This window comes from Allobosea sp. NPDC003192 (assembly GCF_050275675.1).
Taxonomy (GTDB): Bacteria; Pseudomonadota; Alphaproteobacteria; order Rhizobiales; family Beijerinckiaceae; genus Allobosea.
Genome location: NZ_JBNNPK010000021.1, coordinates 1 through 54,791, shown reverse-complemented (window position 1 = coordinate 54,791; position 54,791 = coordinate 1). Strand labels below are relative to the sequence as shown.

Sequence of the window (54,791 nt, the reverse complement as noted above, 5' to 3'; positions counted from 1 at the left end):
CGCGTAGAGGAAGAGGCTCTGCAGGCTGGTGCTCAAGGGCGGCTCGGCAAGGTCGATCGCTTCCGGCATCGCCGCGTGGGCCTTGCCGATCAGCGAGAGCGTCCAGTCATGGATGAGCCTGAGATAGGGGAGGCCGGCGGTCTTGAGCCAGGTCCAGACCGTGTCCTTCCACCGCGACAGGGCGTAGAGGCCGACGAAAATCCAGTTGGCGTCGCAGGCGATCACCAGGAATTGCCAGGAAGGCGACGGCCGGCGGGCCTGGGCGGCCTTGGCGAGCTTTCTGATCAGCCAGGCCAAGCCGATGGCGAGCGCGAGCCAGAGCGTCAGTGGCACCTCGAGCGCCTTGAAGCGCTCTCCGAGGCCGGCCTCGGAGAGCGCCCTGACCGAGTAGTCGCGGACGGTGTCGCCAAGAAACCCCCAGGCGGCGTAGTAGGCGAAGAACGGGACGAGTACGAGCGCGACCAGCCCGGCCAGGGCGCGCGCGCCCGCCGGCTGCGGCACATCGGAGTGCGGGCTCGCGCCGGCGATCTGCAGGGCAGAGACCGCCGGCAGATGGGGCCGCAGGGCGGCGAACATCAGCACGGTGACGACGAGCTTGGCGAGAACCAGCAGCGCGAGCACGGCAAAGCCCGCAAGGCTGTTGAGATAGCCGAGCTTCACGGCCAGCGGCAGCAAAAGCTCGTTGGCGATGGAGCCCAGCGTCGCGAGCAACAGGAGGACGGGCCAGGCCTGGCGCCAGAGCCGGAGGAAGAGGCGGGCGAGGCCGGCGATCTCTTGCATGGCCCGGGTTGTACAGGGTCAGGCCCGGACGGTGAACCCTCCGGGACCGATCAAGGCCCTACCGCCCTCGCTTCGTCTCCAGGCTCTTGCTCCAGCGCGAGAGCGCGAAGCAGATCAGCCAGTAGATTCCGCCAGAGAAGACATAGGCCTCCATGTTCATGCCGACCCAGTTGGGATCGGCGAGCGAGGCTTGGGCGATGCCGAGCAGGTCGAGGATCGAGACGACGAGCACGAGCGTGGTGTTCTTGACCAGCGCGATGAACTCGTTGGTGATCGCCGGCAGCGAGATGCGCAGCGCCTGCGGCAGGATGATGAACCAGGTCGCCTTCCAGTAGCTGAGGCCGAGCGCGGTCGCCGCTTCGCGCTGGCCTTTCGGCAGCGCTTGCAGGCCGCCGCGCACGGCTTCGGCCATGTAGGCGGCGATGCAGAAGCCGAGGCCGATCACGGCGCGGGCCAGCCGATCGACGCCGATGCCGGCCGGCATGATCAGCGGCAGCAGCAGCGAGGCCAAGAAGATCACGGCGATAATCGGCACGCCGCGCCAGAACTCGATGAACAGCACCGATATCAGCTTGACCACCTTGAGCTCGGATTGGCGGCCGAGCGCGAGCAGGATGCCGAGCGGGATCGCGATCAGGCTGGCATAGATCGAGATGAAGACGGTCAGCATCAGCCCGCCCCATTCGCGCGTCTCGATCGCACGCAGGCCGAAGCCGCCGCCGAGCAGCCAGACGCCGAGCGGCGGCAGGATGACCAGTGCGGCGAGGCCGAGATGGAGCTTCAGCCGCTTCGGGGCAAAGACGATCGCCGCGCCGGAGAGCGCGAAGAGGATGCCGGCGAGGTTCGGCCGCCAGCGTTCCTCCAGAGGATAGAACCCGTACATGAACTGGCCGAAGCGGGCCTTGACGAAGACCCAGCAGGCGCCGGTGCCGGTGCAGTCATTGCGGGTCTGGCCGCTCCAGGTCGCATCGATCAGGGCCCAGCGGATGATCGGAACGGCGATCCAGGCGATCAGCGCTGCGAGCAGCAGCGTCACCACGGTGACGGTCGGGGTGCCGAACAGGCGCTCGCGCCAACTGGTCGGGAGGGAGGCGGCGGCGCTCATCGGGTCACCAGCGCGATGCGGGCATTGTACCAGTTCATGAAGGCCGAGACGGCAAGGCCGATGACGAGATAGACTGCGAGCGTCATGGCGATGATCTCGATCGCCTGGCCGGTGTTGTTGAGCGCCGAGCCCATGAACAGGCTGACCACGTCGGGATAGGCGATGGCGGCGCCGAAGGACGAGTTCTTCAGCACGTTGAGGTACTGGTTGGTCATCGGCGGCGTCATCACCCGCAGCGCCTGCGGGATGGTGACGAGGCGAAGCGTCTGGCCGCCTTTCAGACCAAGAGCGCTGGACGCCTCGATCTGGCCATGCGGCACCGACTGGATGCCGCCGCGCACGATCTCGGCGATGAAGCCGGCGGTGTAGGTGACCAAGGCCGCCAGCAGCGCGACGAATTCCGGGATGACGACGAAGCCGCCGCGATAGTTGAAGCCGCGCAGGACGGGAATGTCCCAGCGCGTCGCCAGTGTCGCCCAGGCCAGAGCCAGCACAGGCACGAGCAGCAGCAGCACGAGACCGACGCGCAGCACGGGGGCGTCACGGCCGGTCTGTTCCTTGCGCCTCTTGGCCCAGCGCAGGAAGAGCCAGTGCAGCAGGCAGGAGATCGCGATTGCGATGAACGCATATTTGAAGTTCGCGCCGGCGTCGGGCAGCGGGATGGTCAGGCCGCGATTGTTGAGGAAGGCGACGCCGAAGACCGAAAGGCTCTCGCGCGGCGCCGGCAGGGCGGCGATGACGCCGAAATACCAGAACAGCACGAAGAACAGCAGCGGGATGTTGCGGACGAACTCGACATAGGCGCCGGCGATGGCCTGGACCAGCCAGATCGAGGAGAGCCGGGCGATGCCGATCAGGAAGCCGAGGGCCGTCGACAGCACCAGCGCGATCACCGTCACCAGCATCGTGTTGGCGACGCCGGCCCAGAACAGCGAGAGGATGTTGTCGGATTGGGTGTAGTTGGTCAGGACGAAGGGCACCTCGATGCCCGAGGTGCGCCAGAGGAAGTCGAAGCCCGAGGCGATGCCGGCCTGGACCATGTTCTGCGAGGCGTTGCGGATGAAATAGACCAGCAGCGCCACGAGGCCGATCAGCAGCGCCGCCTGGTAGAAGACGTCGCGGACGCGCTTGTCGTTGATGAAGGCGAGGGCTTTGGCCACGATCGCAGCGCCCTTCTGGCTCGATGAAGAGAGATCGGTCGTCCCGGGCGACCGAAGGGAGACCCGGGACCCATGCCGGAACAGTTCAGGCATGGGTCCCGGATCGGTGCCGCTGACGCGGCTTGTCCGGGACGACCCGCGTCAGGCGAGAACGATCGCCGCTCTCACTGGAACGGCGGGGTGAAGAGCAGGCCGCCCTTGGTCCAGAGCTGGTTCTGGCCGCGCTCGAGCTTCAGCGGCGAGCCCATGCCGACGGTGCGCTCATAGCTCTCGCCATAGTTCCCGACCTGCTTGATCGCCTTGTACATCCAGTCGTCGGGCAGGCCCATCATCGCGCCGAAGCCGCCCTCGGCGCCGAGCAGGCGACGGACCTCGGTGTTCTTCGAGCTCGCCTTCATCTCGTCGACGTTCTTGGAGGTGACGCCGAGCATCTCGGCGGCGATGGTGCCGTTCAATACCCAGCGCACGATCAGCTGCCAGCGCTCGTCGCCATAGCGGGTCACCGGGCCCTGCGGATCGTTGGAGATCGGCTTGGTCAGGATGACGTGGTCGTCCGGAACCTTGAGCTTGGCGCGCTGGCCGGCGAGGGCGCCGACGCCGGCGGTGTAGGCGTCGCAGCGGCCGCTGTCATAGGCGGTGATGGCGTCGTCGTTCTTCTGGAAATTGGTGATGGTGACCTTGAGGTTGCGCTCGCGGAACCAGTCGGCGGCGTTCTTCTCCTCGGTCGAGCCGGCGGCGACGCAGACCGAGGCGCCATCGAGATCCTCGGCCGACTTCACGTTGGCCTTCTTGCGGACGATGAAGGTCTGGCCCTCGTAGAAGTTGATGCCCTGGAAATTGAGGCCGAGCGTGGCGTTGCGCGAGAAGGTGATGGTCGAGTTGCGCGAGAGCACGTCGACCTGGCCCGATTGCAGGATCGGCCAGCGCTGCTGCACCGAAGTCGGGGTGTACTTCACCTTGGTGGCGTCGCCGAGCACGGCGGCGGCGAGGGCGCGGCAATAGTCGACGTCGAGGCCGGTCCATTCGCCCTTGTCGTTGGCGAAGGAGAAGCCCGGCAGGCCGAGGTGCACGCCGCATTCGAGGTGGCCGCGGGCCTTGATGGCATCGAGCGTCGGGCTGGGCGCGAGCTGCTGCGCGGAAGCAGCGAGGGTGCCGGCGGCGAGCAGCGCCGCGGCGAAAGTGATCGTCTTCATGTCCATTCCCCATCCTGCGGCGTCATGACGCCACGTCTGGGCGACTATGCAACAGCCTGAGGGGGAAAGGTAAGGGGGGTGGGGCGGTTTCCTGCCAATCCCTGACGTGGCGGCCGTGGCGCCAGCGATCTACCAGCCCCGCTGGGCCTTGATCGCCTGCTTCTGCATGCTCTTCTGCTGGCGCCAGTAATCCCTTTGCGCGTCGAGCTGCATGCGCTGCCAGTCTCGGATGCGGTCCTTGCGCGAGGTCGCGTCGCGATAGTCGTTCCAGTCGTAATGGTCGTCGTGGACGTCGTCGTCGCCGAGGGCGTCGAAGAATTTGCGCAGGGCCGAGCGGGCGGGCTCGACCGGCAGCGAGGCGACAGTCCCGGGCAGAGGCGCGAAAACTGGCGCGGCAGAGGCGTTGGAGCTGATAGCGAGAGCGGCGGCAAACGACAGGAGAACGGGTCGGATCGTCATGATGATGCTCCCCTCTTCACTGCGCCGAACGCGCGAAGGAATGCGGCAGCTCGGGGCTGAGCCAGCGCATCTGGGTGATCTTGCCAGCGGCGTCGGTCTCGAAGCGCAGCTGGACGAAGGGTTCGCCGCCGGACATCGCGGCGGGCGCGACGAAAGCGCCGATCGGCGCCAGCCGTGCCTGGAACAGGAAGGGATCGTCCTTGTTCGGCTCAAGCAGGAGCTGCGCCTCGGTCTTCTCCAGCGTCAGGCCGAGCTTGCCGTCTGCCAGCGCCACGGTGGCGTCACCCAGGATCGGCGAGGCATAGCTGCCGGCAAAGCCCGCGGCGAGCGGCGACAGCGGGCCGGGTACGAAGCCGGCGGCCTCGGCCTGTGCCGCCTCGCGGCGCTTCTTCGTGGCGGCGGCGGCGAGCGCGATATTGTCGACGGCGGGATTGCCGAGCACGCGATCGTAGAACCACATCGCCAGCGAATCCGGCATGCCGCCGTTCTCGATATTGGTCAGGATGACGATGCCGGTCTTGCCATCAGGCAGGAAGCCGGCATGGGCGCCGAAGCCGGCGGTGCCGCCATTGTGCCAGATGATCCGGCCGCGCGGCGTCGCGGTGGCGACCCAGCCGACGGCATAGGAGGTGCGCTCGTTCATGGCGACGCGCGGCGTCCAGGTGACGTCGAGATTGTCCTCGGAAACCAGGACCTTGCCCTCGAACTGGCCGCGGCCGAGCTGCAGGCGCAGCCATTTGGCCATGTCCGGGATGTTCGAGTTGAGCGCTCCGGCCGGGCCCATCGCATAGGGGAAGGAGGGGTGGAAGGGCACGGCCACGGGCTTGTCGGCGAGACGGTGGCCCAGCGCATGGTTGGGTGCTGCGGTAATCGCTTCGGCCGTGGCGGTCGTTGCGTTCATGCCGAGCGGGGTCAGCAGGCTCTTCTGCAGCGAGTCGGTCCAGGATGGCGTGCCATTGACCTTGGCGACGATCTCGCCGCCGACAATGTGTGGGATGTTGAGATAGCGGAAATCGGAACGGAACAGGCCGAGCTGCGGCGCGACGCGCAGCGAGCGGATCAGCGTCTGCTTGTCGTAGCCGAGCATGGTGAGCGCGTCGTTGACATAGGCCGTCAGGCCGGAGCGCTGGGCGGCGAGGTCGAGCACGCGGAAATCGCGGGTGACCCAGGGGTCGGCGAGCTGGAACTCGGGGATATGGTCGATGACCGGCTCGTTCCAGCCGAGCCGGCCGGCATCGACCGCCTGCGCCAAAGTGGTGGCGAAGAAGGCCTTGGTGGTCGAGCCGACCTGGAACATCGTTTCCGGCGTCACCTGCTCGGGCTTGCCGAGTTCGCGGACGCCGAAGCCCTTGGTGTAGATCAGCTTGTCGTCATGGATGATGCCGACGGCGACGCCCGGCACCGAGAAGGCCTTCATGCCGTCGGCGACCTGCTTTTCGAACTCCGGCAGCAGCGCTTCGATTGCTGCCTGGCTGGGCTGCTGGGCGCTTGCCCCCGACATGCCGGAGATGGCGGCGAGGCCGAACAGGAGCGCCGCTCCGATGATGCGCTGCATTCACTATCCCCCAAGGCATCGCAAAGGCCGACAGATCGTATCGCCGAAAGCGGGCAGGCCCGCCGGCGACGCGACGATCACATGCCAGGTTCTGACCCTAGGTAAATGGGATCAGGAGATTGTGACGGGATCGGCACCTTCGCCGCGAGCTTGCTCAGCCGGGCAGGAAGGCGAGCTTTCCGTCCCCCCTGACGGTCTCGATCGCGACGCCATAGAGCTCGGCAAGCCGCTCCGGCGTCAGCAGCTCGAGGGCCTCGCCGCTGGCGAGCGCCCGGCCGTCACGCAGCAGCAGCGCCCGGTCGGCATAGCGCAGCGCCTGGTTGGGGTCATGGGTGGTGAAGAGTACGCCGAGGCCTTCGCTGGCGAGGCGGCGGATCTGGCTCATCACCTTGCCCTGGTTGCCGAAGTCGAGGCTCGCGGTCGGCTCGTCCAAGATGACGTAGCGCGGTTCCTGCGCCAGAGCGCGGGCGATCATCACGAGCTGGCGCTCGCCGCCGGAGATCTCGGTGTAGGGACGCTCGGCCAGATGCTCGATGCCGAGCCGTTCCAGCATCGCCTGCACCATGTCGCGATCATGCGCGGAGGGAGCGGCGAACAGGTTCGACCGGGCGGTGCGGCCCATCAGCACGACCTCGCTGACCGAGAAGGCGAAGGTGCCGGCATGGACCTGTGGCACATAAGCGAGAGCACGGGCGCGCTCTCCGATCGAAAGCTGCGCTAGCGGCTTTCCGTCGAGCGTGAGCGCGCCGCCCTTCGCTGGCAGCAGCCCGAGCAGGGTCTTCAGCAGCGTGGTCTTGCCGTGGCCGTTCGGGCCTAGCAGGGCCAGAACCTCGCCGCCGGCGAGGTCGAGCGCGATGTCGCGGCCGATCTCGCGTTCGCGGTAGCCATAGGCGAGGGCGGTGGCTTCGAGGCTCACGACCAACCTCCGCGCGCTGAGGCTAGCAGCCAGATGAAGAAGGGTGTGCCTATCACGGCCGTGAGGATGCCGAGTGGCGTCTCGACCGGGGCGGCAGTGCGCGCCAGCGTGTCGATGGCGAGGAGATAGCCGCCGCCGAGCAGTGCCGCCGTCGGCAGCAGCCGGCCGAAGTCGGGCCCGACGAGGAAACGGGCGAGGTGCGGCACGACGAGGCCGACCCAGCCGATGATGCCGGCCGCCGCAACGCTCGCCGCAGTCACCAGCGTCGCGGCGGCGACGATCGCGAGGCGCAAGGGGCCGGTCGCGAGGCCGAGCGCGCGCGCCTCCTCCTCCGGCAGCGACATCACGTTCATACGCCAGCGCAGCGCCAAGAGGATGACGGCGCCAATCAGCACCGGGCCGAGCAAAGGGATGAGGTCTGGCTTGGCCGTGCCGGCGAGGCTGCCGAGCAGCCAGAAGGTCATGGCCGGGAGCTGGTTGTACGGGTCGGCCCAGTACTTCACCAGGCCGATGCCGGCGCCGAGCAGCGAGCCGACGACGACGCCGGTCAAGACCAGCACGAGCACGGGATCGCCGCGCCGGATTGTCGAGCCGACGGCATAGACCGCGCCGACCGCGACAAGCCCGCCGGCGAAGGCGGCGAGCTGGATGCCGAACAGGCCGAGCGAGAGATAGATGCCGATGACAGCGCCGAGCGCCGCGCCGGAGGAAGCCCCGAGGATGTCGGGCGAGACCAGCGGATTGCGGAACAGGCCCTGGAAGGCGCAGCCGGCGATGGCGAGCGCCGCCCCACACAGGATCGCCGCGAGGATGCGCGGGCCGCGGATGTTCCAGACCACGGTTTCGATCTGGACCGAGACGCTGGAGGGCTCGCCGGTGATTAGCGACCAGATGAGACGGCCGAGGTCGCCGGGCGCGACCGGAAAGCGCCCGAGCGCGAATGCCGCGAGCACGGCAAGCGCCAGCACGAGGAGGGCGATCAGATTGCCGCGCAGGGAGGAGGTCATGGCAATGGCAGCGAAGCAAGTCGGGCGGTCGGCCGCAAGGCGATCATCAATTCACCAGCGCCCCGCCAGCACGCGGTCGAGCTGCGCCTCGCTCGGCGTCACCTGGTAGAAGAGCGTGTGGAAATCGCGAGCGAGCTTGCGGATGTCCTCCGGGAACTGCGTGGGATAGAGCAGCTTGGCCAGCCACCACAGGCCGATCGCCCGGTTGACCGAGGGCGGGAAGTCGACCCAGCCGAAGGGCAATTTCGGCGAGAGATGCACACGGCCATCCCGAACCGCCTTGACCCCGGCCCAGTTCGGATCGCTGCGTACGCTCTCGGCGAAGGCAAGGTCGATGGTGACGATGACGTGGGGGTTCCAGGCCAGCACCTGTTCGAGCGAGACCTGGGCGAGACCGCTGCCCTGCTGTTCGGCGGCGGCGTTGCGGGCTCCGAGGAAACTCAGCGTCTCGACATTGATCGAGCCGCCGAGGCCGGTCTCCAGTCCGCGTGGGCCGCGGGCATAGTAGACACTCGGGCGCTTTTCGGCCGGGATCGCGGCCATGCGGCCTCGAATGGTGGCAAAACTGTCCTCGCACCAGCGCGCCAGCGTCTCGGCGCGCTCCGCCCGGCCGGTGAGCTGGCCGAGGATGCGATAGCTCGCCGGTGTCTGGTCGAAGCGGCCGTCGAGCAGGGCATAGGGGATGCCGGTCTGCTGCTGCACGCGCTCGGCAAGCTCGACATAGGTGCGGCCGGTCGAGCCGGAATCGATGATGAGGTCAGGCTTGGCCTGCAGCACGGCTTCGAGATTGGCGCTGTTGCCGCGCCCGGTGATCCGGCCGACCTCCGGCCGGTCGCCGATCCCTGGCAGCAGGAACTCGCGCTCCTCCGGCCGGTTGGCGCGCGGCCAGCCGAGCAGCAGGTCCGGCGCGAGCGTATAGATCAGGATCGCGGCTGGTGGGCCGGCCGGAAAGATGCGCTCGACCTTGCTGGGAACCGGAATCTCGCGACCGGCGCCATCGCGGATGGTCGCGGCGCGAACAAGGCGTGGGGCGGCAATCGTCGCGCCGAGGCCGGCGAGGATGGCGCGACGGTCAGGATGCGACATGGGAGGTGTCCGTCGCCTGTTGCGAATGACTGCAGCGAAACGGCTTGATGTCGAGCAGCGGCGTGCCGTCGAGGCAGTCGAGCCCACGCACCAGCAAGGTGCTGCCTTCGACGCCTTCGAGCTTCACCCGCGACAGCGCGATCGGGTTCGGCCGGACCGGCGAGCGCAGCGCGAAGGTGCCGAGCGTCCCGCCGCTGCGTGGCGTCTGTGTCAGCAGATCGCGCCGCGCCTCGTGCATCCAGTAGAGCAGGTCGAGCTCGGCGAAGGCTTCGAGGCCCTTGAGCGCCGCCTGCCAATGCGGATCGATCTCGACGCGGCAGATCGGTCCGTCCTGCCGGCCCTGACGCGGGCAGTCGTCGCGCGTCGCGAAGGGCGTGCGGATACGGCCGATGAAGACGAGCCGGGCGTCCGTCCGTTCGGGCAGGGGCGCTTCGGTCTCGCCTGGCCGGGTCGCTTGCCAATCCATGATGTCGCCCCTCTGCTATCCCTCGCGCGGCAGACCCGGCACGGCGAAACCATGTCGCGCCAGAATCGCCTGCCCCTGCGGCGACAGGATGAACATGGCGAAGCGATAGCCGTTCGACGAGGCCGTGTTCAGCACCGTCAGGCCGTAATCGGCACCAACGGCAAGTTGATCCGGCAGGCGCAGCATCGCGATCCCTGGCTGTTCCTTCGCAAGCGGCTGGGCGTTCGTGCAATAGGCCAGGAAGATGTCGGCCTCGCCGCTCGCCAGCTTGTGACCGTAGACGTTGAGGCCTTCCGGCGCCGGCAGGCAGTCCGGCCCGCCGGTGAGCTTCAGCGCCTTGGCTTCGAGCGCCGCCCTGGCGCCGTGCCTCACTGCCTCTGCCTTGGCGAAGACGGCGAAGGCGTAGTCGCCGGAGGGATCGGCCTTCGGTGTCGAGGTACCGAGCTTGACCTTGGGGTCGAGCATCAGTTCGAGCAGGTTGGCGCTTGTCGCTACCAGCCCCGGGCGCAGAAAGGCGCAGAGCTCGTTGCGGGCGAAGAGCACGGCCGGGCCGGCAAGTCCGGCGCGCGCCAGTGCCTGCGGATGTCCCAGATCGGCCGAGGCGAAGACCTCGCCGGCCTCGCCCCTGATGAGCCGGTCCCTGAGCAGGCCGGAGGCGCCGAATTGTGCGGAGACGGGGATACCCGTCTCGCTGTGGAAGGCGTCGGCGATGTCGAGCAGGGCTGCGCGCAGGCTGCCGGCGGCGTGCAGGCTCACCGGGGCCGGAGCAACCAAGATCACTTACCTTCGCGTGGCAGGCCAGGCGCGACGAAACCGTGCCGCGCGAGGATGCGCTGTCCCTCCGGCGAGAGGATGAACATCGCCAGCCGATGGGCATTCGGCGAGGCGCCGTTCATCACTGTCAGCCCGTAATCGGCGCCGACCAGCAGCTTCTCCGGCAGCCTGACCATGCGGATTCCCGGCTGCTCGCGGGCGATCGGGTCGGCATTGGTGCAATAGCCCAGGAAGAGGTCGGCGGCGCCGGTCGCCAGCAGATGACCGGTGCCGTTGCGGTCCGGCGGGGTCGGGGCGCTGTTCGGGCCGCCGACGAGCTGCAGCGCCTTGGCCTCCAGCGCCGCCTTGGCGCCGGGCTTCAGCGCCTCGGCCTTGGCGAAGACCTGCCAAGCGTAGTCGCCGGACGGGTCGGCCTTCGGCGTCGAGGTGCCGAGCCTGAGCTTGGGATCGAGCATCTGCGTGAGCAGCGTGTTGCTGGTCACGTCGAGCCCGGGACGCGCGAAGGCGCAGGTCTCGTTGCGGACAAAGAGCACGACCGGGCCGGCCTTGCCGTCCTTCGCCAGCGCGAGCGGATGGTCCATATTGGCCGAGGCGAAGACCTCGGCCGGTTCGCCCTTGGTCAGGGCCTCGCGCAGCAGGCCGGAGGGGCGGAAGCTGGTCGTGACCGGAATGCGCGCCGAGGTTTCGAAGGCCTTGGCGACCTCGGTCAGCGCGTTCTTCAGGCTGCCGGCGGCGTGGAGCAGCACCGGCTTTTCGCCCTGCTGCGCCGGCGCGAGCGCCGGCCACAGGCTGACGAGGGCGACAAGAGCGAGCTTGCGCATATCTCAGGCTCCTGCCTGCCCGGCGTTGGGGAAGAAGAGCTGCTGGCCGTCGATCTTGTAGTCGGCGATCGCCTTCTGGCCTTCCGGGCTGGTCAGCCAGTCGGCGAAGAGCTTGCTGTCGGCAACCTTCACATGCGGGTGCTTGGCCGGGTTCACCGACATCACGCCGTACTGGTTGAACAGGCGCTTGTCGCCCTCGACGGAGATGACGAGATCGCCGCGGTTCTTGAACGAGATCCAGGTGGCGCGGTCGGAGAGGACATAGGCGCCCATCGCGCCGGAGGTGTTGAGCGCCGCGCCCATGCCCTGGCCGATCTCGCGGTACCAGGGACCTTTCTGCGCGGCGATGTCGATGCCCGCGACCTTCCAGAGATTGAGCTCGGCGGCATGGGTGCCGGATTTGTCGCCACGCGAGACGAAGGGCGCGGCCTTCTCCTGGATCTTCTTCAGTGCCGCGACGATATCCTTGGTGCCGGCGACGCCGGCCGGATCGCTCTTCGGACCGATCAGGACGAAATCGTTGTACATCACCGGGCGGCGCTCGGTCGAAAAGCCCTCCTCGACGAATTTCAGCTCCTGCGCTTTGGCATGGACGAAGACGACGTCGGCATCGCCGCGCCGGCCTGTGTCGAGCGCCTGACCGGTGCCCTGCGAGATGACGCGGACCTCGATGCCGGTCTTGGCCTTGAACAGTGGCAGGATGTGATTGAACAGGCCGGAATCCTGGGTCGAGGTCGTCGAGGCCACGGTGATGAAGCGCTCGCCGGCGGGAGCCTGAGCGAGAGCGATGCCGGCCAGGCCGAGGAGCAGGCCGGCGGCAAGGAGGGAGCGGCGGGTCAAGGCGGTCATCGGGCGTTTCTCCTGTCGTTCGTCTTTGTCGGTCACCAGAGCAGTTCGCCGGCGAGGAAGGCGCGCGCCTCGGCCGACTGCGGCCCAGCGAAGAAATCCTGGGCGGGCGTGTCCTCGACCAGACGGCCGCGATGCAGGAAGAGCACGCGGTCGGCGAGGCGGCGGGCCTGGCCGAGATCATGGGTCGACATCATCACGGTGATGCCCTCGGCGACGAGGTCGGAGAGCAGTTCCTCGATCTGGCGGGTCGCGGCGGGGTCGAGCTGCGAGGTCGGCTCATCCAGGAAGAGCAGTTCCGGCCGCAGCGCCCAGGCGCGGGCGATGGCGAGGCGCTGCTGCTCGCCGCCGGAGAGCAGACGGGCGGGCTGGGCGGCGCGTTCCGCCAGGCCGAAGCGTTGCAGCGCCTGTGCTGCACGCGCCTTGCGCTCGGGGCCGGTCGCGCCGGCGGCGGCGAGGGCGTGGGTGATGTTGGCCTCGACCGAGCGGCGCAGCATGATCGGCTTCTGGAAGACCATGGCATGCCGTTTGGCGCGGCCCTCGGCTCCGGCGGCCCAGCGCACGGCGCCGCGGCTCGGCGTCAGCAGGCCGTGGCAGAGGCGAAGGGTCAGCGACTTGCCGGCGCCGTTCGGCCCGAGCAGCACGGTAAGCCCGCCGGCTGGGATGGTGAAGCTGTTGGGCTCGACCAGGAGCTTGCCGTCGCCGGAGAAGGCGGCGGCCTCGACGGTGAGCGGCAGGATCGAGGTAACGCTCAGCATGATGGCTCAACCGGCATAGCGCGCGCCGATCCGGCTGGCGCCGAAGGCGATGGCGTTGATGGCTAGCGTCAGCGAGAGCAGCACGAGGCCGAGGCCGAGCGCCAGCGGCAGGTCGCCCTTCGAGGTCTCCAGCGTGATCGCCGTGGTCATGGTGCGGGTGTAGTCGGCGATGTTGCCGCCGACGATGAGGACGGCGCCGACCTCGGCGCTGGCCCGGCCGAAGCCGGCGAGCAAGGCCGTCGCCAGCGCGAAGCGTCCGTCGAAGAGCAGGGTCGGAATGGCGCGTAGCCCTTCGAGCCCGACCGAGCGGAGATGGTCGCGGTATTCGCTCCAGAGATCCTCGATCACCTGCCGCGTCAGCGCGATCACGATCGGCAGCACGAGGATCACCTGCGCGATGATCATCGCGGTCGGCGTGAACAGCAGGCTGAGCGGTCCGAGCGGGCCGGAGCGTGAGAGCAGCAGGAAGACGGCGAGCCCGGCGACGACCGGCGGCAGCCCCATCAGCGCGTTCAGGCAGACGATGATGGCCGAGCGCCCGGGAAAGCGCGCCAGCGCCAGCGCCGCTCCGAGCGGCAGGCCGATCAGCGCCGCGATCAGCACGGCGGTCAGGGTGACGCGCAGCGACAGGAAGACGATGCCGAGAAAGCCGGGATCCAGCCCGACCACCAAGGCAAAAGCCGCCTGAAAGATGGCGCCGACGTCCAAAGCCTGCTCCCACGCGCCTGCCTTGAGATTGCAAGCATTTGCAATTGGTAGAGTTCAATGCGACCAAATGCCAATGCCGTAACAAATGCAGGCAGGCGCAAAGATATGCATGATCAGGTCTGGCTAACGACTGAAGAAGCGGCCAGCTATCTGCGTCTCAAGGACCGCAAGCTCTACGAGCTGGTCGGGCACGGTGCGGTGCCTTGCACCAAGGTTTCCGGCAAGTGGCTGTTCCCACGCGCTGGGCTCGATCGTTGGCTCGAGGCCGGTCTGTCGCGGCCGGCGGGGTTCGACGCGGTTCCGCCGCCGCCGATCGTCGGCGGCAGCCAGGATTCGCTGCTGGAGCTCGCCATCCGCGAATCCGGCTGCGGGCTGGCGCTGCTGGCCGAGGGCTCGCAGGCTGGGCTCGACCGGCTCGTCCGCAACGAGGTCGCCATCGCGGCATTGCATCTGCATGCGACGCCGGATGACGACGCCGCCAACCTCGCCGCAATCCACGCCGAGCCGTCTTTGCACGATGCGGCGGTGATCAACTTCGCCCGGCGTGAGCAGGGGCTCCTGGTCGCGCCCGACGATCCGCTCGGGATCGATGGGCTCGCCACTGCGATCGCCAAGGGCGCACGCTTCGCCCAGCGCCAGCGCGGGGCCGGGGCGCAATTGCTGCTGCTGAGCCTGCTGGAGCGGACCGGCGTTCCGTCCGGCCGGATGATCACCGCCGACGGCGTCTGCGCCACCGGCCAGGATCTGGCGCTGGCGATCCGTTCCGGACGCGCCGATTGCGGTGTCGCCGCGCGCGCCATTGCCACAGCTTTCAGCCTGCGGTTCCTGCCACTGGTCTGGGAGCATGTCGATCTGGTGATGCGCCGGCGGAGTTATTTCGAGCCGGCGACGCAGAAGCTGCTCGCCTGGATGCGGCGCCCCGACATGGCGGCGCGGGCGAACGAATTCGGGGGCTACGATCTCTCGATCAGCGGGAGTGTGCGGCTGAATCGCTGATGTCCGGGCCGTGCCGCGAAACAAGCTTGCAAACGGGCCGGGCAATTGCAGCGCCTCTTGCGCTGGCCTCGGCATAGTGTTCCGGCCGGATGCAGCAGGCGGGGACGGCCTCATGACGATCGATCTCGACAGGCTCGTGCAGGAGATGACCGGCTGGCGGCGCGACCTGCATGCCCATCCGGAGTTCGGCTTCGAGGAAACGCGAACGAGCGCCTTCGTCGCGAACAAGCTGCGCGAATTCGGGCTCGACGATGTCACTGAGCGCGTCGGCGGAACCGGCGTCGTCGGCACGCTGACGCGCGGCAGTGGCAACCGGGCAATCGCGCTGCGGGCTGACATGGATGCGCTGCGCATTCCAGAGCAGGGCGAGCTGCCCTATCGCTCGATCAATCCCGGCGTCATGCATGCCTGCGGCCATGACGGGCACACAGCCATGCTGCTCGGGGCCGCCAAACTGCTGGCGGAGGAGGGCGGTTTCGACGGCACGGTGCGCTTCGTCTTCCAGCCGGCCGAGGAATGGGGGCGCGGCGCGCTCGCCATGCTCGACGACGGCTTGCTCGAGCGCTTCCCGTTCGAGGAGATCTACGGGCTGCACAATGCGCCGGGGGTGCCGGTCGGCACGTTCCAGACCCGGACCGGCGCGATCATGTCGGCCGAGGACAATTTCGAGATCGTCCTCACCGGCATCGGCGGTCACGCCGCGCGCCCGCATGTCGGCAACGAGACCCTCGTCGCCGCCTGCGCCCTCGTCACCAGCCTGCAGACCATCGTCTCACGGCGCCTCAGCCCGGCTCAGATTGCGGTGGTCTCGGTGACGGAGCTGATCACCGACGGGACGCGCAACGCCCTGCCCGGGCAGGCGCGCATCCTCGGCGATGCCCGCAGCTTCCATCCCGAAGTGAGCGCCGATATCGAGGCGCAGATGCGTGTGATCGCTGAGGGCATCGCGCGTGCCTACAATGTCGAGCAGTCGGTCATCTACACCCGCGAATTCGTGCCGCTGCTGAACCTGCCGGCCCAGACCGACGCGGCGTTGGAGGCGGCGCAGGCAGTGCTCGGTGCCGAGAACGTCTCGGTCGTGTTGGAGCCCTTCACCGGCTCGGAGGACTTCGCCCGCTTCCTGGCGCATGTGCCGGGCTGCTTCTCCTTCGTCGGCAATGGCGACAGCGCACCGCTGCACAATCCGCGCTATGACTTCAACGATGCGGGCCTGATCCACGGCGCGCGCTTCCACGCCGAGATCGTCCGGCGGCGGTTGGGGGTGGCGTGATGACGAACCGTGCAGGGGAAGGGCTTGGCGGAATGCGCACACGACCTGCGGTCACTGGCGATGCGGAGGCGATGAGCGCGGTTCTGCGCGCCATCATCGCCGCGTACGGGCGCGAGCGTCCGAGCGATGCCGACTTCGTTCTCGCGACCTATATCGCCCATCCTGACCGCGTCGCCTGCACGGTCGCGCTCGACGATGCCGGGACGCTCCTCGGCTTTCAGTCGCTGCGCCGGGCGCGTCCCGCTGACCCCCATGGGACACCGGATGGTTGGGGGAGCATCGGGACGCATGTCTCGCCGCAGGCTGGCCGTAGCGGGGTCGGCACGGCGCTGTTCGCGGTCACGCGGCAAGCTGCTTCGGAGGTGGGCATTGACCGGATCGACGCTGCGATCCGCGACGACAACCCGATGGGCCTTGCCTATTACGAGGCGCGGGGCTTTCGGACCCACAGGACCGAAAACGGGGTGATTCACAAGGTCTACACGGTGTCAGAGGGTTGACGAGCGGCCCTGGTATCGTCGCCACGCGCAGACCGGGTGCACATTTGCGCTCTTTTATACACGCTCTCGTGGCGGAATCCGCGAGGTTTTTAGCATAGACATTTACTGAACGTCTTTGCATCGTAGTGACGTAGCACACTCAGTTAATTCAGGCAGTTTCCAAAGACGGCGCCAAGGCAATGACCAAAGCACATAATCCGTGGGATATTCCGGAATGGCATTTCGTAAAGCGAGAGGCCGCTTTGATTCGTCATCTAATTGGCTCTGGAATTACTGCTTTAGGGCGAGCCAATTATGCCGATAGAACCGGCGAGTACTATACAGCCTTCTTTGCTTTATCGATCGGTCTTGAAAGGCTTTGCAAGTTGATTCTAGTAGCTGACGCCGCCCTGGCAAAAGGGGGGCAAATGCCGAATGCATCTTTTGTTCGAGCATATGGTCATAAACTTAAAGGGCTAATAGAAGCTGCTGATTCCGTGAGTCAGAAGCGTAATTTGAAGCTGAGATACCCGCGATGCACTCATGGTATCAGTCTCAAAATCATTGAGTGTTTGGATGATTTTGCTGATGCTGGGCGCGGCCGTTACGCGAATTTTGCTGCACTAGGCGACCCGAATCTCGGTAGCGAGGAGCCTGTGCGCAAATGGTGGAAGGAAGTCGCGGAAGCGATATTGAACGCGCATTACTATGGCACCAAGGAACAGGAGCGTGTCGAATCGAACGCTAGGTTGGTTGATGCGATAATGGGGCCTTTCACATTGGTTTCTCACACAAGTGAGGTTGGCGCGCATCTCGATCAGGTTCTCTCCGCATCGGTTCTCACGGGCCAAACATCCACTGTGCAGCGGTACGGGCGATTCTATGCGCTTCAAATGGTGCGGTGGCTTTCAGAGATATTCTCTGAAGTATGCCAGTTGGCTTCTTACGGTCATAGTGTTGATGCCTTCTATGGAGCTTGGGAGTACGTTAGTACCTACCTTGTCGAGGATCATTTTCTGAGAACTCGAAAGAACTGGCCGTTAGGTTAGGTTTTTTGAGGGTTAGCCGACTCAAATCCGAGTCTCGTCAAGCGGCTAGCCGGTAATTCCGCCAAACGCAGACCTTGTGCACATATTCCCGGTCGCGCTCGGCCTCGCCGAAGGGGGCGACCGGCCAAGGCCAGCTTTCATCCTCCTGCGGGCGTGCGACGCCGTACATCAGGTCGAGCCGCTCATGGATTGCTCCGGCACGGTCGCGCTCGATCATCTCGACATCGCTGATCAGGCAGACATGGCCCTTGAAGCGGGCGAGGTCGTCGAGGTGCCAGGCAATGCAGCGGCCCGGGAGGTTCTCGGGCAAAGCGGCGGCGCGGGCGGGGTTGTCTTCCAGCCAGTCGGCGACCGGCCAGGCCAGCTGCGAGAGCAGATTTATTGAGACAACGAGGTCGACGCTGTCGTCGTCAACGAGATCGGCGACCGGGTCCTGCCGTTCCGCCGCCTCTCCGGTGAGCCAGGCCATCGCGCCGGTGAGGTCGCGGCTGATGAGACTAACCTTCTTCTCCCGCCACGTTTTCAGGCGGAGCAGCGGCAGATGGACGATGTCGATGAGCACGACTTCGTCGAAGCTCTCGCAGAGCAAGTCGAGCGGGATATCGCGGGCTGGGCCGGAGCCGAGCACCACGACCTTGCGCCGCCGCGGCAGTGCCTCTGCAATTTCGGCGATGATGGCGCGGCAGCGGGCCTGATGCGGCTCCCAGGCCTTGCGCTGGCGTTGCCCGCGCGACCAGAGCGCGATGCCTTCCCGCAGCAGCCCGAACCGGCGCGCCAGCGGCGCGGCCGGTGTCAGGGCCTGCAGCGCCAGTTCCGCCAGCATCAGGGCGTGATGCCGAAAAGTGGATGCCGGTATTCGGACAACGTCATGCCCCCAGGAATCAGCTGAGCGCCCCGCGCGCCGCGACCGGCCAGACCGCCTCGACATGCGCGTCGGGGCCGTTGAGCCCGCGCACGCAGACATACCAGTCGTGCAGGTTGACGGTCGGGTCGCAATGGCCGGGCACGAGCAGGACGCGGTCGCCGCGATGCGGCACAGCGACGGGATCGCCGGTCAGGATGCCGTGTTCGTCGGAGGGTTTGGTGTAGATCACGCCGTCGCGTTGCCACGGCACCGGCATACCGGAATCGACCGCGGCGGCCTTGTGCCCGGCATCGACGATGGCGCGGTCCGGCACTGGCTTGCTCATCACGCCCGCGAGCACGAACAGCGCATGCTGGAAGGTGTGGAAGGTCGAGCCGTCGGCCATGCGGTTCCTGGCGTAATCGGCGTCCATGAAGATGTAGGAGCCGCATTGCAGCTCGTTCCAGATGCCGGAGCGGCTCTCCAATTCGAAGGTGCCGGTGCCGGCGCCGCCGACGGTCTCGCAGGCGAGGCCGGCCTGGGCGAGGCGCTCGATCGCGTTGCGAGCGAGCAGGCCGGCGCGCTCGATCGCCTCGCTGCGCTCGTCGATCGAGCGCATATGCTGGGCCGAGCCGTGATAGGCCTGCACGCCGCGAAAACGCAGCGTGTTGCTGCGTGCCACCGCCTCGGCGAGCCGCACCGCCGCCTCGCCGGGCGCGACGCCGCAGCGTCGGCCGCCGATGTCGAGCTCGACCAGCACGTCGAGGACGACGTCGTTGCGCGCCGCGGCCTCGGCGGCCTCGCGCACGCCATCGATATGGTCGACACAGAGCCCGATGCGGGCCTCGCGGGCGAGCTTGGCCAGCCGGTCGAGCTTGGCCGCGCCGGCGATCTCATTGGTGACGAGCACGTCGGTGACGCCGCCTGCGACCAGGATTTCGGCCTCGCCGACCTTCTGGCAGCACTGGCCCACCGCGCCATGGGCGATCTGGCGCAGGGCGATCTCGGGGCTCTTATGCGTCTTGGCGTGCGGGCGCAGGCGCAGGCCGCTCGCCTCGGCAAAGGCCGCCATGGTGACGAGATTCCGCTCGAAGGCATCGAGATCGATGATCAATGCGGGGGTATCGATCTCGGCGAAGGACTGTCCGGGCCGGGCCGGCGGGGCAAGGGGCATGGGCTCTCGATGGCTGGTGAATCAACTCATGGCTATCGGACGTCAGCTTCGTGTCCGGAGCAAGACCGGCAGTGGCGCTCGCATGGCGGTCATGTTAGGCCGCGCGCCATGAAGATCGGCCGCGTCACCGACGACACCCTTGCGCTCTTTGCCCGAGTCTGGCGCGAGCGCGGACGGCAATACCTGCCGCAAATGCTCGCCATCCTCGCCCTCGTCGTGGTCATCGCGGCGACGACGAGCTTCTATCCGCTGCTGATCAAGGCGGCGTTCGATGCTTTCGCCGACCCGATCGGGGCCGAGGCGACCGGCTTCGTGCGCCGCGCCGAGCGGCTGGTCTCGAAATCGCTCGGCATCGAGATCGGCGTCGTCAACGCGGTGGCCGTGGTCGTGATCATCGTCACCGCGATCAAGGGCTTCTCGCTGCTGACGCAGACGGTGATGACCAACAGCGTCGTCAGCCGAATCGAGGCGGACATGCAGAGCGCGCTCTACGCGCATCTGATCGATGCGGACCTGGCGCAGCTGCAACGAGAGAACCCCGCCTCACTCACCCAGCGCTTCACCACCGACTTCACCTTCGTCAAGGAAGCGCTGACGCGGCTGGTCAATATCGCGGTCCGCGATGTGATGACGGCGATCGCACTCGTCGGCGCCATGCTCTGGATCGACTGGAAAATGACGGCGGTGGTGCTGCTGATCGCGCCGATCGTCGCCCGTCCGATCGGCCGGATCGGCAAGAAGCTGCGCCGAATGGCGATGTCGCAGCAGGAGCAGACCGGCATCATGGCGGGCCTGGTCACCGAGAGCCTGCAGGGCGCGCGCGTCGCCAAGACCGATTCGCTCGAACCCTATCTCAAGGATCGCGCCGCCGCCGCTTTCGAGACGATCCGGACGCTGAAGATGAAGGCTGCCAATGCACGTGGCCGGCTCGATCCGCTGCTCGAGGTCGCCGGCGGCATCGCGGTCGCAGGCGTGCTCGCTGCGATCGGCGTGCGCATCACTTCCGGCACGTCCACGGTCGGCGACTTCACCGGCTATGTCTCGGCGCTGCTGCTCGCGGCGCAGCCGATGCGCTCGCTCGGCAATCTCAACGCCATCGTCCAGGAGGCGGGCGCCTCGCTGAAACGCTATTATGCGCTGATCGACGAGAAGCCGCTGATCACCGAGCGTCCGGACGCCAGGCCTCTGGCGGTGAGCGGCGGCGAGATCGCCTTCCGCGACCTGCGCTTTCGCTATCGCGACGACCAGCGCGGGCTGGAAGGCATCGACCTCGTCGCCGCGGCCGGCAAGACCACGGCGCTGGTCGGTCGCTCCGGCTCGGGCAAGTCGACCATGCTGGCGCTGGTGCCGCGCCTCTACGATGCCACCGAGGGCAAGGTCGAGATCGACGGCCAGGATATCCGCGACGTGACCCTGCGCAGCCTGCGCGGCCAGATCGGCGTGGTCAGCCAGGATGTCGTGCTGTTCGACGACACGGTGCGCGCCAATATCGGTTTCGGCCGCCCGGGCGCGAGCGAGAACGACATCATCGCCGCGGCCAAGGCGGCTGCCGCGCATGACTTCATCATGGCGATGCCGGAAGGCTATGACAGCCGGGTCGGCGAGCGCGGCTCGCGGCTTTCCGGCGGCGAGCGCCAGCGCCTCGCCATTGCCCGCGCCGTCCTCAAGGACGCGCCGATCCTGCTGCTCGACGAGGCCACTTCGGCGCTCGACACCCAGTCGGAGCGGCTGGTGCAGCAGGCGCTGGCGGAGCTGACCAAGGGCCGGACCACGCTCGTGATCGCTCACCGGCTCTCGACCGTGCGCGAGGCTGACCAGATCGTCGTGCTCGACGAAGGCAAGGTGATCGAGACCGGCGATCACGACGAGCTGATCGCCCGCGACGGCGCCTATGCGCGGCTCTATCGGCTGCAGTTCGCGGAGGGGTAAAGCCATTCGCCTGGAGACCGAGCGCCTCATCCTCGATCTGCATGGGTTGGAACAGTTCGAGCCGCTTCACCAGATGTGGGCCGATGCCGCGGTCGTGCGCCATATCGGCCAGCCCTCGAGCGTGCAGGAAGCCTGGATGCGGCTGCTGCGCTATCGCGGGCTCTGGCCGCTGCTCGGCTATGGCTACTGGGCGCTGACCGAGAAGGCGAGCGGGCGCTTCGTCGGCGATCTCGGCTTCGCTGATTTCCACCGGGAGATCGAGCCGTCGATTCGCGGCATACCGGAGGCCGGCTGGGTGCTCGCGAGCTGGGCCCATGGCCAGGGTTTCGCCAGCGAGGCGCTCGCCGCGGCACTGGGTTGGCTCGACGGACGGACCGGGCACGAGAGCTCGGTCTGCCTGATCGCGCCGGAAAACGCGCCTTCGCTGCGGCTCGCCCGGCGTTTCGGATTTCGCGACGAGCGCGTCGTCAGCTTCCTGGGGCATGAGACGCTGTTGCTTCGGCGCTCAGGGCCGGCGGAGCGTTGAGGTAGCGCGCCGGCTCCGATACAAGCATGGCGGGCATGCGGCGCGCGCGGGCTCCTGCTGACAGGACCTGCCACATTCCACTGGCAGTGTCGCTGCTCAAAAACCGACGAGATTTGGACCGTGACGACTTCTTCGACCGCCAGCGCCGGGGTGCGCAAGGCGACGCGCCGCGAATGGCTGGGCCTGATCGCGATCGCATTCCCCTGCATGATCTATTCGATGGACCTGACGGTCCTGAACCTCGCCGTGCCGACCTTGACGCGCGAGCTCAAGCCCTCGGCTGGTGAGCTGCTCTGGATCATCGACATCTACGGCTTCATGGTCGCCGGCTTCCTGATGACCATGGGCACGCTCGGCGACCGGATCGGCCGGCGCAAGCTCCTGCTGATCGGCGCGGCCGCCTTCGGCGTGGCCTCGGCCGTCGCCGCCTTCTCGACCAGCACCGAGATGCTGATCGTGATGCGCGCGCTGCTCGGCATCGCCGGGGCGACGCTGGCGCCCTCGACGCTCTCGCTGATCGCGGTGATGTTCGAGGACGAGACCGAGCGCACCTTCGCGATCTCGATGTGGATCGCCAGCTTCTCGGCCGGCGCCGTGATCGGCCCGCTGATCGGCGGTGCGCTGATCGAGTATTTCTGGTGGGGCTCGGTCTTCCTGATCGCAGTGCCGCCGATGCTGATCCTGCTCGTGATCGGTCCGATCCTGCTGCCGGAATACAAGGCGCCGCAGGCGGGCAAGCTCGACCTCGTCAGCGCGTTGCTCTCGCTGGCGACGATCCTGCCCGTGATCTATGGGGTGAAGCACTGGGCCGAGTTCGGGCTCTCGGCCTATGTGCTCGGCTTCATCGTCGTCGGCTTCGCGCTCGGCGTCGTCTTCGCGCGCCGGCAGAAGCAGCTCGCCGATCCGATGGTCGATTTGACCCTGTTCGCTATTCCAGCGTTTCGCGCGGCGCTGGCGATCAATCTCGCCGGCATCATGGTGATGTTCGGCAGCTTCATCTTCATGGCCCAGTACCTTCAGCTCGTCGCCGGACTGACGCCGCTGGAAGCGGGAATCTGGTCGCTGCCCTCGGCGGTCGCCTTCACGCTCGCCTCCTTCGCGGTGACGCCGCTGACCCTGCGCTTCAAGCCGGCGACGCTGATGGCGGGCGGCATGGTGCTCTCGGGCCTCGGCTTCGCCTGGCTCGCCTTCGCGCCGAACCTCGTCCAGATCGTCGCCTCCTCGATCGCGTTCTCGATCGGCTTCACGCCGGTGGTCGCGCTGACGACCGGGATCGTGGTCGGTTCGGCGCCGCAGGAACGGGCCGGCGCAGCCTCGGCCATGTCCGAGACCAGCATCGAGCTCGGCGGTGCGCTCGGGATCGCGGTCTTCGGCAGCCTCGGCACGGCGCTCTATCGCCGGAGCATGTCGGATCTGTCGGTCGCGGGCGTGGATGGCGCAGTGCTGGCGCCGGCACGCTCGACGCTCGGCGGGGCGCTGGCGACGGCCGAACGGCTGGCGCCGGACCAGTCCGCGCATCTGCTCCAGGCGGCGCGCGAGGCCTTCATGACCGGCTTCCACGCGGTCGCGCTGATCGCGATCGCCGGCATGGTGTTCTGCCTCGCGGTGGCGCTGACGACCTTGCGCGATGCAAGGCCTTCGGGCGCGCATTGACGCCGCTTATGGCTCGCGCAGCAGCGCCTCGGCTGCAGCCGGGAAACCGCGGAAGGAGAGCGGCAGCGCGACCTCGCGCTTGCCGGCGTCGAGATAGCGCATCTGGCCGGCCTCGCCGAAGCCGCGCCAGCGCTTGAAGGCGTCGTCACTCAAGGCGATCTCGGCGAAGCAGCCGCCCGGCAGGCAGCGCTGGAAGATCGCGGTCGCCTCGTCCTTGTCGGCGACGCTGACGCGCACGCCGGCATTGTTGCCGAGCGACAGGTTCGGCGGCACCTGGATAACCAGCTTGATCGGCTCGTCCTTGACCGGCCGGCCGATGGCGACGAGCGCGATCGGACCACGCTGGCCCTGCTGCTCCAGTGTCTGGACGATCTCGCAGACGCGGGCCGCGACGCTCGTCTGGCAGCGCAGCACCCAGTCGCCATAGCTCGCCGTGGTGTTGTCGGGCTGCGAGACGGCGCCGGGGGCGGGAGCTGGCGTCGCTTGCGCCTGGTTCGATCGCTGCGGGGCAGGGCGCTGCGCCGGCGTCTGGGCAAGCGCGGTACCGGCCAGAAGCAAGGCGAAGAAGGCGAAGGCGGTCGGTCGTCTCAGCATGGCGGCTCGGGTCCCAAGCGGGCGATCGCCGAGTTCAAGACCAGGACCGGCCGCAGCGCAAGCGGCAGTTGCCGGCAGCCGTCACGGATGCCAGCCGGTCTCTTCCGCGGGGGCTTCGTGCTTGGCCTCCTGGGCGCGTGCTTCCTCGACCACGGCGAAGACCGCTCGCAATGCCGCCTCGACGCCTTCGCCGGAGGCGGCGGATAGGGCGATCGGCGTGCGGCCGCAGGCGCGCTTCAGCCGGGCGAGTTGTTCCTTGCGCACCTCCGGCGTCAGCGCATCGACCTTGGAGAGTGCGACGATCTCCGGTTTCTCGTCGAGATCGGCGCCATAGGCGGCGAGCTCCTTGCGCACGGTCTTGTAGGCCTTGCCGGCATGCTCGCTGGTACCCTCGACCAGATGCAGCAGCACGCGGCAGCGCTCGATATGGCCGAGAAAGCGGTCGCCGAGACCATGGCCCTCATGCGCGCCCTCGATCAACCCGGGGATGTCGGCGAGCACCATCTCGCGCCCGTCGACGCGGACGACGCCTAGGCCGGGATGCAGCGTGGTGAAGGGATAATCGGCGATCTTCGGCTTCGCGGCCGTCACCGTGGCAAGGAAGGTCGACTTGCCGGCATTGGGCAGGCCGACCAGGCCGGCATCGGCGATCAGCTTGAGCCGCAGCCAGACCCAGCGCTCCTCGCCCGGCAGACCGGGATTGGCATGGCGCGGCGCCTGGTTGGTCGAGGTCTTGAAATAGGCGTTGCCGAAGCCGCCATTGCCGCCCTTGCACAGGACGAAGCGCTGGCCGGGCTCGGTCAGGTCGGCGATCAGCGTCTCGCCGTCCTCGTCCAGGATCTCGGTGCCGGGCGGCACCTTGAGCACGATCGGGGGACCGTTGGCGCCGTGCCGGTCCTTGCCCATGCCGTGCTCGCCGATCCGGGCCTTGAAGTGCTGCTGGAAGCGGAAGTCGATCAGCGTGTTCAGGCCCTGGACGCATTCGACCACGACGTCGCCGCCGCGCCCGCCATCGCCGCCATTGGGCCCGCCGAACTCGATGAATTTCTCGCGCCGGAACGAGACGCAGCCGGCGCCGCCGTCACCGGCCTTCACATAGATCTTGGCTTGGTCGAGGAATTTCATGATCGCTAGGTAGTCGTATGCGCCGCGTGGGGCAATGCGTTGCGCATGAAAACGGGCCCGCCGCCAGGCGGGCCCGCGATTTTCACGCCATGCAGGGCTCTTCGCTGAAGCGCTCCGCCTGCTGCTGCTCCGCAGCCGGCAGCGGGGCCCAGCCGGAGGCGCTCCAGCTCTTCAGCGCCGCCCAGGTCGAGCGGTCGAGCCGGAACTGCTCGCAGGGGAACAGGCCGCCGCGCGCCGGCAGCGACTTGAGGAAGGAGCCCTCCTGCCGGAAGCCGCTCTTCTCCAGCACCCGGCGCGAGGCCGGATTGATGACGCGGGTGTCGGCCTCGATCGCGTCGATCTCGACCAGCGAGAACATCGTGTCGATCAGCGCCTGCACCGCTTCGGTGGCGTAGCCCTTGTTCCAGTGCGGCGTGCCGAGCCAGTAGCCGATGAAGGGCCGCCCGCTTGCCTGCTTGTGCGCGCCGATCATGCCGATCAGCTCGTTCGGCTTCTCGCGCGGGGTGATCGCCAGCACGAGATGCTCGCCCAGCGCATTGCCCTTGCGCGTCGCGAAGACGAAGGGGTCGACCGCCTGCGTCGGATAGGGATGCGGGATCGAGGCCGTCATTTCGGCGACGGCCTTCTCACCGGCGAGACGCAGGATGGCGGTGGCGTCGGCGATCCGCGGCCAGCGCAGCCACAGCCGCCTGGTCTCGAGCCGGAAGACGTCGTCTCTCGTCAATTCGGGGAACATCGGGGTCTCTCCGTCGGCGCAAACGAAAGGGGGAGCTGGGCTTTGGTCCCATCTCCCCCTCGCTTGACCTTCGGGAAACCCGTTAGGGGCTCTTATTCCCTTGATCCGTCCGGTTCGATGGAACCGGCGGATCGAGAACATTCCCTATCCGCCGTTTACTCTGCGGCCTCTTGGGCCGGGACTACGTTCACGAAAGCTCGGCCGAGCTTCGTCGTGAATCGGACGCGACCATTCGACGTGGCAAAGAGCGTATGGTCTTTGCCCATGCCGACGTTCGCGCCGGCATGCCATTTGGTGCCGCGCTGACGAATGATGATGTTGCCGGCCACGACCGCCTGGTCGCCAAAACGCTTCACGCCGAGACGCTTGCTTTCGGAGTCACGACCATTGCGCGACGAACCGCCTGCCTTTTTGTGAGCCATAACGCCCTACCTCAAAAACTCTTCAGTCCATGTAACCCGAATCGGTGGCAAAAGCCACCCCGATCGGGCGTGAAGCTTCGCGGAGCCTGTCAGCGCCGGTCAGTAGTCTTCGCCAGAGGCGAGCTCGGCCTGGTCGGCCTTGGCCCGCGGCGGCTTGCCGGCGAGCAGCTCCTTGGCCTGCTCGACCCACTCCTCGCGGGTGGCGCGGCCACGCAGCTTCAGCTCCTCGTCCCACTTGGCGACGTCGGCCTCGGTCCAGGCGGCGATGTCGTTCCAGGAGGTGATGCCGGCGGCGCGCAGCTTCTTCTCGATGGTCGGGCCGACGCCCGAGATCAGCGAGAGGTTGGAGGCGTCGAGGCCCTCGGCCTTGGCGTCAGCCTTGGCCTTGGCAGGCTTGGCCGCAGCCTTGCCCTTGACGGTTTCGCTGCCGGCCTTGAGCGCGACGGGAGCGGCTTCGCCCTTCTTCATCTCCGGCTTCTTGCCGCCGGTGAGGATGTCGGTGATGCGCACCACGGTCAGCTCGGCGCGGAAGCCGCGCTTGCGCTTGGAATTCTGGCGGCGACGCTTCTTGAAGGCGATGACCTTCTCGCCGCGAGCCTGCTCGACGATCTCGCCGGCGACGGTGATGTCACCGAGGAAAGGGGCGCCGATCGTCGACTTCTCGCCATCGGTCAGCATCAGCACGGAGCCGAACGCGACGGTGTCGCCCGGATTGCCCTCGATCTTGGCGACGGTGATGCGGTCATTGGCGGCGACGCGGAACTGCTTGCCGCCGGTCTTGATGACTGCGAACATCTTAGTGTTCTCCATGTTGAGCCCCGCCCTGTCATGGCTCCCTTCAAGGAGCGCACGCGGGACGGCTTTTTGGCAGTCGGTTGCGTGGTCGGGTTTGCTCTTCTGAGCCCGCTGCATCCGCCGCATAGAAGCGGCATGGCCGGCGGCAGCCAAAAGAGATCAGGCGCGGGTTTCCCCACGCCGGACGCGGCTTCCTAGTCGCGCATGGGCGATGCGTCAAGGAAAAGCAGCATGCCAGCGCAGGATTTCAACGCTGTGACAGAGTTGTGGACGCATCGCGTCGGAAAGGCTTGTGCCGGGCGGACGCAATGTGTAGTAACCAGCCCGCTTCGACCAGAGCGACCGCGGACAGGTGGCAGAGAGGTTGAATGCACCGCACTCGAAATGCGGCATACCCGCAAGGGTATCGGGGGTTCAAATCCCTCCCTGTCCGCCATCACTCCTGCGCTAAGATCATGATTTGATTGAGAGATCAAAGATCGCTCGCGCCCGAAACCCCAACTATTACCCCAACACGGTCATTCATTAAGCAATGCGATTCCTATTCGCGCCAAAAATCGCCGGCCGGTCCCCCGGGCGAGATGCGCCAGGAGCGGAAATTGGTTTCATGCCCGGAAGCGGACACCTGACAACGAGCCTCTTCATCCTTGAGCAACAGTCGCGCGTGCCTTCGCGGATCGAGCGAGCCCGATCTTGATTCCGACCAGCACGGGGGCTGCGACGACGAACAGCAGGGCGACGGCGTTGAAGGCGGTGTCGAAGGCGATGACGGCGGACTGACCGGTCACGAGCCGGCCGAGCAGGCTCGCCGCTGCCCGGCTGGCCGCAACCGCATCCATCCCCTTCGCCGTCAGCAGCGCCGTCATGGTCGCCAGCCGCTCCATCACCGCCGGCCTCCCGGCGGCGATATTGGCGCCGAGGACCGAGAGATTGGCGATGGTGTGATGGTCGATCAGCGTCTGGAGAGCCGCGATCCCCATGAGCCCGCCGAGCTGACGGCCGGTGTTGAATAGGCCGATGCCGCTGGCGAGGCCGTGGCTGGGAAGATCGCTGAACGCGATCAGGTTGATCGACAGGAACAGGAAACCGAGGCCGAAGCCGCGCAGCAGGATCGCGGTCATCATGTCGTGCGCCCCGCTCTCGCTGCTCGAACCGGAGAGCAGCCACATCGCGACCATGAAGATCAGGATGCCGAAGGGCACCGTGGCGAAGGGTGGCAGGTGGCGGAACTGGATGAGACAGGCGGCGAGGAGCAGCGTGCCGATGAAGGCTGCGCCGCTCGGGAACAGCAGCAGGCCGGCATCCGTCGGCGTGAGGGCGAGGACCGAGACTGCGAAGGAGGGGAGCAGGAACCCGCTGCCCGACAATGCGGCGCCGGCGACGAAGCTGACGATGAAGGCGAAGGTGAAATCATTCGCTCCGAAGATGCCGAAGTCGAGCAGGCCCCGGCCTTTGGCCATGACCTGCCGGCCGAGAAAGGCGAGTAACGCGGCGACGCCGAGCAGCGCCAGCCAGAGGATACGCGGCTCCTCGAACCAATCCCAGCGGCTGCCTTGCGAGAGGACATAGCTGACGCAGAAGAACGTGACGGAGATCAGCGCGAAGCCGGCCCAGTCGAAGGGGCGCGGCGCCTCCCTGGCGGACTCCGGGCCGTCTGCGATCAGCAGGAGCCCGGCGGCCGCCAGCGCCAGCGGAACGATGCCGAAGAAGATCCAGGTCCAGGAATGGGTGTCGACCAGCCAGCCCTGAAGAGCCGGCGCGATCGTCGCGGGCGCGACCACGGCGCCCATCGCGAACAGCGCCTGGAGCAGCGGCTGATGGGCGCGCGGATAGCGCAGGAAAACCAGCGCCTGACCGGCGATGAGCAGGGCGCCGCCGCAGAAGCCCTGGACAATCCGCAGTGCGATCAATAGATCCAACCGGGCAGTCATCGCGGCGAGGCCCGACGCCAGCCCCATCGTCAGGGTCGCGGCGATGACCAGGCTGCGCGGGTCGATCCGGCTCACCAGCCAGGGCGCGGTCACGAAACCGATCAGCTTCAGCGTAGTGTAGCCGATGTCGAGCCAGGCGAACTCGTCGGGCGTGGCGGAGGTGTCGCCGATGATGTCGCTGCGTCCGAGCGCGAGGACAGTGCCGGCGATCGCCTCGGTCAGCGTGGCGAGTGCGATGCCGATGAGGAGAAGGGTGCCGGCTGCGGGGCTGTCGCGGCGCGGCGGGGCGACGACGAGCGCGGTCATGAGCCGCTTCCTCCGCTGATCTCGACGCGGGCGGACAGGCCGGGCACGAGGCGGCCGGGCAGCGGATTGTTCGCAAACCGGATCTTGACCGGAACGCGCTGGACGACCCGGACGAAGTTGCCGGTCGCATTGTCGGTGGGCAGCAGGCTGAAGGCTGAGCCGCTGCCGGGGGCGAAGCTGTCGACCACGCCCTGCAGCACCTGGTTCGGATAGCCGTCGACACTGATCCGGACCTGCTGGCCCGGCCGGATCTCTTCGAGCTGCGTCTCCTTGAAGTTGGCGACGACCCAGACATCGTCGACCGGGACGATGTCGAGCAGGGCGGTTCCGGGCGCGACCAGTCGGCCGACGCGGACCTGGCGGTTGCCGATCACGCCGCCGACCGGCGCACGGACTACCGTGTTGTCGAGATCGATCTGGGCGAGGTCGCGCGCGGCCTTCGCCTGCGCCACGGCGGCGACGGCTGCTTCGCGCTGCGTGGTCAGGACAGCGATGCGCTGCTGCTGCGCCTCGATCGTCGCCGAGGCGGCTGCCAGGTTGGCCTCGGCCCGCGAGCGGGCGGCGTCGCTCTCGTCGAGCAGCGCCTGGCTCACCGCATTGCTGCGGATGAGCTCGCGCCGCCGCCCTTGCGACCGTGTCGCCAGGGTCACTTCGGCGATCGCCGCCTGCTTCTGCGCTTCGGCCTGCTTGACCAAAGCGTGCTGGAGCTTGGTCTCGGCGTCGACATTGGTGACGTGCGCCTGCGCCGCCTCGATATTGGCCACGGCCTGGGCGAGCTTGGCGCGATAGTCGGCATCGTCGATCCGGAACAGGGTGTCCCCGGCCTTGACCGCCTGGTTGTCCTCGATCTCGACCGCTATGACATAGCCCGCGATCTTCGGCGCGAGCGAGGTCACGTCGCCGCGGATATAGGCATTGTCCGTCGCCTCGCCGCCGGAACGGGCATTGGCCCATCCGACGGCCGCGGCCGCAACGGCGCCGAGGCACAGCAGCACCCCGACGATCTTTTTCTTGTTGGGCCGTGCTGCGGGGGCGGCATTCCTGGCGCCCTCGTCTGTCACGACGATGCCCGTCTCCTCCTGGGAGTCCATGGTCCTGTTCCCGTTGAATGCCGTGGCTGCGATCAGCATCCGGCGACGGGGATTCCGTCGCCGCGACGCGAGCCTCGATCAGCTCATTTCTTGACGAATCTGGTCAGCTCCGTGTCGTCGGTGTCGACGACGAACACGGCCAGGATGCGCGCAGGCTTCGTGTCGCTGGCGTTCGCGCTGACGCCGTGGAAGGCGCCGGGCTCTTCAGCCCAGTTTTCGCCGACCTGGTAGATCTTTTCCGGCGAGCCGTTGACGCTGCTGCGGACCGAGCCCTCGAGCACCGTGGCATAGATAAAGGCGGATTTTGCGTGCGTGTGGGCCGGCGAGCCGGCGCCCGGCCCGTATTCGACCAGTACGCCCTTCAGGCTCTTGCCCGGGATGTGTGGCAGCGGGCGATCGAACACGGTCGTGATCTTGCCTGCAGGCCGTTCCTGGGCCGGGGCTGCGGTGGTCGCGAGCATGGTCAGGGCGAGAGCCGAGAAAAATCGTGTGAACATTGCAATCCTCCTGGATGGTCAGCGCTGTCATTCGCGTTCGGGGGAGGGCGCTCGGCTCAGCGGGCCGCCGGCTGAGCCTTCGACTGGCTGAGCCAGTCCTCGAAGCGAATCGCGCCGATGCGCGCGTACTCTCCGGGCGTGAGCGAGCGGTCGGAGAGGACGCCGCCGTAGTAGCGGGCATGGATATCCGGTACGATCTTGCGCGGATCCTGCGTCGCCTTCAGGAAGCGTCGGGCCAGTTCGTCGAGCGGCATCGCCTCGGGGCCGGCGACCTCGATCGTGCCGTTGACCGGCGGAGCGACGGCCGCATCGGCGAGCGCTGCCGCGACATCGGCCGACGCCATTGGCTGGATCAGAGCCGGAGACAGGCGAATTTCCTCGCCGACGACAGCCGACTGGACGATGGCGCCGACGAATTCGAAGAACTGCGTGGCGCGCAGGATGGTGTATGGGATGCCGGACGCCTTGATCAGGCTTTCCTGGGCGACCTTGGCCCGGAAATAGCCGTTGTCGGGCAGCCGCTCGCTGCCGACGATGGATAGGGCGACATGGTGGCGCACCCCGGCGGCGGCTTCTGCAGCCAGCAGATTGCGGCCCGAGGTCTCGAAGAAGTCGAGGACGGCCTTGTCCTCCCAGACCGGCGCGTTCGCCACGTCGACGACGACGGCAGCTCCGTCGAGCGCTTCGGCCAACCCCTCGCGGGTGATGGTGTTGACCCCGGTGTTGGGCGCGGCTGCGAGCACCTTGTGGCCGCGCGCTTTGAGGTTCTGCACGAGCTTCGATCCGATGAGGCCGGTGCCGCCGATGACGACGATCTTCATGGGCTTTCTCCGTGTCTCCCGACTGCAACCATTGCCGTCGACATGGCCGGAGAGTGCCGGTGTGCTTGCAGGAAGTCCTTGCGGCGGGCTTGAATTGCCCTTCAAGAATGCTTGGTTTCTTGTCCAAGATGGCACCTTGCGGCAGAGATGCAGGCGAGGGGCTACCAGTGTCGGACTATGCTCGAGCAACTGCCCCGATCAGGGAGCTGAAGGGGGTCGGCCAGGGGACGACCAGCGTGACATTCGCGTTTGGCGATTATCTGCTCAACCCCGAGCGTCGGGAACTGACCCTGCGTTCGCAGGTCGTGACCGTCGGGCCGCAGGTCTTCGACCTGTTGCTGCATCTCGTCACGAACCGCGACCGGGTTGTCGGCAAGGACGAATTGCTGCAGGCGGTGTGGAGCGGCCGGATCGTCTCGGAATCGACCATCACCAGCCACATCAATGCGGTTCGGAAGGCCGTCGGCGATAGCGGCGAGGATCAGCGCCTGGTCCGGACGATCGCCCGCAAGGGGTTCCGCTTCGTCGGCGAGGTCGAGCAGACCGCAGATGCGAGACAGCCAGCCGGAGCGGGCTTCGTCGAGCGGGCTATGGGGCAGACGGTGGAGTCGCCCTCCACAACACCCCTCCCGCCGGACAGGCCCTCCATTACCGTTCTGCCCTTCCAGAACCTGAGCGGCGATCCAGAGCAGGAGTATTTCGCCGACGGTGTGGTGGAAGACATCATCGCCGCCCTGTCGCGTATCCGCTGGCTGTTCGTCATCGCCCGCAATTCGAGCTTTGCCTTCAAGGGCGGGGCGGTGGATGTGAAGGAGGTCGGCCAGGAGCTCGGCGTGCGCTACGTGCTGGAAGGCAGCGTCCGCAAATCCGGGAACAGGGTGCGCATTACGGGACAACTCATCGACGCTAAGACCGGGACGCATCTCTGGGCAGAGCGCTTCGAAGGCATGCTCGACGACATCTTCGAGCTGCAGGACCAGATCACCGAAAGCGTCGTCGGCGCGGTCGCGCCGCAGCTCGAACGGGCGGAAATCGAGCGCGCCAAACGCAAGCCGACGGAGCGCCTCGACGCCTACGACTATTACTTGCGCGGCACGGCGAAGCTCCACTCCGGAACCAGAGAAGCCATCGAGGCGGCGCTGCCGCTCTTCTACAAGGCCACCGAGCTCGATCCTGAATTCGCGTCAGCCTATGGCATGGCGGCCTGGTGCCATTTGTGGCGCAAGGTGAATGGCTGGATGATCGATCGTCCACGCGATATCGCCGAGGGCGTGCGGCTGGCGCGGCTGGCGGTCGAATTCGGCCGGGACGATGCGGTCGCCCTGACGCGGGCCGGCCATGCGCTCGGTCATTTCACGGGCGACCTCGATGGCGGCATTGCACTCATCGACAGGGCGGTGCTGCTCAACCCCAATCTCGCCGCCGGCTGGTTCCTCGGCGGTTTCCTACGCGCTCTCAACGGCGAAACGACCGCTTCTTTCGAGCATTTCGAGCATGCCGTTCGATTGAGCCCGCTGGATCCCGAAATGTTCAGGATGCAGGTCGGGACGGCGCTGGCACACCTCTTTGCGGGGCACTTCGATGCGGCGGTGGCCTGGGCCGAAAAAGCCGCCGGAAACCTCCCGACCCTGCTTGTCGCGGCCGCCGTGATGGCGGCGAGCCATGCGCTCGCCGGACGCGCCCAGGATGCGCGGCAGGCCATGGAGCGTCTGCACGCACTCGATCCATCCATGCGCATCACCAAGCTCCAGGACTGGCTTCCGATCCGTCGCCCGGAGGATCTCGCACTGTTCGCGGAGGGGTTGCGGCTGGCAGGGCTGCCTGAGTGATCTGCTTGTCGGCTGCCTGGCCATCGGGCGCCTAAGGGGAAGGCAGCGTACTCTTCCCACCGCTCCGTGCTCAATTCGAGCTAAAGGCCAAAGAATTGGTGGCGAAACGCAACGTCGTTCGATGCGCTATCGCTCGCCAGCATGCGCCATTTGCGGTCATTGAGAGGTCGCCCGCAAGCAGACAGTCAGCGCGACGATTTCACCGCGCTCCTCGTTGTCCTATTGGCGGATGCTCAAGCAAACCGCACGAGATTGAGGGCCGGCAGCGGGCCGCCGGGAAACTGGACGAGGCGGGCGCCGAGCGCCAACGCCCCGAGATCAATCCCGAAGAATCCGAGACGATCGATCAGCCCGCCGATCTCCGCCTTGGCCTGTTCATCGTCGCCCGAATAGAACAGCACGCGCCGGCCGCCTTCCGCCCCGGGATCACCGGCAACGAGATGCGGCTGGAGATGGTTGAAGGCCTTCACCACCCGCGCGCCCGGTACGAGGCCGGCGAACACCTCTGACGAAGCGCGCCCGTTGAGCTCCGCCGGCTTGAACAGCGGCGCTTCGATCGGATTGTTGGCGTCGACGGCGATACGTCCGCCGAAATCCGGCAGCCCGGCCAGCGCCGCTGGCAGCTTCGACCAGTTGACCGCGACGAGGACGATGTCCTTTGACGCCGCGTCCTCGCGGGTGCCCGCTTTGATGGTCGGGCCGATGGCGGCAACGACCTCCTTCAGGCTTTCCGGGCCGCGGCTGTTGGACAGGGTGGCCGCGATGCCGTTGCGGGCGAGCGCTGAGGCGAAGGCCTGGCCGATCTGGCCGGCGCCGATGATGCCGATGCTGGGCATGGGATCTCTCCTTTGATGAACGGTCTGATCGGATGTCAGGCGGTGAGCCCGCCATCGGCAACGATGTCGGCGCCGGTGACGAAGGCGGCCTCGGGGCTCGCGAGGAACGCGACGACGCTCGCGATCTCATGCGGCTGGCCGTAGCGGCCGATCGCCATGCCGGGGCCGACGATGGCGGCGACCGGCCCGTCCGCCGGGTTCATGTCGGTGTCGGTCGGGCCGGGATGGACGGTGTTGACCGTGATGCCCTTCGGGCCGAGGTCGCGCACCAGCGAGCGGTTGAAGCCGGTGATCGCCCCTTTGGTCAGGGTGTAGAGCGAAGCGGTCGGAAAGGCGGCGTAGCGTGTCATCGACGAGCCGATCTGGATGATGCGCCCGCCCGGCTTCATGTGCCGCGCCGCCTCCTGCGTCGCGACGAAGACGCCGGTGACATTGACCGCGATCATCCGCTCATAGGTCTCGAACGGAATTTCCTCGATCGGTCCGCTTAGGCCTAGGCCGGCATTGTTGACGAGAATGTCGATGGCGCCGAAGGCCGCGACTGTCTGCGCCACCGCGGCGCGCACGGCCTGCGGCTTGCCGGCATCGGCCTCGATGGCGAGCGCCTTGCCGCCTGCCGCCTCAATCTCGGCGACGACCTGGTGCGCCTTGTCCGATGAGGCGCTGTAGGTGATGGCGACGGCGGCGCCGTCCGCGGCGAGCTTGCGGGCGATAGCGGCGCCGATCGAGCGCGAGCCGCCGGTGACGAGCGCGGCCTTGCCGGCGAGGGGAAGAGAATTCGACATGGTATGGCCTTTTCTTGACTTGGGGCTGGGTAGCCGGCGGCCAAGCCGACCGGCTGGTTGATGGAAGCGGCGCAACTCAGCCCTGGAGCTGCGCGATAAGCCCGGCACCGTCCGCGACGGTCCAGTGGTCGGTGATGCGGCCATCCCGGATGCGCATCACATCCATCACCGCGAAGCGGGTGGTGCGGCCGGTCGGCGCAATGCCGAGGAAGGCGCCGCGATGCGTGCCGTGATAGGTCTTGTAGGTCGAGACGAGATCGCCTTCGGCGACCTGGAGATGGACCTCCGCCCGCCAGTCCGGGAAAGCCGCGCGGAATGCCCGGTAGATCTCGCTTGTGCCGTCGCGGTCCGGACGGAAACCGCCGAAGGGCGTGTGATCGACATAGTCCGTGGCGAAGAGCTGCTCGAACACCGCGAAATCACCGTCGCGCTGCACCTCATCGAGCAGGCGGCGGATCACCGCTTTGTTCGCCTCCTCGCGGTTTCCGTTCCCAGCCGCCGCGGGCAGCGGCAGGAGCGCGCTGACGAGCCCGGCAATCGCCGTACGGCGCCCGAGGGAAGCGGCATTGGTCGGAGACGGCATGGTCTTCACTCCGGTCGGTTTCAATGGAGCGAAGATGGCGGGTTTATTCCGAGATGATTAGGCGATATTGATTTGATAGATTTTCAATTATCCCTTGAAAGATGCGATGGAGACCCTCGCCAACCTTGAGAGCTTCGCGCGCAGCGCGGAGCTCGGGAGCTTCTCGGAAGCCGCGCGCCGGCTGTCCCTGACGCCCGCCGCCGTCAGCCGCAATGTCGCGATGCTGGAGCGCAATCTCGGCGTGCGCCTGTTCCAGCGCTCGACGCGCAGGCTGACCCTGACCGAGGCCGGCGAGCGTTTCAGACAGGCGATCGGCGGCAACCTCGAAGCCTTGCAGGCCGCCATTGCCGAAGCGGCCTCCGGCGCCGCCGAACCCGCAGGCACGCTCAAGGTGAGCCTGAGTCCCACCTTCGGCACGACGCATATCCTGCCGCTGTTGCCGGATCTCCTGGCGCGCTATCCCCGCCTGCGCCCCGAATGGCATTTCGAGAACCGCCAGGTCGACCTCGTAGCCGAGGGCTACGACGCGGCGATCGGCGGCGGCTTCGATCTCGCTCCGGGCATCATCGCGCGCGCCCTCGCACCGGCCCACATCGTCGCCGTTGCTTCACCCGCCTACATGGCGGGGCGGACGGCGCCCGTGGACCCGGCTGGCCTCGGCCATCTCGACGGAATCGTCATGCGGTCGCGCAACTCCGGCCGCATCCGCCACTGGGCGATGCGCGACGCCGCCGGCACCGAGATGACGGCAATCCAACTTGAGAGCATCGTAGTCAACGATCCCATGGCGATGCGCGAGGCCGCGCGGCTCGGCCTCGGGATGGCGATGCTGGCGGTGCCCGACGTCCTGCCTGACCTCGAAAGCGGGGCGTTGATCCGTCTGCTGCCGCGCTGGTATGCCGATGCCGGTGCGATCTCGCTCTATTACGCGTCCCGCACCCTGTTGCCGGCCAAGACCCGCGTCTTCGTCGAATGCGTCGTCGAGGCATTCCGGAGGCAGAAATTTGCCGAACGCTTCGCCGGAAGCTTGGGTTAATCGCGGGTATGGAAAACCAGATAACCGTAAGACCATGGGCTGAAGCATTACCTTGCCCAGACCCAGACATCGATCGGGATGGAGAGCAGCGTCCGTTTGGCCTGCTGCCGATTCTGTGGAGCGCCAGTAGCGGACATTGCGACCTTGCCTGAAAGCTGACGTTCCAATGGAATGGGTCCTAAAGCAGCTTTTCGTCAGCGCCCCGAGGCCGTGTTCCCGAGGATGCCCATGCGGATCACGGTGACCCCGCCGTCGGCGAGTTCTGCCAGGCGCGCGAACCAGGACTGGACATGCGGGGTTCGATTATGTGCCTCGAAGTCGGCCTGGCTGGCGAAGATCTCTGTGAAGATGAAATGCCCGGGGGTCTCGCGGCTCTCCTGGAGAAAATAAAGCAGGTTGTTCGGCTCGGCGCGTACCTGCGCCACGAGCGGTAGCGTGATCGCGCGCAGGGCATCTTCCTTACCCGGCTTGGCGCGAACTTGGGCCACGACGGCATAAGCGTCGGCGGGAATGTCGGAATAGCGCACTCCATCAGCGTCTCGAGCCATGGCACCTACGGGGAGCGCGGCCGCGACCAATGCTGCCAGCAACGCGCGGAACGAGAACTTGCGGGGCATTGCCGATCTCCTTGCGCTCAGCGCGATGACAAGACCATCTTGCGCCGCGCCTCGAGCGCGCTGTCGAAGACCTGCTTGACCGGTCCCAGTGCCTGCACGAACTCGAGCTGCTCGCCTTCCGAGCCGGTGCAGTAGATCAAGCGCCACCCATCCGACTTGCCTTCGGTGATCCCGTTGGAATTGGCGTCCAGGGGGGCTGCGCGACGCTCGGCCTCATTCGCCACGGTCACGATGCGGTTCGCGCGGACGTTCGTCATGCCGCGCCGGCCGGATTCCGCTTCGAGGTCGGCGATGAACTGGTTGAAATCGACCTCGTCGCGGATGTGGAAGCAGATATGCATCATCCGCGGAAATGCAGGGCTCATGTGATCGAGCGGCTCGGCGAATGCTCGCGGCCCGCCCATCGGCTGGTTGGCATCGCGGTATTGCAGGAGCTCGATCACGACATTGTCGAACTGGATGAAGCGCACGTCGAGCCGCTGCGCGCCGCCGCGAAGGTCGGGAATACCCATCGTGCGTGGGTTGACGCCGCGGGCGCGTGCTTCGATCTCCTGGCCGGTCAGCAGCGTATTGTGGATCCGCTCGCCCTGGAAATCGCCATCGCGCATCACCTCGGTTCCACCCAGCACCTCCGTATAGAAGGTGAAGGCGCGTTCCATGTCCTGGACCGTGAGGCCGAAATGTTGAACGCCCTGCAGCCGCTGGCCGATCGATCGCTCGCCGGACTTGGCCGAGGCTGCACGCTGTCCCTGCGCGGCGGCCGGCGCTGTCATTCCGGTGACCGATGCCGCCAGCACCGTCCCCGCGGTCTTCAGCGCGTCCCGGCGATCAAGGCCACCTGGAATCTGTCCATGATTTTCCATCGTCCCTCTCCCTGAACTCGCTCCCGGGGGCGCTCTAGCCGCTGCCTCGCGCTGCAACTTCCCACGCCGGACGATGCAAACCCCGACCTCAGAGGCATACGGCACCGCGACCGGCACGTATTACAGAATCTTGCTCTTTTGCCGCGCCGAGCGCTTCGATGGTGATCGGATTTCCCAAATCTCGCCGGCCCTCCTGGCGACGTATCAGCGGCGCCCGCAACATGGCTTGGCTCGGCCTTCCTGACATGCCACCGATGGTATAATTTCGGGCCGCGATAGCGCGTCACGGCAGCCTGGAGCACGGGCGTTGAAAGTCGACGACGCCTGGAAGGGGATCGACAACGGCCCGTCGGGGGATGGCGCGGGCACGGGACTCGCGTCCTATCGGTCAAGTTATTCCCCGCACGTACCGCGTTACTGGAGCGACCATCTGATCGCGCCTGTCCGCACGATCGGTGCCGCAACGGCGACATCGCTCAAGATGAGCTACTGGTTCTCGACGATTGAGGATTCGCCACAGGAGGGCGACCCGACATTCGTCAGCGCTTCATTGCGAACGAGCCCTGCAACGGCCTGGCGCGACGCCGCCTCCTCGGGCCTGGTGTCGATGTTGCCGTTCGAAGGCGCGCAATGGCGCTTCGAGCAGCCGGTAAGCTTCGTGCAGTTCCATCTTCCTTTCGATCTGATGAGCATGGTTTGCGCTTCGCTGTTCGACAGGGAACTCACCCATGATCATCTGCGGATGCCCGCCGATGTGCAGGACGCCCAACTGGGCCGTCGGCTGGACCGCCTTCGGCATAGGGCCTCCTTGATCGAGCCGACAAACCTCCTTCTCGACAGCTGGGCGCTGATCCTCGCCGAAACGTTCTTGCGGCGGCTGTCGAGCCACGGCGAGCGAAACGCACACGGGCCGTTCGGCAAGCTCCCAGCCCGGGGCATCGCACGCGTCGTCGACTATATCGAGGATGGCATCGACCAGGACCTGCGGCTGCCTTCGCTCGCCGCTGTCGCGGGAATGAGCGTCTATCATTTTGCCCGCCGCTTTCAGGAAACGGTCGGCGTATCACCCTATTCCTACGTGCTGGTTCGACGCATTGAGCGCGCTCGCGCGCTGCTGCGCCGGAATGACCAGCGGCTCGTCGACATAGCGCTCGATTGCGGCTTCTCAAGCCAGTCGCACCTGACGACTGTCTTCCGCCAATGCCTCGGTGTCACCCCAGGAGAATATCGCCGGCGCGTTCAGGCATGAGAGGAGTGACGTGACTGTCCCCAAATGGCTTGGAGCCGCCCGCTTCGACAAGCCCCATAGCGCCAGATGATCGGTCACCGTTCGCGAGTCTCAAGTTTCCGGCTAGTTCATGCCGTCCGGCTGGCGCCAAGTCCAGACATTCGAGCGCTTCCGGAGAGCGGACATTCAGACCGCTATCTCGCGGAGATTCGCCAATCCACGGAATCCTTGGCCGACACGCTCAGCCTCGGCCAAAAATACGGTCAGGAGCCTGTCGGACTTCGGTGGCGCAATGCCTCGACGATAACCTTGAAGGCCGGGAGATTCTGGCGGCGGCTGGGATAGTAGAGGAAATAGCCGTCGAAGAAGGGCGACCAGTCGTCCAGCACCTGGACCAGCGTACCTGATGCGATCTGCCGCTCGACGATGTCGTCGGGGACGTAGGCGACGCCGTAGCCGTTCACCACCGCGTCGATCATGGCGTAGGAGTTGTTGAAGGTGAGCTGGCCGCTGACCCGAACGCGCAGTTCCTGTCCGTCCTTCTCGAACTCCCAGGCATAGAGCCCGCGGGCCGTCTCGTGGCGCATGTTGATGCAGACGTGCCGGACCAGATCCTGCGGATGTTTCGGCACGCCGTGAGCAGCGAGATAGCCGGGCGAAGCGACTGCAACCAGCCGCCAGTCCGGGCCGATCCGGACGGCGATCATATCCTTCTCGACGCTCTCGCCCAGCCGGACACCGGCGTCGAAGCCCTCCTCGACGATGTTGCGGAAGGTGCTGTCGAGGATCAGTTCGACATGGATGTCGGGATAGTCACTGAGGACCGGCTTCAGCTTTGGCCAGACGACGCTTTCGAGGGCATGATCAGAGAGCGTCAGCCGGATCGAGCCCCAGGGCTTGTCGCGCAGCGCCGACAGCGCCGCTATCTCGTCCTCGATCTCCGCGATCCGCGGGGTGATGGTCTGGAGCAGCCGCTCACCCGCGACCGTGGTCGCGACGTTGCGTGTCGTCCGGGCCAGCAGCCGGATGCCCATCCTCGCTTCGAGCTGCTTGATCGTGTGGCTGAGCGTCGATTGCGCCACGCCGATCTTCGCCGCGGCCCGGGTGAAGCTGTGCTCCTCGGCGACGACCTGAAACCACCGAAGCTGGTTGAGATCGGTCTTGTCCATGAGGCTTCCCGCGTTTCGGCACGGGTCAGATTAATCGACTGCATCGATTAGTGCATTCCAATTCCGACGGGTAATCGTTCGATAGCTGTCTCGCTAGTTTGCACTGCAACAACGCATGCAGGAGCGAACTGACATGACGGTTGCCGCCTTATCGAACGAAGGAAGCAAGCCGGCCGCCGCCTGGGGCGCCGTCCTCTCGATGGCGCTTTGCGTGGCGATGCTGATCGCCTCGGAGTTCATGCCGGTCAGCCTGCTGACGCCGATGGCGGAGGGGCTGCGCGCAACCGAGGGGCAGACCGGACAGGCAATCTCGATCAGCGGCCTCTTCGCGGTCGCAGCGAGCATGGCCATCACCACCGCCGCCGGGACGTTGAACCGCAAATGGGTTCTGGTCGCGATGACGGCCTTCATGCTCGTGTCGCTGATCCTGGTCGCGGTCGCGCCGAACTTCGCGGTGCTGATGCTCGGCCGGGCCTTGCTCGGCATCTGCATCGGCGGTTTCTGGGCACTGGCGACAGCCGTCATAATGCGCTTGGTTCCCGAGGCCGAGGTGCCTCGCGCCCTGGCGCTGATGTATGGTGGCCAGGCCATCGCGGCGGCCTTTGCCGCGCCCGTCGGCAGCTATCTCTGCGGCATCTTCGGCTGGCGTGCCGTGTTCTGGGCGCTGACGCCGATCGTCGCCGTCAACCTCGTCTGGCATCTGATCGCGCTGCCGTCGCTGCCCGCGCGCCAGCGGCAGGACGTCCGGACCATGTTCGGCCTGCTGAAGCGTCCGTATTTCCTGCGCGGCCTGATCGCGTCGATGCTCTCCTGGGGTTCGGCCTTCACGATGTTCACCTATCTGCGCCCATTCCTGGAGCAGGTGACGGGTGCAGATGTGACAACGCTCTCGATTCTGTTGCTGGCACTCGGCTGCGCCGGCTTCGTCGGCACCTGGGGGGCCGGCCGTTTCCTGAGCGGCAGCGTCGCACCTCTCTTGAAAGTCCCCACGCTGCTGATGGGCGGCTGCACCCTCGGTCTCATGCTGCTGGGCAGCTCGGTCGTCGCCGCGGGACTCTTCCTGGCGCTCTGGGGCGCGATGAACACCGCCATGTCGGTGATCTGGATGACCTGGATGTCGCGGAACGTGGACGATGCGCCGGAGGCTGCCGGCAGCCTGATGGTCGCGGCCATCCAGGCCTCGATCCTACTCGGAGCCGTCATTGGCGGGCTGTTGCTCGATGGCCTGTCGATCTTCGCGACCTTCGCGGGAAGCGTGGTCCTGGCCGCCATCGGCATCGCGGTGATCGGCGACGGTCGACGCCTGTTGAAATCGAAATGACCAGAAGAGCGAGGAGATAATGATGGACACCCCCGACACGACCATTCGCACCGCTCCGACCACACACATGGATCGACGCGAACTGATGAAACTGACCGGCGCCGGCGTAACGACCCTGGCGGCCGCGTCGCTCCTCAAGATCTCCAACGCAAAGGCTCAGAAAATGGCAACGGAATGGGACAAGACCTTCCCGAAGAGCGAAAATGTCGATCATCGGAAGGTCACCTTCAGGAACCGGTACGGCATCACCCTGATGGGCGATCTGTATCTGCCCAAGGACCAGGCCGATCGGCTGCTGGCGGCGCTTGCCGTCGGCGGTCCATTCGGCGCGGTGAAGGAGCAGTCGTCGGGCCTTTACGCGCAAACGATGGCCGAGCGCGGTTTCGTGACGCTGGCCTTCGACGCGTCCTTCACCGGTGAAAGCGGTGGCGAGCCGCGCAACGTCGCTTCGCCCGATATCAATACCGAAGATTTCAGCGCCGCCGTCGATTATCTCGGCCTGCACCCGTCGGTCGATCGCGAGCGGATCGGCGTCATCGGCATTTGCGGCTGGGGCGGCATGGCCTTGAACGCCGTCGCCGTGGACAAGCGGGTCAAGGCCGTCGTGGCCAGCACGATGTACGACATGACCCGCGTCATGTCGAAGGGCTACAATGACAGCGTGACGCTCGAACAGCGCACCCAGGCGCTGGAGCAGATGAGCCGGCAGCGTTGGGACGACGCCGCCAATGGAATCCCGGCCTACCAGCCGCCGTACAACGATCTGAAGGGTGGCGAGGCGCAGTTCCTGGTCGACTATCACGACTACCACCGGACGCCGCGCGGCTACCATCCGCGTGCGGTCAACTCGGGCAATTCCTGGACCCGGACGACGCCACTGTCGTACATGAACATGCCGCTCCTGACCTACATCCAGGAGATCGCGCCGCGCCCGATCCTGTTGATCCACGGCGAAAAGGCTCACTCGCGCTATTTCAGCGAAACCGCCTACGCGGCGGCCGCGGAGCCGAAGGAGCTCATGGTCATCCCGGGCGCCAACCACGTCGACCTCTACGACAAGCTGAACGTGATCCCGTTCGACAAGCTGACCAGCTTCTTCAACCGGCATCTGGCTGCGTGAGGAAGGTCGAGGATCGAGGGAGGGACATCGAATGAGATGCGGGCAGGCGAGGCTGTCGCGTCGCATGGTGCTGGCGAGCGCTGCCACCAGCCTCGCTGTTCACTCCATTGCTCGCGCGCAGACCAACACAGCCTCGCCAAGGAAAGGAACCGCCATGCGCCTTCGATTTGCCTTCGCGGATCAGGAGTTCACGGCGACGCTGGAGGACAATCCCACCGCGCGGAACCTGTTCTCCCTGCTGCCGCTCGATCTGACGATCGGCGACTATGCGACCAACGAGAAGATCGCCTATCTGCCGCGCAAGCTCACCGAGGACGGCAGCGGCCGCTTCGACAATGAGGCGACCGGCGACCTCTGCTACTATGCCCCCTGGGGCAACCTCGCGATGTTCCACGGTTCCTACCGCTGGTCGCGCGGCTTGATCCGGCTCGGACGCCTGGACGGGAATACCGCACCGCTGCTGGTGCGCGGCGAGCACAAGCTGCGTGTCGAGATCAATCCCTGAATGCCCCGGAACCTCGGGCCAGTACGCGCGTCATCACGATTGTCCTCTCACGATAACTTGCTCAGGCGAAGCTTGTGTTCTGCCGCGCGGAAGCGCTGCATAGCCTCGATCAGAGCCTCGCTGTCGCATGCCACAGACGGTCCCGGAATATCCGGGTCGCGAAGAAGGAGATGCTGATGACCACCCTCGTCGTGAATGGGACGGAGCGCCGCTACGACGGCGACCCCGAGATGCCGCTGCTCTGGTATCTGCGGGATGAGCTTGGTCTGACCGGCACCAAGTTCGGTTGCGGCGTCGCAGCCTGCGGAGCATGCACCATTCACCTCGACGGAATGGCCGCCCGCGCCTGCCAGACGCCGATCTCGGCGGCAGCTGGGCTCTCGGTCACCACGATCGAAGGACTGTCTCCTGACGGCAATCATCCCGTGCAGGCTGCTTGGCGCGACCTCAACGTCTCCCAGTGCGGCTATTGTCAGCCGGGCCAGATCATGCAGGCCAGCGCTCTGCTGAAAGAGACACCAAATCCGAGCGACGAGGACATCGATGGTGCGATGAGCGGCAACCTTTGTCGCTGCGGAACCTATCCGCGTATTCGCGCTGCCATCAAACAAGCTGCCAAGGGAGTGCGCCTATGACGGAGCATGTTCCCAATCCGAGCGGCACTCTCGCCAATGTCAGTCGGCGGAATCTGCTGCAGGGCATAGGCGCCGGCGTTTTCGTGCTCGCCGCGGGCCTGCCCACCGCAACGCCGGCGCAGGACAAGAAGTTCGGCGCCGATGGAATGCCGAATGGCTGGCGCGACGATCCGGCGGTCTTCATCGCCCTGGCCGAGGACGGCACCGTTACCATCACCTGCCATCGCTCCGAGATGGGACAGGGCGTGCGCACCTCGCTCGCAATGGCGGTCGCAGACGAACTCGAGGCCGACTGGGCTCGGGTGCGGGTCACGCAAGCCTGGGGCGACGAGGAGCGCTTCGGCAATCAGGACACGGATGGATCGCGCAGCCTGCGCCACTGGTTCATGCCGATGCGCCGCGCCGGCGCGGCCGCGCGCGCTATGCTGGAGCAGGCGGCGGCGAAGCAATGGGGCGTCGCGATCGCCGAGGTGCGCGCCGGCAATCACGCCGTGGCTCATGCCGCCAGCGGGCGCAGCCTGAGCTATGGCGCGCTTGCCAAGGCTGCGTCGGCTCTGCCGGTACCCGATCGCGGCAGCGTCCGGCTCAAGCCGGCCGCCGCCTTCCGCTATATCGGCAAGGACACGATCGGCCTCGTCGACAATCAGGGCATCACCACGGGCAAGGCGGTCTACGGCATCGATGCCCGTCTCGATGGCATGCTGTTCGCCGTCGTCGCCCGGCCGCCGGTCTATGGCGGCAAGGTCGCGTCCCATGATGCGTCTGAGGCTCTGAAGGTGCCGGGCGTGGTGAAGGTCATCACCATCGATCCTCCGGCGATCCCATCCGAATTCGAGCCGCTCGGCGGGGTCGCCGTGATCGCCCGCAACAGCTGGGCCGCCATCAAGGGCCGCGAGGCACTGAAGGTGACCTGGGAGGACGGGCCGAACGCCGTCTATTCCTCCGACAGCTACCGCGCCCGCCTCAGCGAGGCAGCGAGCAAGCCTGCCAAGGTCGTCCGCAATGAAGGCGACATCGAGCGCGCCTTGACCGGAGCGGCCAAGCGCGTCACGGCCGAGTATTACATTCCGCATCTCGCCCAATCGCCGATGGAGCCGCCGGCGGCGCTGGTCCGCATTGTCAATGGCGAAGCCGAGGCATGGGCCTGCAGCCAGGCCCCGCAGGTGACCCGTGCGCGCCTTGCAAAGCGGCTCGGCCTGCCGGTCGAGAAGGTCAAGGTCAACATCACCCTGCTCGGCGGCGGTTTCGGGCGCAAATCCAAGCCCGATTTCGTCATCGAGGCCGGAATCTGCTCGCAAGCGATGGACGGGGCGCCGGTCAGGCTGATGTGGACGCGCGAGGACGATCTCCACCACGGCTACTATCACACGGTATCGGTCGAGCGGCTGGAAGCCGGGCTCGACGGCTCCGGCAAGGTGACAGCCTGGCTGCATCGAAGCGCAGCTCCGACGATCGGTTCGATCTTCGCACCGGATCCCAAGCATGAATTGCCTTTCGAGCTGGGGATGGGGCTGGTCAATCTGCCCTTCGACATTCCGAACATCCGGGCCGAGAACCCGGAAGCGCCCGCCCATGTCCGCATCGGATGGTACAGGGCCGTCTCGAACATCCCTCATGCCTTCGCGGTGCAATCCTTCGTCGCCGAGCTCGCCCACGCGGCCGGCCGCGATCCGAAGGACTTCTTGTTGGAGCTGATCGGTCCGGCGAGGCTGATCGATCCAACCAGAATTGGAGATACCTGGAACCATGGCGAGAATCCGCAGCGCTATCCGATCGATACCGGACGCCTGCGGCGTGTGATCGAAGCTGCGGCACAGGGGATAGGCTGGGGACGCAGCTTGCCCAAGGGCAGCGGGCTCGGCATCGCCGGTCACTACAGCTTCGTCAGCTATATCGCTGTCGCAGTGGAGGTCACCGTGAGTGAGCGCGGGAGGCTCGCGATCCCGCGTGTCGACATCGCGATCGATTGCGGGCCGGTGGTCAATCCGGACCGTGTCCGCTCGCAAATGGAAGGCGCCGTCATCATGGGCGCCGGCATCGCGAGCTCAGCCGAGATCTCCTTCAGGAATGGCCGCGCCGAACAGGATAATTTCGATACCTACGAGCTGACGCGAATGGATTCGGCGCCGCGGGATATTCGGGTGCATCTCCTGCCTGCGGGCGATTTTGAGCGCCCGCTTGGCGGCGTCGGTGAACCGGGCTTGCCGCCCGTTGCGCCAGCAATCGCCAACGCCGTGTTCGCCGCAACCGGCAAGCGGATCAGGCAACTGCCGATCCGCGATCAGCTCGGCGCCTGATTAGCTTTGCCTCACAGGCTCGCCCGTAGTCGGGCGAGCCTGAAGAATCATGGGAGCGTCTCGCGAAGCGCATGTCGAGACGAGATGCGCCAGGAGCCGACGTTGAGCGCTTGCCCGGAAGCGGACGTTCGCCGCGGTGCAGCAAACGAGCCTCAGTACGGCCCGATCCACGTTCACGGTCAGAACCATGCGAGGATCATATCAGTTGCGTAGTTTTCGGGCCGGTCGCGGTATCGACCATCGAGAGATCGTCGGGCCGCATCTCAGTTCGTCGACAAGGCTCGCTCAAGTAGCGCGAGGACACCTGCACTGTCGACGCCATCGATCCACTGCGCATTCGGCGCGCGGCCGCTGACGCCAAGGAGGTCGATCACAGTCATGCCCATCGTCAGCTCGGAGCGATGTTCGATCGCAATATTGACGCAGTGCCCGCTGAACAGCTCTGGCGCGAGCAGGTAAGCGACGACACACGGGTCCATGATGGCCGTCTGATCGGGTCTGAGGGGCGGCACTGGGAAATCCGCGCGTCCAGCCGTCCATCCCGCTCTGTCCATGAAAAGCGCTGGCGTCGCGAAACGGGTTGACCAGCGGGCGGGAACAGCCGGCTCGAACCGCAATGTCGGCGCGCCCGGCTGCGTGGCAGATAGCTCTGGCGTTCCGCTCAGCTTGGGCGACATCGATATTGCCGGCAACCGTGGTGATTCCGAGGATATCCAGCGCTTCCGGTGCATTCAGCGCCATGAACAGCGCAATCGCATCGTCACAGAGAGACTAGGCAAAGCAAGAGCTTGCAGCCACCCGAGTGGTACACAGTGGCTCTCTTGTGGCTCAACGTGCGAGCGGCTGCTAGCGTCCGACACCTCGGCATCGAGATTCATGATGCTTTGATCCTGTCAGAGCAGACGGACCTGTAACCGTCCCAGCACGACGGGTAACCGTCGCGCTGGAACCTTTGAACCTTTGCCCCGTAAACACAGGGCTCGGATTTCTACAAACGCTCAATCCACGAAATGAGCGCACGCGGCCGTAGACCAATCGCTGCTCCTGGCGCAGCCTTCAGCCCGGTACCTGCCGTCGGACACGCACTTCCCGCTTGTCGAAGAAGGCTTCGCATGCCTCGGCAACACGCTCGATGGCAGCATCATCCAGGTCTAGATGGGTGACCCAGCGCATGGTGCCGTACCGCCCACTGACGGCAATCCCGCGGCTGCGCAGGAACGCGGCGAAGGCGGCGGTGTCGAAGTCCTTGGGTGCCAGGAACACCATGTTCGTACGGGCCGGTCCGGCGCCGAGCTCAGGGTAGCGCATCAGCACCTCCGACAGGGCCGCGGCGCGCCGGTGATCCTCGGCGAGGCGCGAGACGTTGTGCTCCAGCGCGTAGATCGCGGCCGCGGCGATCACGCCGGTCTGGCGCATGCCGCCACCCAGCATCTTCCGGATGCGCCGGGTCTTCTCGATGAAATCCCTGGGGCCGACGAGGATCGAGCCGATCGGGGCTCCGAGCCCCTTGGACAGGCATAGCGAGACCGTGTCGAACTGCCCGGCGATCCAGGCCGCGTCCCGGTTGCTCGCCGTCGCGGCGTTCATCAGCCTGGCGCCATCGAGATGGATGGTAAGACCGCGCGAGCGGGCGAGCCCGGTCGCGGCCTCCAGATAGGCATCAGGCAGGGGAAGGCCGTTGAACGTGTTCTCCAGCGCCAGCAGCCGCGTGATCGCGAAATGGAAATCGTCCGGCTTGATCGCATTGGCGATGGCGTCGAGCGCGATCGTTCCGTCAGGCTCGTTGGGCAAAGGCTGCGGCTGGATCGAGCCCAGTACGGCCGCGCCGCCGCCTTCCAGGCGATAGGTATGGGCCATCTGGCCGACGAGGTATTCTTCGCCGCGGCCGCAATGGGCCATCAGCGCGGCAAGATTGGCCTGCGTGCCGGTCGGGAAGAAGAGACCGGCTTCCTTGCCCAGCCGCTCGGCGCTCATCGCTTCCAGCCGCTTGGTGGTCGCGTCGTCGTCATAGACGGCGTCGCCAACCTCGGCCGACGCCATGGCGGCCCTCATCCCCGCATCGGGGCGCGTCACGGTATCCGAACGGAAATCATCCACGATCATTCGACTAGGTCCTCATTGCCGCGCGTTGGCCTCATCGGAAGCGATCCGGCGCGGTTTGCGAAAGGTCGCCCTCAGCACTCCGGCAGGTTGACGGCGAGGCCGCCGAGGCTGGTTTCCTTGAAGCGCTCGTTCATGGCTTCGCCGGTCTGGCGCATCGCCTCGATGCAGTTGTCGAGCGGCATGAAATGCGAGCCGTCGCCGCGCAAGGCGAGCGAGGCGGCTGCGACTGCCTTGATCGCGCCGATGCCGTTGCGCTCGATGCAGGGCACTTGAACCAGCCCCGCCGCAGGGTCGCAGGTCATGCCGAGATGGTGTTCGAGGGCGATCTCGGCGGCGTTCTCGACCTGCTCGGGCGAGCCGCCGAGCACGGCGCAGAGCCCGGCCGCCGCCATCGCGGCAGCTGAGCCGACCTCACCCTGGCAGCCGGCCTCGGCGCCGGAGATCGAGGCGTTGTGCTTGATCAGCCCGCCGATCGCCGCGGCGGTCAGCAGGAAATCGGCGATCTTCTCCGGATCCGCCCCGACGCAGTGGTCGAGATAATAGCGCAGCACCGCGGGCACGACGCCGGCCGCCCCATTGGTCGGCGAGGTCACCACCCGGCCGCCGGCGGCGTTCTCCTCGTTCACGGCCATGGCATAGACGCCGAGCCAGTCCGAGGTCGCGTGAGGCTGGGCGCGATTGCTCTGCCGCTCGGCCTCCAGCTGCCGATGGATCTTCGCGGCCCGGCGACGCACGCGCAAACCACCGGGCAATTCGCCCTCCTGGCTCAGGCCCCGCTCGATGCAGCCGTTCATCACCGACCAGAGCCGGGCAAGGCCATTGTCGACCTCGTCCGCCGGCCGCAGATGGATTTCGTTGGCGCGCTTCATCTGGGCGATCGAGAGCCCGCTCTCGCGCGCCATGCGCAGCATCGTCGCCGCATTGGCGAATGGATAGGGCCAGGACGACGCCGTGGCGGCAGCTTTCGGTGCCCCGCGCTCCTGCGCCGTCACGACGAAGCCGCCGCCGATCGAGTAATAGGTCTCCGAGAGCAGCTCGGCCCCGGTGGAATCGCAAGCGTGGAAGACGAGCCCGTTGGCATGGCCGGGCAAGGGCGGCCCGTAATCGAAGACGATGTCGACGGCGGGGTCGAAGGCGAGCGGCAGCAGGCCGTCGAGGTGCAGGAGATGCGTCGTGCCAAGTTGGGCGAGCTGGCGTTCGGCCTCGTCCGGATCGAGCTCGGCCGGGACCCAGCCGAGCAGGCCGAGCGCGACCGCCCGGTCCGTGGCGTGACCCTTTCCGGTGAAGGCGAGCGAGCCGTACAGCGTCGCCTTCACCGCCGCCGCCCGGTCGCGCGACGGATGCCGGCGCAGCAGGTCCAGGAAATGCCCCGCCGCCGTCATCGGCCCCATCGTATGCGAGGATGACGGGCCGATCCCGATCTTGAAGACGTCGAACACGCTCAGGAACATCAAACGCCTCCAACCGAACGCGATCCTACACATTCGGCGAACACCGGCTATCTCTGCGACGGCTGCCGCGCTTCAGACCGAGATCGCCATGCCGTCGCGCTGCGGATCGGCTCCGCCCGAGCACAGGCCGTCGACGATCCCGATCGCATGCAGTGCGGCGAAAGGGAACGTCTGGGCCGAGCGCCTGACATCGTAACCGGCGGCGGTGAGCTCCTCGCTGACGCTGCGGCGAATGCGGTTGGAAATGTCGATCGCATTCGAGACCGCCATGATCCGCGGCGCTGCGACGGCCTCGAAGGGCGACATGCCGAAATCGATCATGTTCATGATCCCCTGCGCCACCGCCGGCGCGACATAGCTGCCGCCCGGCGCGCCGATGACGATGCGCGGCGTCTGCCCGTCGAAGACGATGGTCGGCGCGGCGGAAGAGGCGCGGCGCTTGCCTGGCGCGATCGACGCCGCCCGCCCGGGACGCGGGTCGAAGCGGCTCATCGTGCCGTTATAGATGAAGCCGAGCCCGTCGGAGATGGCGCCGGAGGGGCTGCCCAGCGTATGGGTGAGCGCGACCGCGTTGCCGTCCCGGTCGATCACCGAGACATGGGTCGTCTCGCGCTGCGAGCGGTCCAGCCTCTTGATCTCGGCGCGCTCGCCGCGCCTGATTGCCTCGGCCTGTTCGGCGGCATAGTCCTGCGAGATCAGCCGCTCGACGGGGACGTCGACATAGGCCGGGTCGCCCATGAAGCGGTCCTTGTCGATGGTCATGCGCTTCATCGCCTCGGCGAGCAACGTGATGTGCGCGGCGCTGCCATGCTTCAGCGCGCCGAGGTCGAAATTGTCGAGGATGTGCAGGATCTGCAGCATCGACATGCCGCTCGCCGGCGGCGGCGAGGTCGAGATCCGGCGGCCGCGATAGGAGCCCCAGATCGGGCTGGCGACGGAAAGCTCATAGGCCGAAAAGTCGCGCTCGCTCAGCAACCCGCCCTGCGCGGCGAAATCCGCGGCCATCCTCGCCGCCAGGGCGCCATGGTAGAAATCGTCCGGGCCGCTTCTGGCCAGGTGCTCCAGCGTCGCGGCGAGATCGGGATTGGCGAGGATGTCGCCAGGGCGCTTCGGGCTGCCGTCCGGCCGGAAGAACACCTCGCGCCCCGTCCGGCTGTAGCGCAGCTTGTCACCGGTGTTGACCTCGCCGCCGCTGCTCTGGTCCTGGGTCCAGAACCAGTGCATGTGCGGCCGCACCAGCACGCCGGCGCGCGCCTGCCGGATCGCCGGAGCCATGATGTCGGCCCAGTCCATCGTGCCGAACTGCGCAAGCGCATGGGCATAGCCCTTGATGCTGCCCGGCGTGCAGACGGCGAGATGGCCGAACTCGTTGATGGCGCCCTTGAGCAGGAAAGCGAAGCCGTCCCGCGTCTGACCCTGCAGATGCGGCAGCCACATCTCCGGTGTCGCGGCGAGCGGGGCCCTGGCGTAGAACTCGACGATCTCATGCACGCCGCGGCGCGGCATGTAGACCTGCATCGAGCCGAAGCCGCCGATGCCGCACATCAGCGGGTCGACCACGCCCTGCATGAAGGCGCAGGCGATGGCGGCATCGATGGCGTTGCCGCCGCGCTCCAGCACCTCGGCGCCGGCCTCCACCGCTTCCGGCTGCGGCGCGACGATCATCGCGTTCTTCATCGTCACCATCTGCGGCGCTCCTTGTCTTTACGGTTTGGCCAACGTCGCGCGGCGCTAGAGCTGCAGGACCAGCCTGTCGCCATCGACCGCCAGCGGGGCGCCGTTGGCGGCGGAGGAGGCGATCAGTGCGTCACGCTCGGCGGGTTCGTCCTGGACCGAACGCAGGATCGTTCGGTCGTCCTGGTCGCGCCGGACGAAGGACAGCGTCAGGTGCCGGATCGCGCGCTCGGCGATCTCGGCCTGCATGATCATGCCGACCCAGTCCGGATGCGGCTTGCTGTCATGCGCGTAGAGGAAGGAGAAGTTGCCGCCGCCATAGACGATCGGCCGCCCGGCATGGAGCTCCAGCGGCAGGATCATGTGCGGCCCGTGGCCGAGGACGATGTCGGCCCCGGCGTCGATTGCGGCATGGGCGAACTGGCGCTGGTACTGCAACACCTCGCGCCGGTAGCCCCAGTGGAACGAGCCGACGACGATATCGGCCTGCGCCTTCAGTTCCGCGACGGCTTTCGAGACCTCGGCGAGCGACGCCGGGTCGGCCCAGGTCACCACCTCCGGCGGGACGCCGGGGCGGGTCCGCGCCGCCTGCTGCTCGTATTGCGGGCGATAGGCGGTGTGCGCCTTGAGCACGGCGACGCCGGGTTGGCCGGCCTTGGCCTCATGCCCGTCAGGCCAATACACCGCCGTCCGCTGCAGGAAGCCGTAGCGCAGCCCGTTCCGCTCGACGACGACCGCGCGATAGGCTGAAGCCCGGTCCAGCCCGGCGCCGACCGAGGCGATCCCGGCCTCGGCGAGCGTTGAGAGCGAGGAGGCGATCGCCTCCGCGCCGATATTGACGTTGTTGGCGGTCCCGACCACCTGCAGGCCACCAGCCTTCAGCAGCGCGGCCGCCGTCGTCGGGACGTAGAAGCCCCGCTTCTCGGCGGCACCATCGGCACCGTCGAACAGGCAGCACTCCAGATTGGCGAACACCATGTCCGCCTGCGCCAATTGCGGGCCGACGACGTCGAAGATCCGGGAGGGGTTGGCGACACCTTTGAGATTGATGTCGCCGAGCAGGTGGAGAGAGTGGCGCATGGGGTGTCAGTTCTTCTCGACTTCCCAGAGCAGCGGCGCGCTGAAGACGTTGGACGAGAAGCCCTTGACGCTCTTGCGGTTGGCGCCGGCGGTGATCGTGCTGAACAGCGGGATCAGCGGAACCTGCTCGATCATCGCCGTGTGCAGCTGGTCGAACAGCTTCTGGCGTTCCGCGCTGCGGGTTTCGTTGGTGACCTCCGCAAGTGCATCGATCGCCGCCTTGTCCTCCCAGACCTTGCGCGGCTGCGCGTCCTTCGGGCCGACGATCGCCTCGTAGTTGAGCGCGGGGTCCATCCGGCTCGAATAGCTGAAGGCCATGATCTGGTAGTTGCCGCTCTGCCAGCGATCGGTCTGGACGCCCCATTCGAGCACCTCGACCTCGGCCTTGATGCCGGCGCTCTGCAGCATCGACTGCAGCACGATGGCGGTGTCGAAATTCGCCTGGTTGCGCTTGTTGGTGATGATCTTGAGCGTCTCGCCCTTGTAGCCGGCTTCCTGCAGCAGCTTCTTCACGCGGGCGGGATCGTGCTGGAAGCCCTTCTTCTGCACATCGCCGTGGAAGGGCGAGGAGACCGGGACGACCGAGTTGTTGGGCGTGGTGAGGTCATAGGTGACGCTGCCGACGAGTTCCTCCTGGTTGATCGCCGCCGCGATCGCCTGGCGCAGCTTGACATTCGACAGCAGCTTGTCGCGCGTCTGCAGGATGAAGGTCGTCGAGGACAGGCCCGGCTGAACCGAGATGGCGACGTTCGGGTTCGCCTTGAGCTCGTTCGCCTCCGAATAGGAAAGCTTCGTCATGATATCGATGTCGCCACGGGCGAAGGCCGCCTTGGCGGTGGCCGGGTCGCTGATCACGAGGAAGCGGACCTCGTCCACCAGCGGGCGCTTGCTGCCGACATAGCCGTCCGGCTTGCCGCCGAGATTCGCGTACTGGTCGAAGCGGGTCATGCTGACGAATTCGCGCTGGCGCCATTCGGCCAGCTTGAACGGCCCGGTGCCGATCGGCTTGTCCCAGCTGCCGTCCGGCTTCAATGAGGATCGATGCGTGATCGCGGTCATGCCGCAATCGCTGCGCGCGATATTGGCGAGGAACAGGGAGGACGGTTCGTTGATCCGGATCGCGACGGTCAGCGGGTCGACCGCCGTGACGCTTTCGATCTTCAGGCCGATCTCGCCGTTGAAATCGGTCAGGCAACGCCAGCCGGTCTTCGGATTCAGATAGCGATTGAAGCTCCAGACGACGTCCTCGGCGCTCAGCGTCTCGCCATTGTGGAATTTCACGCCCGAGCGGAGCTTGAAGGTATAGGTCAGCCCGTCCGGCGACACCGCGACGCTTTCGGCAAGGAGCGGCTTGACCAGGCCCTTCGCATCATAGCCGACGAGGCCTTCGACCATGTGCAGCACGACGCCGTCGGTATTGCCGTCGCGGTTGACGCCGGGATCGGTGCTGCGGATGTCGGCGTCGAGATAGGCCCTGAGCGTGGCGGCGCCTGCCGGCCCTGCCGCGAAGCCGAGCCCGATGATGGCCACGGCGATTGCCTGCGATGTCTTGCGCATGATCTTCCCTCGTTCTTGGTTATCGGGATGGTGACGGTTCAGGCCGAGGCCATCGCCTCGTCGTTTTCGGCGCGCCTCCAGAACAGGCGCACGCCGCCATCTTCAGTGCTTTCCAGCCCGGGCACGGCCGAGAGCAGCTTTCTGGTGTAGGGGTGCTGGGGATTGTCGAAGATCTGGTCGCGGGTGCCTTCCTCGACGATGCGGCCGTCCTGCATGACGACGACGCGATC

Annotated in this window: 54 protein-coding genes, 1 tRNA gene and 1 pseudogene (1 of these 56 running past the window's edge); 16 read left to right on the top strand and 40 right to left on the bottom strand. The window is 66.6% G+C overall.

The features are described from left to right. From ACQKLX_RS24045 to ACQKLX_RS23975, 15 genes are all read right to left on the bottom strand, one after another. Positions 1 to 780, bottom strand: partial view of a hypothetical protein gene (locus ACQKLX_RS24045; RefSeq protein ID WP_427364082.1) — the 5' portion only. Its footprint begins 522 nt before the window's first position; only the first 780 of its 1,302 coding nucleotides appear in the window; the start codon lies at positions 778 to 780; the stop codon falls past the left edge of the window. Between the two features lie 58 nt (positions 781 to 838). Continuing rightward, positions 839 to 1,885 carry an amino acid ABC transporter permease gene (locus tag ACQKLX_RS24040; RefSeq protein WP_427364081.1) on the bottom strand — a complete coding sequence of 349 codons (1,047 nt, stop codon included), beginning with the start codon at positions 1,883 to 1,885 and terminating at the stop codon, positions 839 to 841. After that, the gene (locus ACQKLX_RS24035; protein ID WP_427364080.1) at positions 1,882 to 3,045 is read right to left on the bottom strand and encodes an amino acid ABC transporter permease; all 1,164 of its coding nucleotides are present in this window, start codon (positions 3,043 to 3,045) and stop codon (positions 1,882 to 1,884) included. Before ACQKLX_RS24035 ends, ACQKLX_RS24040 begins: the two co-directional genes overlap by 4 nt. A 164-nt stretch (positions 3,046 to 3,209) precedes the next feature. After that, entirely contained in the window at positions 3,210 to 4,238 is a 1,029-nt protein-coding gene (locus ACQKLX_RS24030; protein WP_427364079.1) for an amino acid ABC transporter substrate-binding protein, read from the bottom strand. A gap of 129 nt (positions 4,239 to 4,367) precedes the next feature. After that, a complete protein-coding gene (locus tag ACQKLX_RS24025; protein WP_427364078.1) occupies positions 4,368 to 4,697 on the bottom strand; it encodes a hypothetical protein in 330 nt (109 codons plus the stop codon). Positions 4,698 to 4,713: 16 nt separating this feature from the next. After that, positions 4,714 to 6,252, bottom strand: coding sequence for a serine hydrolase (locus tag ACQKLX_RS24020; protein WP_427364077.1), 1,539 nt, complete (start codon positions 6,250 to 6,252; stop codon positions 4,714 to 4,716). Between the two features lie 154 nt (positions 6,253 to 6,406). Beyond that, positions 6,407 to 7,168, bottom strand: a complete 762-nt coding sequence (locus tag ACQKLX_RS24015) for an ABC transporter ATP-binding protein (protein ID WP_427364076.1) — start codon at positions 7,166 to 7,168, stop codon at positions 6,407 to 6,409. Next, on the bottom strand, positions 7,165 to 8,175 hold the full coding sequence (locus ACQKLX_RS24010; RefSeq protein WP_427364075.1) for a FecCD family ABC transporter permease: 1,011 nt from the start codon (positions 8,173 to 8,175) through the stop codon (positions 7,165 to 7,167). Before ACQKLX_RS24010 ends, ACQKLX_RS24015 begins: the two co-directional genes overlap by 4 nt. A gap of 51 nt (positions 8,176 to 8,226) precedes the next feature. After that, positions 8,227 to 9,261: an iron ABC transporter substrate-binding protein gene (locus tag ACQKLX_RS24005; RefSeq protein WP_427364074.1), complete on the bottom strand. Its 1,035-nt coding sequence runs from the start codon at positions 9,259 to 9,261 to the stop codon at positions 8,227 to 8,229. Beyond that, the gene (gene tsaA, locus ACQKLX_RS24000; protein ID WP_427364073.1) at positions 9,248 to 9,727 is read right to left on the bottom strand and encodes a tRNA (N6-threonylcarbamoyladenosine(37)-N6)-methyltransferase TrmO; all 480 of its coding nucleotides are present in this window, start codon (positions 9,725 to 9,727) and stop codon (positions 9,248 to 9,250) included. Before tsaA ends, ACQKLX_RS24005 begins: the two co-directional genes overlap by 14 nt. A 15-nt stretch (positions 9,728 to 9,742) precedes the next feature. Beyond that, positions 9,743 to 10,501: a molybdate ABC transporter substrate-binding protein gene (locus ACQKLX_RS23995; RefSeq protein WP_427364072.1), complete on the bottom strand. Its 759-nt coding sequence runs from the start codon at positions 10,499 to 10,501 to the stop codon at positions 9,743 to 9,745. A gap of 2 nt (positions 10,502 to 10,503) precedes the next feature. Continuing rightward, a complete protein-coding gene (locus ACQKLX_RS23990; RefSeq protein ID WP_427364071.1) occupies positions 10,504 to 11,322 on the bottom strand; it encodes a molybdate ABC transporter substrate-binding protein in 819 nt (272 codons plus the stop codon). 3 nt (positions 11,323 to 11,325) lie between these two features. After that, on the bottom strand, positions 11,326 to 12,171 hold the full coding sequence (locus ACQKLX_RS23985; RefSeq protein WP_427364070.1) for an ABC transporter substrate-binding protein: 846 nt from the start codon (positions 12,169 to 12,171) through the stop codon (positions 11,326 to 11,328). 32 nt (positions 12,172 to 12,203) lie between these two features. Beyond that, positions 12,204 to 12,926 carry an ATP-binding cassette domain-containing protein gene (locus ACQKLX_RS23980; protein WP_427364069.1) on the bottom strand — a complete coding sequence of 241 codons (723 nt, stop codon included), beginning with the start codon at positions 12,924 to 12,926 and terminating at the stop codon, positions 12,204 to 12,206. A gap of 6 nt (positions 12,927 to 12,932) precedes the next feature. After that, the gene (locus ACQKLX_RS23975) at positions 12,933 to 13,634 is read right to left on the bottom strand and encodes an ABC transporter permease (RefSeq protein WP_427364068.1); all 702 of its coding nucleotides are present in this window, start codon (positions 13,632 to 13,634) and stop codon (positions 12,933 to 12,935) included. 105 nt (positions 13,635 to 13,739) lie between these two features. Between ACQKLX_RS23975 and ACQKLX_RS23970 the strand changes: the two genes are divergently transcribed. The 4 genes from ACQKLX_RS23970 (at position 13,740) to ACQKLX_RS23955 (ending at position 17,428) form a co-directional block, all read left to right on the top strand. Continuing rightward, positions 13,740 to 14,630 carry a substrate-binding domain-containing protein gene (locus ACQKLX_RS23970; RefSeq protein ID WP_427364067.1) on the top strand — a complete coding sequence of 297 codons (891 nt, stop codon included), beginning with the start codon at positions 13,740 to 13,742 and terminating at the stop codon, positions 14,628 to 14,630. A 112-nt stretch (positions 14,631 to 14,742) separates the two neighbouring features. Continuing rightward, positions 14,743 to 15,900 carry a M20 aminoacylase family protein gene (locus ACQKLX_RS23965; protein WP_427364066.1) on the top strand — a complete coding sequence of 386 codons (1,158 nt, stop codon included), beginning with the start codon at positions 14,743 to 14,745 and terminating at the stop codon, positions 15,898 to 15,900. Further along, on the top strand, positions 15,900 to 16,400 hold the full coding sequence (locus ACQKLX_RS23960) for a GNAT family N-acetyltransferase (RefSeq protein ID WP_427364065.1): 501 nt from the start codon (positions 15,900 to 15,902) through the stop codon (positions 16,398 to 16,400). The genes ACQKLX_RS23965 and ACQKLX_RS23960 overlap by 1 nt, the downstream gene beginning before the upstream one ends. Positions 16,401 to 16,579: 179 nt before the next feature. Beyond that, positions 16,580 to 17,428, top strand: coding sequence for a hypothetical protein (locus ACQKLX_RS23955; RefSeq protein WP_427364064.1), 849 nt, complete (start codon positions 16,580 to 16,582; stop codon positions 17,426 to 17,428). 37 nt (positions 17,429 to 17,465) lie between these two features. Here the strand turns inward: ACQKLX_RS23955 and ACQKLX_RS23950 are convergent, their stop codons facing one another. After that, positions 17,466 to 18,251, bottom strand: coding sequence for a hypothetical protein (locus tag ACQKLX_RS23950; RefSeq protein ID WP_427364063.1), 786 nt, complete (start codon positions 18,249 to 18,251; stop codon positions 17,466 to 17,468). Between the two features lie 58 nt (positions 18,252 to 18,309). Continuing rightward, positions 18,310 to 19,446 (bottom strand): DSD1 family PLP-dependent enzyme, encoded by a 1,137-nt coding sequence (locus ACQKLX_RS23945; RefSeq protein ID WP_427364062.1) that lies wholly within the window; start codon positions 19,444 to 19,446, stop codon positions 18,310 to 18,312. Positions 19,447 to 19,554: 108 nt separating this feature from the next. Here ACQKLX_RS23945 and ACQKLX_RS23940 point away from each other — a divergent pair, with 108 nt between their 5' ends. From ACQKLX_RS23940 to ACQKLX_RS23930, 3 genes are all read left to right on the top strand, one after another. Continuing rightward, on the top strand, positions 19,555 to 21,375 hold the full coding sequence (locus ACQKLX_RS23940; protein ID WP_427364061.1) for an ABC transporter ATP-binding protein: 1,821 nt from the start codon (positions 19,555 to 19,557) through the stop codon (positions 21,373 to 21,375). Further along, positions 21,338 to 21,901, top strand: a complete 564-nt coding sequence (locus tag ACQKLX_RS23935; RefSeq protein WP_427364060.1) for a GNAT family N-acetyltransferase — start codon at positions 21,338 to 21,340, stop codon at positions 21,899 to 21,901. The genes ACQKLX_RS23940 and ACQKLX_RS23935 overlap by 38 nt, the downstream gene beginning before the upstream one ends. Positions 21,902 to 22,021: 120 nt before the next feature. Then, positions 22,022 to 23,554 carry an MFS transporter gene (locus tag ACQKLX_RS23930; protein WP_427364059.1) on the top strand — a complete coding sequence of 511 codons (1,533 nt, stop codon included), beginning with the start codon at positions 22,022 to 22,024 and terminating at the stop codon, positions 23,552 to 23,554. Positions 23,555 to 23,560: 6 nt separating this feature from the next. Here ACQKLX_RS23930 and ACQKLX_RS23925 read toward each other — a convergent pair whose 3' ends face one another. The 5 genes from ACQKLX_RS23925 to ACQKLX_RS23905 form a co-directional block, all read right to left on the bottom strand. Then, entirely contained in the window at positions 23,561 to 24,148 is a 588-nt protein-coding gene (locus ACQKLX_RS23925) for an invasion associated locus B family protein (protein WP_427364058.1), read from the bottom strand. A gap of 81 nt (positions 24,149 to 24,229) precedes the next feature. Further along, positions 24,230 to 25,273 (bottom strand): GTPase ObgE, encoded by a 1,044-nt coding sequence (gene obgE / locus ACQKLX_RS23920; RefSeq protein WP_427364057.1) that lies wholly within the window; start codon positions 25,271 to 25,273, stop codon positions 24,230 to 24,232. Positions 25,274 to 25,355: 82 nt separating this feature from the next. Continuing rightward, on the bottom strand, positions 25,356 to 26,009 hold the full coding sequence (locus tag ACQKLX_RS23915; protein WP_427364056.1) for a GNAT family N-acetyltransferase: 654 nt from the start codon (positions 26,007 to 26,009) through the stop codon (positions 25,356 to 25,358). Between the two features lie 155 nt (positions 26,010 to 26,164). Further along, complete coding sequence (gene rpmA / locus ACQKLX_RS23910) at positions 26,165 to 26,431, bottom strand: 50S ribosomal protein L27 (RefSeq protein ID WP_427364055.1); 267 nt, start codon at positions 26,429 to 26,431, stop codon at positions 26,165 to 26,167. A 99-nt stretch (positions 26,432 to 26,530) separates the two neighbouring features. Continuing rightward, complete coding sequence (locus ACQKLX_RS23905; RefSeq protein WP_427364054.1) at positions 26,531 to 27,226, bottom strand: 50S ribosomal protein L21; 696 nt, start codon at positions 27,224 to 27,226, stop codon at positions 26,531 to 26,533. A 346-nt stretch (positions 27,227 to 27,572) separates the two neighbouring features. On the opposite strand from ACQKLX_RS23905, the gene ACQKLX_RS23900 reads away from it, so the two are divergent. Further along, positions 27,573 to 27,662, top strand: a tRNA-Ser gene (locus ACQKLX_RS23900). 205 nt (positions 27,663 to 27,867) lie between these two features. Here the strand turns inward: ACQKLX_RS23900 and ACQKLX_RS23895 are convergent. The 4 genes from ACQKLX_RS23895 to ACQKLX_RS23880 form a co-directional block, all read right to left on the bottom strand. After that, entirely contained in the window at positions 27,868 to 29,463 is a 1,596-nt protein-coding gene (locus ACQKLX_RS23895) for a DHA2 family efflux MFS transporter permease subunit (RefSeq protein WP_427364053.1), read from the bottom strand. Next, the gene (locus tag ACQKLX_RS23890) at positions 29,460 to 30,554 is read right to left on the bottom strand and encodes an HlyD family secretion protein (protein WP_427364052.1); all 1,095 of its coding nucleotides are present in this window, start codon (positions 30,552 to 30,554) and stop codon (positions 29,460 to 29,462) included. The genes ACQKLX_RS23895 and ACQKLX_RS23890 overlap by 4 nt, the downstream gene beginning before the upstream one ends. 83 nt (positions 30,555 to 30,637) lie before the next feature. Next, a complete protein-coding gene (locus tag ACQKLX_RS23885; RefSeq protein ID WP_427364051.1) occupies positions 30,638 to 31,051 on the bottom strand; it encodes a cupin domain-containing protein in 414 nt (137 codons plus the stop codon). Positions 31,052 to 31,107: 56 nt separating this feature from the next. Then, a complete protein-coding gene (locus tag ACQKLX_RS23880) occupies positions 31,108 to 31,872 on the bottom strand; it encodes an SDR family oxidoreductase (RefSeq protein ID WP_427364050.1) in 765 nt (254 codons plus the stop codon). A gap of 236 nt (positions 31,873 to 32,108) precedes the next feature. Here ACQKLX_RS23880 and ACQKLX_RS23875 point away from each other — a divergent pair, with 236 nt between their 5' ends. Further along, complete coding sequence (locus tag ACQKLX_RS23875; protein ID WP_427364145.1) at positions 32,109 to 33,701, top strand: winged helix-turn-helix domain-containing tetratricopeptide repeat protein; 1,593 nt, start codon at positions 32,109 to 32,111, stop codon at positions 33,699 to 33,701. Between the two features lie 233 nt (positions 33,702 to 33,934). Here ACQKLX_RS23875 and ACQKLX_RS23870 read toward each other — a convergent pair whose 3' ends face one another. The 3 genes from ACQKLX_RS23870 to ACQKLX_RS23860 all read right to left on the bottom strand — a co-directional run bounded on the left by ACQKLX_RS23870 (position 33,935) and on the right by ACQKLX_RS23860 (position 35,905). Then, positions 33,935 to 34,576, bottom strand: a complete 642-nt coding sequence (locus tag ACQKLX_RS23870) for an NADPH-dependent F420 reductase (protein ID WP_427364144.1) — start codon at positions 34,574 to 34,576, stop codon at positions 33,935 to 33,937. Next, on the bottom strand, positions 34,573 to 35,322 hold the full coding sequence (locus ACQKLX_RS23865; protein ID WP_427364049.1) for a 3-oxoacyl-ACP reductase family protein: 750 nt from the start codon (positions 35,320 to 35,322) through the stop codon (positions 34,573 to 34,575). Before ACQKLX_RS23865 ends, ACQKLX_RS23870 begins: the two co-directional genes overlap by 4 nt. A 76-nt stretch (positions 35,323 to 35,398) precedes the next feature. Next, positions 35,399 to 35,905, bottom strand: a complete 507-nt coding sequence (locus tag ACQKLX_RS23860) for an ester cyclase (RefSeq protein ID WP_427364048.1) — start codon at positions 35,903 to 35,905, stop codon at positions 35,399 to 35,401. 106 nt (positions 35,906 to 36,011) lie between these two features. On the opposite strand from ACQKLX_RS23860, the gene ACQKLX_RS23855 reads away from it, so the two are divergent. Next, entirely contained in the window at positions 36,012 to 36,941 is a 930-nt protein-coding gene (locus ACQKLX_RS23855) for a LysR family transcriptional regulator (RefSeq protein WP_427364047.1), read from the top strand. Positions 36,942 to 37,135: 194 nt separating this feature from the next. Here ACQKLX_RS23855 and ACQKLX_RS23850 read toward each other — a convergent pair whose 3' ends face one another. Then, a complete protein-coding gene (locus ACQKLX_RS23850) occupies positions 37,136 to 37,558 on the bottom strand; it encodes a putative quinol monooxygenase (protein WP_427364046.1) in 423 nt (140 codons plus the stop codon). Between the two features lie 17 nt (positions 37,559 to 37,575). Then, positions 37,576 to 38,538 carry a VOC family protein gene (locus tag ACQKLX_RS23845; RefSeq protein WP_427364045.1) on the bottom strand — a complete coding sequence of 321 codons (963 nt, stop codon included), beginning with the start codon at positions 38,536 to 38,538 and terminating at the stop codon, positions 37,576 to 37,578. Between the two features lie 190 nt (positions 38,539 to 38,728). On the opposite strand from ACQKLX_RS23845, the gene ACQKLX_RS23840 reads away from it, so the two are divergent. Next, positions 38,729 to 39,670 carry a helix-turn-helix domain-containing protein gene (locus ACQKLX_RS23840; RefSeq protein WP_427364044.1) on the top strand — a complete coding sequence of 314 codons (942 nt, stop codon included), beginning with the start codon at positions 38,729 to 38,731 and terminating at the stop codon, positions 39,668 to 39,670. A gap of 242 nt (positions 39,671 to 39,912) precedes the next feature. Here ACQKLX_RS23840 and ACQKLX_RS23835 read toward each other — a convergent pair whose 3' ends face one another. Further along, on the bottom strand, positions 39,913 to 40,818 hold the full coding sequence (locus ACQKLX_RS23835) for a LysR family transcriptional regulator (protein WP_427364043.1): 906 nt from the start codon (positions 40,816 to 40,818) through the stop codon (positions 39,913 to 39,915). A gap of 133 nt (positions 40,819 to 40,951) precedes the next feature. On the opposite strand from ACQKLX_RS23835, the gene ACQKLX_RS23830 reads away from it, so the two are divergent. From ACQKLX_RS23830 to ACQKLX_RS23810, 5 genes are all read left to right on the top strand, one after another. Then, positions 40,952 to 42,139: an MFS transporter gene (locus tag ACQKLX_RS23830; RefSeq protein ID WP_427364042.1), complete on the top strand. Its 1,188-nt coding sequence runs from the start codon at positions 40,952 to 40,954 to the stop codon at positions 42,137 to 42,139. Between the two features lie 22 nt (positions 42,140 to 42,161). Then, entirely contained in the window at positions 42,162 to 43,259 is a 1,098-nt protein-coding gene (locus ACQKLX_RS23825; RefSeq protein WP_427364041.1) for an alpha/beta hydrolase, read from the top strand. Between the two features lie 64 nt (positions 43,260 to 43,323). Next, entirely contained in the window at positions 43,324 to 43,764 is a 441-nt protein-coding gene (locus tag ACQKLX_RS23820; RefSeq protein ID WP_427364143.1) for a cyclophilin-like fold protein, read from the top strand. Positions 43,765 to 43,940: 176 nt separating this feature from the next. After that, complete coding sequence (locus ACQKLX_RS23815) at positions 43,941 to 44,399, top strand: (2Fe-2S)-binding protein (RefSeq protein WP_427364040.1); 459 nt, start codon at positions 43,941 to 43,943, stop codon at positions 44,397 to 44,399. After that, positions 44,396 to 46,696, top strand: a complete 2,301-nt coding sequence (locus ACQKLX_RS23810) for a xanthine dehydrogenase family protein molybdopterin-binding subunit (protein WP_427364039.1) — start codon at positions 44,396 to 44,398, stop codon at positions 46,694 to 46,696. Before ACQKLX_RS23815 ends, ACQKLX_RS23810 begins: the two co-directional genes overlap by 4 nt. 263 nt (positions 46,697 to 46,959) lie before the next feature. On the opposite strand, the gene ACQKLX_RS23805 is transcribed toward ACQKLX_RS23810, so the two are convergent. From ACQKLX_RS23805 to ACQKLX_RS23770, 8 genes and pseudogenes are all read right to left on the bottom strand, one after another. After that, complete coding sequence (locus ACQKLX_RS23805) at positions 46,960 to 47,175, bottom strand: nucleoside hydrolase (RefSeq protein ID WP_427364142.1); 216 nt, start codon at positions 47,173 to 47,175, stop codon at positions 46,960 to 46,962. A gap of 76 nt (positions 47,176 to 47,251) precedes the next feature. Next, positions 47,252 to 47,437, bottom strand: a pseudogene (locus tag ACQKLX_RS23800) (nucleoside hydrolase); the annotation flags it as partial. A 315-nt stretch (positions 47,438 to 47,752) separates the two neighbouring features. Beyond that, positions 47,753 to 48,799, bottom strand: coding sequence for a low-specificity L-threonine aldolase (gene ltaE / locus ACQKLX_RS23795; RefSeq protein WP_427364038.1), 1,047 nt, complete (start codon positions 48,797 to 48,799; stop codon positions 47,753 to 47,755). A gap of 71 nt (positions 48,800 to 48,870) precedes the next feature. Beyond that, positions 48,871 to 50,250 carry an L-serine ammonia-lyase gene (locus ACQKLX_RS23790; RefSeq protein ID WP_427364037.1) on the bottom strand — a complete coding sequence of 460 codons (1,380 nt, stop codon included), beginning with the start codon at positions 50,248 to 50,250 and terminating at the stop codon, positions 48,871 to 48,873. A 72-nt stretch (positions 50,251 to 50,322) separates the two neighbouring features. Then, the gene (ggt, locus tag ACQKLX_RS23785) at positions 50,323 to 51,927 is read right to left on the bottom strand and encodes a gamma-glutamyltransferase (protein WP_427364141.1); all 1,605 of its coding nucleotides are present in this window, start codon (positions 51,925 to 51,927) and stop codon (positions 50,323 to 50,325) included. Positions 51,928 to 51,981: 54 nt separating this feature from the next. Further along, positions 51,982 to 53,004, bottom strand: coding sequence for a CapA family protein (locus tag ACQKLX_RS23780; RefSeq protein ID WP_427364036.1), 1,023 nt, complete (start codon positions 53,002 to 53,004; stop codon positions 51,982 to 51,984). A 6-nt stretch (positions 53,005 to 53,010) separates the two neighbouring features. After that, complete coding sequence (locus ACQKLX_RS23775; RefSeq protein WP_427364035.1) at positions 53,011 to 54,561, bottom strand: ABC transporter substrate-binding protein; 1,551 nt, start codon at positions 54,559 to 54,561, stop codon at positions 53,011 to 53,013. 38 nt (positions 54,562 to 54,599) lie between these two features. Beyond that, positions 54,600 to 54,791: oligopeptide/dipeptide ABC transporter ATP-binding protein (locus ACQKLX_RS23770; RefSeq protein ID WP_427364034.1), on the bottom strand; the 192-nt coding region annotated here is incomplete at its 5' end.

What these genes read in the sequence shown, in the direction of transcription:
- ACQKLX_RS24040 (WP_427364081.1), bottom strand. Translation starts at nt 1,885, where the DNA reads ATGAGCGCCGCCGCCTCCCTCCCGACCAGTTGGCGCGAGCGCCTGTTC.
- ACQKLX_RS24030 (WP_427364079.1), bottom strand. Translation starts at nt 4,238, where the DNA reads ATGAAGACGATCACTTTCGCCGCGGCGCTGCTCGCCGCCGGCACCCTC.
- ACQKLX_RS24025 (WP_427364078.1), bottom strand. Translation starts at nt 4,697, where the DNA reads ATGACGATCCGACCCGTTCTCCTGTCGTTTGCCGCCGCTCTCGCTATC.
- ACQKLX_RS24020 (WP_427364077.1), bottom strand. Translation starts at nt 6,252, where the DNA reads ATGCAGCGCATCATCGGAGCGGCGCTCCTGTTCGGCCTCGCCGCCATC.
- ACQKLX_RS24010 (WP_427364075.1), bottom strand. Translation starts at nt 8,175, where the DNA reads ATGACCTCCTCCCTGCGCGGCAATCTGATCGCCCTCCTCGTGCTGGCG.
- ACQKLX_RS24005 (WP_427364074.1), bottom strand. Translation starts at nt 9,261, where the DNA reads ATGTCGCATCCTGACCGTCGCGCCATCCTCGCCGGCCTCGGCGCGACG.
- tsaA (WP_427364073.1), bottom strand. Translation starts at nt 9,727, where the DNA reads ATGGATTGGCAAGCGACCCGGCCAGGCGAGACCGAAGCGCCCCTGCCC.
- ACQKLX_RS23990 (WP_427364071.1), bottom strand. Translation starts at nt 11,322, where the DNA reads ATGCGCAAGCTCGCTCTTGTCGCCCTCGTCAGCCTGTGGCCGGCGCTC.
- ACQKLX_RS23985 (WP_427364070.1), bottom strand. Translation starts at nt 12,171, where the DNA reads ATGACCGCCTTGACCCGCCGCTCCCTCCTTGCCGCCGGCCTGCTCCTC.
- ACQKLX_RS23980 (WP_427364069.1), bottom strand. Translation starts at nt 12,926, where the DNA reads ATGCTGAGCGTTACCTCGATCCTGCCGCTCACCGTCGAGGCCGCCGCC.
- ACQKLX_RS23970 (WP_427364067.1), top strand. Translation starts at nt 13,740, where the DNA reads ATGCATGATCAGGTCTGGCTAACGACTGAAGAAGCGGCCAGCTATCTG.
- ACQKLX_RS23965 (WP_427364066.1), top strand. Translation starts at nt 14,743, where the DNA reads ATGACGATCGATCTCGACAGGCTCGTGCAGGAGATGACCGGCTGGCGG.
- ACQKLX_RS23960 (WP_427364065.1), top strand. Translation starts at nt 15,900, where the DNA reads ATGACGAACCGTGCAGGGGAAGGGCTTGGCGGAATGCGCACACGACCT.
- ACQKLX_RS23955 (WP_427364064.1), top strand. Translation starts at nt 16,580, where the DNA reads ATGACCAAAGCACATAATCCGTGGGATATTCCGGAATGGCATTTCGTA.
- ACQKLX_RS23950 (WP_427364063.1), bottom strand. Translation starts at nt 18,251, where the DNA reads ATGCTGGCGGAACTGGCGCTGCAGGCCCTGACACCGGCCGCGCCGCTG.
- ACQKLX_RS23945 (WP_427364062.1), bottom strand. Translation starts at nt 19,446, where the DNA reads ATGCCCCTTGCCCCGCCGGCCCGGCCCGGACAGTCCTTCGCCGAGATC.
- ACQKLX_RS23940 (WP_427364061.1), top strand. Translation starts at nt 19,555, where the DNA reads ATGAAGATCGGCCGCGTCACCGACGACACCCTTGCGCTCTTTGCCCGA.
- ACQKLX_RS23935 (WP_427364060.1), top strand. Translation starts at nt 21,338, where the DNA reads ATGCGCGGCTCTATCGGCTGCAGTTCGCGGAGGGGTAAAGCCATTCGC.
- ACQKLX_RS23925 (WP_427364058.1), bottom strand. Translation starts at nt 24,148, where the DNA reads ATGCTGAGACGACCGACCGCCTTCGCCTTCTTCGCCTTGCTTCTGGCC.
- obgE (WP_427364057.1), bottom strand. Translation starts at nt 25,273, where the DNA reads ATGAAATTCCTCGACCAAGCCAAGATCTATGTGAAGGCCGGTGACGGC.
- ACQKLX_RS23915 (WP_427364056.1), bottom strand. Translation starts at nt 26,009, where the DNA reads ATGTTCCCCGAATTGACGAGAGACGACGTCTTCCGGCTCGAGACCAGG.
- rpmA (WP_427364055.1), bottom strand. Translation starts at nt 26,431, where the DNA reads ATGGCTCACAAAAAGGCAGGCGGTTCGTCGCGCAATGGTCGTGACTCC.
- ACQKLX_RS23905 (WP_427364054.1), bottom strand. Translation starts at nt 27,226, where the DNA reads ATGTTCGCAGTCATCAAGACCGGCGGCAAGCAGTTCCGCGTCGCCGCC.
- ACQKLX_RS23895 (WP_427364053.1), bottom strand. Translation starts at nt 29,463, where the DNA reads ATGACCGCGCTCGTCGTCGCCCCGCCGCGCCGCGACAGCCCCGCAGCC.
- ACQKLX_RS23890 (WP_427364052.1), bottom strand. Translation starts at nt 30,554, where the DNA reads ATGGACTCCCAGGAGGAGACGGGCATCGTCGTGACAGACGAGGGCGCC.
- ACQKLX_RS23885 (WP_427364051.1), bottom strand. Translation starts at nt 31,051, where the DNA reads ATGTTCACACGATTTTTCTCGGCTCTCGCCCTGACCATGCTCGCGACC.
- ACQKLX_RS23880 (WP_427364050.1), bottom strand. Translation starts at nt 31,872, where the DNA reads ATGAAGATCGTCGTCATCGGCGGCACCGGCCTCATCGGATCGAAGCTC.
- ACQKLX_RS23865 (WP_427364049.1), bottom strand. Translation starts at nt 35,322, where the DNA reads ATGTCGAATTCTCTTCCCCTCGCCGGCAAGGCCGCGCTCGTCACCGGC.
- ACQKLX_RS23860 (WP_427364048.1), bottom strand. Translation starts at nt 35,905, where the DNA reads ATGCCGTCTCCGACCAATGCCGCTTCCCTCGGGCGCCGTACGGCGATT.
- ACQKLX_RS23855 (WP_427364047.1), top strand. Translation starts at nt 36,012, where the DNA reads ATGGAGACCCTCGCCAACCTTGAGAGCTTCGCGCGCAGCGCGGAGCTC.
- ACQKLX_RS23850 (WP_427364046.1), bottom strand. Translation starts at nt 37,558, where the DNA reads ATGCCCCGCAAGTTCTCGTTCCGCGCGTTGCTGGCAGCATTGGTCGCG.
- ACQKLX_RS23835 (WP_427364043.1), bottom strand. Translation starts at nt 40,818, where the DNA reads ATGGACAAGACCGATCTCAACCAGCTTCGGTGGTTTCAGGTCGTCGCC.
- ACQKLX_RS23830 (WP_427364042.1), top strand. Translation starts at nt 40,952, where the DNA reads ATGACGGTTGCCGCCTTATCGAACGAAGGAAGCAAGCCGGCCGCCGCC.
- ACQKLX_RS23825 (WP_427364041.1), top strand. Translation starts at nt 42,162, where the DNA reads ATGGACACCCCCGACACGACCATTCGCACCGCTCCGACCACACACATG.
- ACQKLX_RS23820 (WP_427364143.1), top strand. Translation starts at nt 43,324, where the DNA reads ATGGTGCTGGCGAGCGCTGCCACCAGCCTCGCTGTTCACTCCATTGCT.
- ACQKLX_RS23815 (WP_427364040.1), top strand. Translation starts at nt 43,941, where the DNA reads ATGACCACCCTCGTCGTGAATGGGACGGAGCGCCGCTACGACGGCGAC.
- ACQKLX_RS23810 (WP_427364039.1), top strand. Translation starts at nt 44,396, where the DNA reads ATGACGGAGCATGTTCCCAATCCGAGCGGCACTCTCGCCAATGTCAGT.
- ACQKLX_RS23805 (WP_427364142.1), bottom strand. Translation starts at nt 47,175, where the DNA reads ATGGACCCGTGTGTCGTCGCTTACCTGCTCGCGCCAGAGCTGTTCAGC.
- ltaE (WP_427364038.1), bottom strand. Translation starts at nt 48,799, where the DNA reads ATGATCGTGGATGATTTCCGTTCGGATACCGTGACGCGCCCCGATGCG.
- ACQKLX_RS23790 (WP_427364037.1), bottom strand. Translation starts at nt 50,250, where the DNA reads ATGTTCCTGAGCGTGTTCGACGTCTTCAAGATCGGGATCGGCCCGTCA.
- ggt (WP_427364141.1), bottom strand. Translation starts at nt 51,927, where the DNA reads ATGAAGAACGCGATGATCGTCGCGCCGCAGCCGGAAGCGGTGGAGGCC.
- ACQKLX_RS23780 (WP_427364036.1), bottom strand. Translation starts at nt 53,004, where the DNA reads ATGCGCCACTCTCTCCACCTGCTCGGCGACATCAATCTCAAAGGTGTC.
- ACQKLX_RS23775 (WP_427364035.1), bottom strand. Translation starts at nt 54,561, where the DNA reads ATGCGCAAGACATCGCAGGCAATCGCCGTGGCCATCATCGGGCTCGGC.